Origin of the sequence: Bariatricus sp. HCP28S3_D3, assembly GCF_052065755.1 — a bacterium.
In the GTDB taxonomy this organism is placed as follows: domain Bacteria; phylum Bacillota; class Clostridia; order Lachnospirales; family Lachnospiraceae; genus Allocoprococcus.
Genome location: NZ_JBQHTK010000009.1, coordinates 1 through 57,671, shown reverse-complemented (window position 1 = coordinate 57,671; position 57,671 = coordinate 1). Strand labels below are relative to the sequence as shown.

Genomic DNA, 57,671 nt, shown 5'->3' with positions numbered 1-57,671 from the left:
TAAAAAAGAAAACTCGTAAAGAACATATACTACAAGATATTTTGGAATGTAACGAACCTACCGGTGCTTTAAATAAAAAACGAGAAGACATTAAACGAATATTAAAAGGCTATACAAAAGTTGGAGAAAGTTTAAAACGGGATTTAAAAGAGTTTGGTTTTGTCATTACTAAAGAGGGTGGTCATTATAAACTTACATATAATGGAGATCCCAGATATCTATTTACAATGGCAGCATCTGGTAGTGACAGTAAACATGGCGGAGGAAATCTTGCTTCAGAAATAAAGACTGATATGCTTTAATATATTTGTGAAGAGTGTTATTATCAAAGAATTTTATATAAACTTATTTGTAAGAACACTAAAAATACCGTTTGCAAGAAATGGGAGAGAAAAATTATTTTGCTTAATGTTCTTATTTGTGATAAAAAAACTTGTATCTTTGACCGTTAGTAAAATAAAATCGCTGTATCCCTTATATTTAATGGGATGCAGCGATTTTGAGTATTGTAACGAAACGGCAAAATTTCTTTCTTTTCTTTGGGGGTTGAGAGTTTTTATTGTGCTTTTAGCTATGGATTGATAATCCGGTTGGAAGCTATAAACACTATAAAGAGAATCTGTAATCGATTTTGGTTGTGTGTTGAGATAAAGCCTTGCTTTTGAACAACAATAAAATTCATTGTAAGCGTTTAGTTACTGTCGGAATCTACACCTCTTACAGTTTTACTTTCATGTAGATAATGGTGGATATCAGTAGCTTTCATTTTGTTTGTAGTGTTTGTAGCATGTGTGGCTTCAATAAAATGGAGTTGATTGTTCGGGAGTGCTCTTTTGCGTTTCTGAAATCTGGCATTTATTATGTGTGTTCTACCTGTTTATCAAGAATAGATTTTTGATAAAGTGTATATTTAGGAAAGTAGATTTCCTCATATGTAAATGCTTTTACTTTGAACTATAACTTTTATCAGGTTTTATGAATAACAGGAAATGGGATTCCTACATTTCTGTAAGTTGCCTTTCAATAATTGAGAAGTATAATAGAAGTGGGTATATACGCTTAACATTCATTTTTTATTACTGGGAGATGAGAAGAACGATGAATAGAATATTACTTCTTGAAGACGACTTAAGTCTCATAACCGGGCTTACATATGCTTTGAAAAAGCAGGATTTTTCTGTAGATGTCGCAAGGACTTTGAAAGAGGCGGATGTGATCTGGGATGATGGTAAATATGATTTGCTAATCTTAGACGTTTCACTTCCGGATGGTTCTGGTTTCGATTTCTGTAGGAAAGTTCGGCAGTGTTCCAAAGTGCCGATTATATTTCTGACTGCTTCTGATGAGGAAACCAATATTATGATGGGGCTTGATATAGGCGGTGACGATTATATTACAAAACCATTTAAATTGGGTGTCTTAATTTCCAGAGTAAATGCTCTGCTCAGGCGGACAAAAAATTTTGGACAGGCAGATACAGAACTTCAGTCAAATGGGATAAAAGTGCTTTTATTGAAGGGTCTGGCTTATAAAAATGGAGAATTATTAGAACTGACTGCGGTTGAATATAAGATGCTCTGCTATTTTATGAAGAATGCGAATATAGTGCTTTCTAAAGATCAGATCCTTGATCAGTTGTGGGATTGCGATGGTAACTATGTCGATAATAATACTCTGACTGTATATATTCGTAGGCTTCGTATGAAAGTGGAAAATGATCCTGGAAAACCGGAAATGATTGTGACGGTTCGCGGGATGGGATATAAATGGAATGTGAATTCCTGAGGATTATGATGAAAATAATAGCAAATCGAGAAATTAAGTATTTGTTTTATGCGATAGTAGGCGTTGTGGGAAGCTTTTGCCTGTTAACGGAGATAGGAGTCTGGTTTCTTTCTAGAAATCTTCGTGCTTTAATATTGATTTTTATCCTTTTTCTTTTGTTGCTTTTGATGGTATTGGGTTTATGTTACCGGTACTTTAGCAGACAAAACCGGATGTTGGAAAATGCAGTGGATCAGATTAATGCATTTCTGGATGGAGATATAGATGCTAGAATTGCCTGTGACGAGGAAGGGGAAATATACAGACTTTTTCATTCTGTAAATACTCTGGCAGCCGTGTTAAGTGCCCAGGCGTCAAACGAAAACAGAGAAAAAGAATTTTTGAAAAATACCATATCGAATATTTCTCACCAGTTGAAAACACCGTTGGCAGCATTGAATATTTATAATGGGTTAATGCAAGAGGAAGTAAAATGTATATCTGACATTCAGGAGTTTGCTTCATTGTCAGAGAAAGAGCTTGACCGGATGGAGACTCTGGTGCAGAACCTTTTGAAAATAACAAAGCTGGATGCCGGTTCCATTGTCTTTGAAAAACGTATGGAAAATGTGGAGGATCTAATGAAAGATGTAGAACTTCATTTTGCATATAGAGCCAAACAGGATCGAAAAACACTTACTTTTACTGGTGATGATTCTCTTATGCTTTATTGTGATCGGGACTGGATGATGGAAGCAATTGATAATATTGTAAAAAATGCACTGGATCATATAAAAGAGGGTGATTTTGTTCATATAGAATGGAGACAGTTTTCGTCTTTGATTCAGATTCAGATAAAAGATAACGGGTGCGGGATTCATCCGGAAGATCTGCATCATATTTTTAAACGGTTTTATCGTAGTCGTTTTTCAAAAGATATTCAGGGACTGGGACTTGGATTGCCACTGGCAAAGGCGATTATTGAAGAACATAATGGCACGATTGAGGTGGATAGTGCATTGGGGGAAGGAACAATATTTATCATAAATTTTTTGATTCCTACAAAATTGTAGTTTTACAGTAATGCTACAGTAAGGTGGCAATGATATTCTTCCAATAAATCAAAAAAAGAAAGAGGTGTTGATCTAATGGATTTATTAGAAGTAAAATCTGTTTGTAAAACGTATGGCAGTGGAGAGACTGCTGTACAGGCTTTGAAAAATGTGAGTTTTTCTGTTCCTAAGGGTGAATTTGTGGCGGTCGTTGGTGAATCTGGTTCTGGAAAGAGTACGCTGCTCAACACCTTGGGGGCATTAGATACACCTACTTCCGGGAAAGTGTATATTGATGGAAAGGATATCTTTTCCATGAGAGAAAGGAAACTGACAGTTTTTCGCCGCCGGAATATTGGTTTCATTTTTCAGGCATTTAATCTGATTCCAGAATTAACTGTAGAACAGAATATGATATTCCCTGTGCTTCTGGATTATCAGAAACCAAATAAAAAGTATCTGGAAGAATTACTTACTGTATTGAATTTAAAAGAACGACGGAATCATCTGCCAAATCAGTTGTCTGGTGGACAGCAGCAAAGAGTAGCAATCGGGAGGGCTCTTTTAACGAGACCGTCTCTGATTCTTGCGGATGAGCCGACCGGAAATCTGGATTCACAAAACAGCAGTGAAGTGATTGCTCTATTGAAAGAAGCATCCAAAAAATATGCACAGACAATTATTATGATTACGCATAATCGGAGTATTGCACAGATTGCAGACCGGGTACTTCAGGTGTCAGATGGCGTTTTGACGGATCTGGGGAGGTGCTAATCATGAAAAGCTATTTAAGTCTGATTTCTATTTCTGCAAAAGTGCGGAGAAAACAAAATCGTATGACTTTGCTTTGTATTATTATTTCTGTATTTCTGGTAACAGTAGTTTTCAGTATGGCAGACATGATGGTGCGGACAGAAACATCACGTATGTTGAATAAACATGGAAACTGGCATATACAGCTGGAAAATATATCGGATGAGATTGCTTCAGAGATAGGACAAAGATCGGATGTTACAGCAACAGGATGGTCGTCTGTATTTAATATAAATGCAGAGCAACCTTATTTTATCGGGGAAAAAAGGGCTGTCCTGTGTGGCACGGATGATTCTTACATCGAACAGATTTCGAATGGATTAAAAGAGGGGAAATTTCCTGAAAATGAGTATGAAGTCATGCTTGGGACAAATGCGAGAGATTATTTGAATCTGAAAATTGGTGATTCTGTTATGCTTCGTACTCCTGCCGGAGATTCAGAGTATACAATCTCTGGTTTTGGTGAGGATGATCCAGAATATTATCAGGGTCAGTCGTATCTGGTCGGTGTGTATATGACGAGAGAGGCATTTCATCATATTGTGGAGCAAAACGGAATAGACAGTATTCCATCAAATTTTTATGTACAGTTTCAAAGTGCGAAGGAAGCAGCGAAAGCAAGAACGGAAATAGAGCAACAGTATCATCTGTCGGATGATACGATTTCTGAAAATACTGGTTTGATGGGAATGTCAGGTGCCAGCAGAAATGAATCTATGAAAAATATGTATAGTATAGCGGCTGTTTTGTTTGTTCTTGTACTTTTGGCTGGTGTACTGATGATTTCGGGAAGCATGAATAGCAATATCAGCCAGAGAATAAAGTTTTTTGGAATGATGCGCTGTATTGGTGCTAGTCGTCAGCAAATCATGCGGTTTGTTCGTCTGGAGGCATTGAATTGGTGTAAACTTGGAATTCCGGCAGGAGTGCTTCTTGGAATTGTCACCAGCAGTGGTTTGTGCGCAATTTTGCGATATGGGATTGGTGGTGAGTTTTCCACTATGCCGGTATTTGCAGTAAGCATAGCCGGAATTACAAGCGGGATACTTGTAGGACTGGTGACAGTTCTTCTGGCTGCCCAGTCTCCTGCAAGGGGAGCCGCCAAAGTACCACCGGCAGCGGCAGTCTTGGGTGGAACACAAAAACAGATAAGCGTGCATCATGCGGCAAAAAAATCACTTTTGAAAATAGAATCATCATTGGGAGTTCATCATGCAATGTCGTCCAGAAAAAACTGGTTACTTATGACAGGTTCTTTTGCACTCAGTATTATTATGTTTTTGTGTTTTTCAGTGGGAATGGACTTTGCCCGTGCGCTTCTTCCATCGCTGCGATCCTGGCAGCCAGATTGTACCATCAACGGATATGCAAATGCCTGTACGATCGAAAAATCACTGGTGAACGAGATTGGAAAAATACCGGGAGTCTCTAAAGTTTATGGAAATACATATTTGGGTGATATCCCAGCATCCTCTTCACAAGTACCTCTGGATCGTGTGAATATGGTATCTTATGATAGCTATATGCTTGATTGTGCTGCCGAGGATGTGGTACAAGGAAATATCTCTGAAATTTATGGTGATAATGGAAAGGTTATGACGATTTGCAATAAAAATAATCCATTACATGTTGGAGATACAATTCAAATTGCTGGAACAGAAGTTGAAGTTGCATGCGAAATCTCTGATGGATTGTTTTCAGATGATATGATACTGATATGTTCTGAGGAAACATTTGAACATTTACTGGGGGAACAGAAGTATACTATGCTCAATGTGAAGTTGACAAGTGGCGCAACAGAAGAAACCATTAAGCAGATCAGTACTTTTGCAGACAACGAAGAGATATTTACAGATAATCGAAAGTCCAATCAGGAAACCACCGCCACTTATTGGGCAACGAGGATTATTGGATATGGTTTCATGACAATTATTGCAATGATTACGGTGTTTTATATTATCAACAGTATTTCTATGAGCGTATCTGCACGAATCCGGCAATATGGGGTCATGCGGGCTGTCGGAATGGATGATCATCAGCTTACGAAAATGATCTCTGCAGAAGCATTTACTTATGCAATTTCAGGTCTTATTGTTGGATGTGCTGCAGGGCTTCCGTTAAGCAGACTTATGTATGATGTCTTGATTACCCGACATTTTGGAATTGCATGGCATATTCCGGGGACACTTATTGTTGTTATTATATTGTTTGTTATTGCTTCAGCTTTTATTGCCGTTTATGCTCCTACAAAAAATATACGGAATATGGCAATTACAGAGACAATTAATGAATTATGATAGATTATGTATTACCGGATGGAACTTGCTCTTGCCGGATAAGAAAAATTTAATATCGATGAATCTCGAAACCTTTGTGTCTGTTAGAAATTAATGGATACAGAGGTTTTTATTTTGCGCATTTTAAGAGCAAGATCCACCCGCGTATTACAATATCATCATTTTATGATTTTAGTAATATTTGCGAGTAGCAATCTTGATGGGGATTCCGCTTCCCCATACCCTCGGTTTCCTGCCATTTTTTCAAAAAATAGAAATGGTATTTTAGCTTCGCAGGGAAATTTCAAAATTGTATATATTTCATGTGGTGATGAAGCTAGAGATTATGTTTTTGAAAAAATTTTGAAAAAATGTTGTATAAGACCTTCTCAAAATTTGGATATATAGAGGGATCTTTTTTATCCTTCTTCAGCAATTCGATTTATTCATTTTTGAAAAAAAGTCAGAATGCAATATTTCAGCAGATGGGAAGGAGCTAAGATGGGATTATTTGAAGAAGTAAAGAAGAATGTCACAGTTAGACAGGCGGCGGAATTGTATGGGCTTAAACCTAATCGGAGTGGGTTGGTCAGATGTATTTTTCATAAGGACAACGCTCCCAGTATGAAGGTTGATCGCAGATATTATTGCTTCGGTTGTGGATGTACCGGAGATGCAGTTGATTTTACCGCACAGCTATTTGGACTCGGTGCCAGAGAAGCGGCTGTAAAACTGGCAGAGGATTTTGGAATTAGTTACATCAGCAAGTCAAGGGACTCTCCTGTAGGGAAGAAGGATTCGATTAAAACGGCAGAAATAATACGGACAAAGAAACGGGATGATGATTGGATTAGATGTGTAAGGGCATATTTGGATTATCGATTAATGCTTTTAGACTGGAAGAAACAATATGCACCCAGGAATCCGAAGGAAGAATGGAATGAACGTTTCGTGGAAGCATTACGGGAACTAAGCTATGTTGAGTACGTTCTGGATATTCTTTTGTTCGGTGAAAAGTGGGATAGAGATCATTTGGTGCAGGAAAAGAGAAAGAAGGTGGAAGAAATTGAGCGAAAGTGTGATGACTATGTCAGAAGAAAATCGAGAGAATGCAGTGTGTCGGATGGAATCAATGGTAGATCTGGAAGCGGTGAGGAATATCAAAGATCAGCTTGCGGTAACAATGAATGGAACGGTTAAAGGAACGATGCAGAATTATATGACCGTCCTCAGAGAAGATCCGATTCTTTCCGGGAGTCTGCGTTTTAATTTATTGAATCAGCGAGTAGATGTGGTAAAAATCCTCTGGTGGAATGACCGGGTTACTTCGCTGACAGACGAAGGGGAGGAATTTCTGTTTTATTACTTTGAACGATACTATGATTTGGGAAATGAGAAAAATATGAAAAAAGCATTGAGAGCAGAGGCGAATAGCAACAAGTATCATCCAATCTGTGACTATCTGAATGAACTTCAATGGGATGGAACGGAGCGTATCCGTCATGTATTGAAGCGGTATATGGGAGCGGATGAATCGGAATTGGTATATGAATGCCTGAAGCATTTTATGATAGGTGCGATACTACGAGTTTTTCATCCGGGGTATAAGATGGATGAAATGCTCTGCCTGGTTGGCACACAAGGAGCTGGAAAATCAACATTTTTTCGCTTTCTTGCGATAAAGGATGACTGGTTTTCTGATGATTTGAAACATCTGAATGATGAAAAAGTATACGGAAAACTTCGTGGACATTGGATTATGGAGATGTCGGAGATGATTGCTGCAGTCAGCGCTAAGAGTAACGAAGAGATCAAATCATTTCTTGTCAGACAGAAAGATACGTTTCGTATTCCGTATCAGCAGTATGAAGAGGACCGACTGAGACAATGTGTTTTTGCGGGGACAACGAATACAAAGCAATTCTTGCCATTTGACCGGAGTGGGGCGAGAAGATTTCTGCCAATCATGATTCACGCAGAGAAAGCAGAGAAACATATTTTGGATGATGAAGCGGAGGCAAGAGCATACTTTGATCAGCTCTGGGCAGAGGCTATGTACCTATATCGTACCGCGGAGAATCCGGCGGCACTGATGAAATTTTCCAAAGAAATGGAATCGCAAATTAGCTTATATCGGGAACAGTTCATGCAGGAGGATACATTGGCAGGGACAATTCAAGGATGGCTGGATGATTATAGGGAAGATTATGTCTGTATCAAAATGATCTGGAAAGAAGCATTAGATCATCAGTATGGAGAACCAAAACGATATGAATCCAATGAAATCGCAGAGATTATGGATACAAAGATTGTTGGTTGGAAGCGAATAAGCTCTCACAGATTCCGAAATTATGGAACTCAGAAAGGTTGGACGAGATGCGTCAATGATGTAAACCAGAACGCCGAGGATGGATTTCGGGAACTGACAGAGAGTGAACAACAGATGTTACCATTCTGAATGCCCGACGAGAGAGGCTGTTCTATCATTCGGGGAGATGAACATTTCTGAAGAATAGTTTTCGATAATTGACAGATAGTTTACATTTGGTTTTCTGGGAAAATCCTTGTAATATCAGTGCTTTTAAGACTTTCATAGAAATGTAAACTACTGAATTTGAAAACTTTATTTTCATACATGAAGAGGAATGAATTATATAGACTGATTTTTAAAAGTGTTCTCAATGTAGTTGACATTCTGGTTTACATCACTTTGTCGCAGATTGAAAGCAGCATTTCCGAAGAGAAAATATCTACTCTCTCTGTCGGGCAATCGACATGGATTTTTGTGTGTTTCAGTTACATTTGCGAAGCACAATATTTTAAAGGACTATTTTCATATATTTTCTCATAGTTATGGACAAAGAGAAAACCGCAGGGAGGAGGTGGATGCTCCGCTATGCAGAAAAGAGAACTAAATTATAGAATTCATAATCCGAACTCAGCGGCAGCAACCGCCGATTACATACTAAAAATTTTAATAGATGCCAATTCAGAAAAGGTAGAAAAAGCGATTCAGGCTGCGGCGGATCAGGTTGACCGGGAAATGGAATGTGAGGAAAAACACTCGACGTAGTAGATATGTTGGGTGTTTTTATATGACGGTTGATGAATTTAAAGTGAAAAAATCACTTAAATGTGGAATATAATAAGGTGAAAAAGAGTATAATATATTGACTAAAGTGAAAAAATCACTTAAAATAGAACGAAAGAACGGAGGTGCTGAGATGTTAATCAGATTTAATGTAAAAAATTTTCTATCATTTTCTGAAAGGGAAGATGGTAAATCGGAAGAGTTTTCTATGATTGCAGGAAAAGTTAGAAATAAGAAAGCACATGTGTATGATAATGAAAAGATAAAATTGTTAAAATTTGCAGCAGTTTATGGTGCGAATGCAGCTGGAAAATCAAATTTGGTAAAAGCACTGGATTATATGCGACGTATCGTTTTATATGGGTTGCCTAAAGGACATACAGATATGTATTGCAAAATAGATGATGCTAACAAAGAAAAAGAGAGTTATTTTGAATTGGAAATCATGTTGGGTGATAAATATTACGCATATGGGTTTGAGGTGATTTTAAATCAAAGCAAGTTTGTTTCAGAATGGTTAATAGAACTTACCAGTGATAATAAGGAAAAGTTGATTTTTAGTAGGGATATCGATAGAGGAATTTTCAAATTCGGTGATACATTACAGGAAAAAGGTCTAATTGATAAATTAGAAGTATACGCAGAAGATATTCAAGAAGATGATAGTATATTATTACTTTCAACAATGAACAAAAATAAAAGAACTTTATATCAACAATACAGTAACGCTGCCATATTTCAAGAGATATATTTGTGGATAAACAAAAATTTAGATATTAATTATCCAAATCGACCTATTTCGGATTATTCATATATGGCTAAAACTGAAAATGTGGAAGAAGTTTGTAGAATTATTTCTGCGTTTGGGACAGGTATTACAGGATTTAAGATGGTGGATGTTTCGCCGGAAAAAGTATTGGGAAATATTCCGAAACGAATACGTGAGGATCTGCTTTCTGATATTGAAACAAAAACTGCAGAGATGAAAAACAATGAAAAATTAGAAGGATTTGGAATCGTAATGCGATCTGCACGAGATTTCTTTATTTTGAATGTTGATAAAGATGAAAATGTTGAGTGTAAAACGATTAAATTTTCACATGGAAAAGAAAACGTTTTATTTAATATATCCGAAGAGTCAGACGGAACAATAAGAATATTGGATTTATTAGAAGTCTTACTTTCTGGTGAAGGGAAAACTTATGTAATAGATGAATTGGACAGATGTCTGCATCCAAGTTTGACTTATAAATTTGTTGATACATTTTTACAGTTAGCAGCAAGGAGAAATCTTCAATTAATTGTAACTACTCATGAATCACGATTGTTGGATTTTGATTTGTTACGTCGTGATGAGATTTGGTTTGTAAATAAAAGAAAATCGGGAGAAAGTGATATTTACTCTTTAGAAGAGTACAATGCACGTTTTGATCAAAAAATAGACAAGGCATATTTGGAGGGAAGATACGGAGGTGTTCCAGTGTTCAGCACGGTATTTCCTATTGAGGAAGAGGTGTAATGAATGAGAGAAAGTAGAACATTTGCTGAACGTACCAAAGTGTTAAAATCTGATGAGGCAACGAAAAAATATTTTCTTGTATATGAAGGTTCAGATACCGAAGTTATCTATTTTGATGCAATTTACGCTTTGCGTGAAGATATCGGAATAAATCCTTTGATTGAATTAATTCCTATCATCCGAAGCTTTAGTGAAGAAGGTTGGAGCAACCCGAAGAAAATATTGGATAGGGTAATTGAAAATTTGCGAGAAAGTAGAGAACAAGCAATATCTTATGAATCTTTATTGAATCGGATTATGGATTACCTTTATGAAACAAAAGTCATTACAACTAGCAAGGTTTTGGCACGTAATATATGGAAAACAATGAAACAGACTTGTGATGAACAATTGAAGAAATCGTTGGATGATGTGGTTGAAGATATTGAAAGTACCTGTAATACACTCATTGGAGTATTGAAGGAAGAATACGAAGTAGTGAATATAGTTGAAGACATCTCTGAAATCATTAAAGATGGTGGTTTAACGTATGAGGAAGGGTTCGACCAAATATGTTTAATTGTGGATAGAGATAAAGATAGCTTTGTATCAACACCTGAAAATGACCAATATAAATATGTATTGGATAAATGTAGGGAAATGGGATTTCAATTTTGTGTTACAAATCCATGCTTTGAGTTTTGGTTGTTACTGCATTTTGATGAAGTGTTCACTTTAGATAAAGAAAAATTGTTGGACAATCCTAAGGTTACTGTAAAAAGACGATATGCCGAGGATGAATTGCGTAAAATTTTTCCGGGATACAATAAAAGTTCTTATCATGCGGAAATACTTGTCAAGGAAATTGATAAAGCTATTGAGAATGAGAAAAAATTTTGTGAAGATATTGAAGATTTAGAATGTTCCGTCGGAAGTAACATAGGCAGGTTGATTACTCGCATGAGAAACTAAGAGAAGAAAAAAAGAAGGGAATGACAATATGATAAATAGGGGATCACAATGGAGAAAGTGGGATTTACATTTGCATTCAAAATATTCTAAAGAATCCCGGACAAAAATGGAAATTAAAGATATTTTTGAAAATGCAATAAAGAATGAAATTTGCATGATTTCGATTACTGATCATAGCAATTTTGATGCCTTAGATGAGATTTGGGATATATATGAAAATGGAGTTGTAGATGCAGGAAAAGTAAAGGATTTGGTGGATTTTCTGCCTGGTATAGAGTTAAAAACTGATAAAGGAAAAAGTGGTGTCCATCTTATTGCAATTTTTCCTAAATGGATTAATATAAGAGGAACACTAAAAAAAGCAGATAAAAAAACTTTATATGATAATTTTTGTTCTCAATTAAATTTAACTGAAAGTGTAATCGAAAGTAATGGAGAAAATGATTATTCAAAAGGACTGTTGGCTTCACCGGTGGAATTTGATAAAGCAATAAAGTTAACACATGAACTAGGTGGTATAATTATCGTGCATGGTGGAGATAAGCATGGAAGTATTGAAAAAGAAATGAAACATTCTAAAGCAAGTAACCCTACACCTGAAGAATTATATAATCATTTAGATATTACGAAGACAGAAATTATTTCAAATAAAATTGATGTAATTGAATTGCCTAATTTTAATCGGGGTGAAGCTAAAAATGCTAATTTTTATAAGAAATGTTTTGGAAAACCGTGTATGTTAGCATCTGATTCACATGAAAAAGCAGATTATGATTTAATCACTAAATATACATGGGTGAAAGCAGATTGTACATTTGAAGGATTAAAACAGGCGCTGATTGATTATGATAATCGAATTTGCTTGAAAGAGTTACCAGAGGAATTGGATCGTGTAAAAAAGAATCCAACAAAGTATATTGACGAAATCACCATTGATTGGGAAGATGGATATAAAGGTGAGAAGGGGATCTGGTTTAAGGAAATCAAGATTCCTTTGAATGCTGGGTTGGTTAGTATTATTGGAAATAAAGGAAATGGTAAATCAGCATTGGCTGAAGCGGTAGCATGGATTGCTGATAGTAAAAATTATACAAAATTTGCTTTCCTGAATAGTAAAAAATTTCAAAAAAACAAATTGGCTAATAATTTTGTTTGTAGCTTGAAATGGAAAAATTCAGAGGAAAGAATGAGTAGAAATTTAGCAGTATTACCTGAAATGACAAATGTGGAAAGAGTTCAATGTATTCCACAGCAATATTTTGAAGAAATTTGTACAGATACCGAATTGCAAAAATTTACAGAAGAAATTAATAGTGTTATTTTTTCGAGGTTAAGTGAAGAGGAAAGAGAAGGAGAAAAATCATTAGAAGCACTGATTGATAAATATTCGAAGGCTTCTGAAAATGCAATTCACTATTTGAATGCGGATTTGAATGATGTAAACAAAGAAATAATTGAATTGGAGAAAAAATTACAGCCATCATATAGTGATTTTCAAAAATCTTTATTAAAGCAAGCTAAGGATCAATTAGAGGCACATAATAAAATTTGTCCAGATAAAATTGAAAAACCGGTATTATCTGAAGAAATTCAAGAGAAGTATGAAACATTAGAAAAGGAAATTTTAGAGTTAGAAAAACAGATTAAGAATGCAGAGGAAGAAGTAATTATAAAAAATAAAGCAACCAATAAACTTATGCGATGTCTTGAATCACTGGTTGAATTTGAAAATCGAATTGAAATTGAGAAAAGCAAGTTAAATATTCAATTAGAAGAATTTGATATAAATGCTGATGATATAGTTAACTTAATAGTAAACAAAAGGCCTATCGAAGAAAAGAAAAAGGAAATTGATGACGATTTATCTGCAACGAAGGAAATGTTAAATGATGAAGAAAATGGCTTGAGGACACAATTATCTAAGAAACAAGCAGATAAAAAGGAAATAGTGGCTGAAGAGGATAAAAATATTCGTGCATATGATAAGTATATAAGCGAATACCAAGAATGGATGAAACAAAAAGGGGAAAAGGAAGAAGCAGTAAAAAAGATAGAAGAAGAGTTGATCTATGTTAAAGGGAAAATAATGGAAGATTTAAATCCGCTATATGAGAAAAGGCAGAAAATTTCCGCAGATATTTGCAATGAGAAAAAGAAAATCGTTTCTATTTATAATCGTTTTAAAAATCCAGTGGATGAATTTTTAAAGTCAAATGCAGAATTGTTAAATGAGTATAGTATTAGTATCAGAGCAGGACTTGTTATAGAAGAACGATTATCTACAGAGTTATTTGAATTTGTAAATAAGCAGAAGAGAAATGCTTTTAGAGAAGATAATTATCAATTACACAAATCTGTTGAAGAACTGAGTAGTATAGATAGCATAGATCAATACTCGCAGATTCCAGAAATGATTGTTAAGTGTTTAAAAAACTATTCAATTGATGTAGAATCTCAAATTAAGACAAATAAAATGTTGGATTTTTATAATTACTTATACGGGATGACATACATAAGTAATAAATATGAATTGATTAGTGATGAAAAAACACTTGATAATTTGTCACCAGGAGAAAGAGGTGCGTTATTGCTTATTTTTTATTTGTTACTGGATTTAAGAGATACACCTTTGATTATAGATCAGCCAGAAGATAATTTGGATAACCAAAGTGTTGCGAAGGTATTGGTACCATTTATTCAAGCCGCAAAAAAGAGGAGGCAGATTATTTTAGTTACGCATAATCCTAATTTGGCCGTTGTTGCAGACTCAGATCAGATTATTTATGTTAAAATTGATAAAGAAGATGGTCAGAGGGTAAGTGTTCTGGCTGGAGGAATCGAGAATCCTGAAATAAATGATAGTATTGTAACTATTTTAGAGGGGACAATGTATTCATTTAGAAAAAGGGACGAAAAATATTTTATAAAATAAAAGAGATGCAAGGTTATTGATAGTAACCTTGCATTTCATTTCGGAATAATGTAGAATAAAGTAGTAACAGAACGATATAAATATAACAGAAAGGTCATCCGACATGAACATAGCAGCCTATTGTCGTGTTTCCACCGATAAAACCGATCAGCTCAACAGCCTGGAAGCCCAAAAGGAGTTTTTCTCCGAATACACCAAACGTACCGGTGACACCCTAGTAAGATTATATGCAGACGAGGGTATTTCCGGAACCAAAATTAAAAATCGTAAAGAATTCCTTCGCATGATGTCTGATGCGGAGCATGGCTTGTTTGACATGGTCGTGGTGAAAGATATCTCCCGTTTCGCCAGAAATACGGTAGATCTTTTGCAGAATGTCCGAAAACTGAAAGCATTAGGTATTGAAACCCAATTTCTCACAGCCAATATGACCAGCATGGGAAACAGTGAATTTGTTCTGACTATTTTCGGTGCTCTTGCCCAGGAGGAAAGTGCCAACACTTCTAAGCGTGTAAAATTTGGTAAGAAAATGAACGCAGAAAAGGGACGGGTTCCCAATATTGTATACGGATATGATAAGACCATTGGCGATTATTTTAATCTGGCTATTAATGAAGAAGAAGCCAAGGTCATCCGCCAGATTTATCAGTGGTATACAGAAGAAGGTTACGGTGCTACGAAGATTGCCAATATGCTGAATGAAAAAGGGCTGACTACAAAGCGGAACTGCAAGTGGAGTCAAAATGCCATTTGCCGGATTTTGACCAATGAGATTTATACAGGAAAAATCATTAATGGAAAACAGGAAGTGACGGACTTCCTGACTGGCCAGAGAGCGGATAAAGATGAGACGGAATGGATGGTTGTGGAGCGCCCGGAACTTCGGATCATTGATGACCAGACATTTGAAAAGGCAGGGGAAACCCTTCATTCCCGGCATGCGTCGTTCAATATGAAGCATGAACGCCAAAGCAATAAATATCTGTTCTCTACGTTGATTAAATGCAAGGAATGTGGCTGGTCCTTCCGTCGGACTGTGCGTACTTATAAGAATACCTATGTTCGCTGGGTGTGTTCCGGACATAATGGACGTGGGGCAGACAGTTGTCCGAATGCGGTGACAGTGGATGAAGACGAGCTGATTGAAGTTCTGCAGGAATATTTTGCGGAAGTATTGAAGCAGAAGAAAAAGGTGATCAACCATGTAGTCAATGAATTCCAGCGTGTTTACAAAGCAAAGGATGAAAATCTGGAATATGAGAAAGAGGTGACTGCACAGCTCTCTAAACTTCAAAAGACCAGACAGAAATACATGGACATGTATACCGATGATCTTATTACTAGGGAGGAATTGAATGAGAAAATCGGTGGAATGAGACAGGAAATCGAGCGTCTGGAAAATGAACTGAAGATGGTGTCTTATCATCTTACCAAAGGGGAACAGCTGGAAGCGATTTTGAATAATACATTTAAAACAATTGAAGATATCACGGATGTTCGCCAGATGACAAATATACAACTCAAAAAACTGATTCAAAAGATAGAAGTGGATAAAGGTGGAAATGTTGATATTTACCTTCGTCTTCTGGGAGATTTGGGTTTGGACGAAACGATCCTGATAGAGGACGAATCCAATCGCAACAATAAAACCGTTCCTGATAATAACGACCATACATAAAGACTGTACTGAACGTCTCCTCCAGATCAACCCGGCTTTAGCAGCAGATGCACGGAAGATACTGGATCTCAACAAGTCCGAGCGCCATATCCGCGGTGGACTTGCCACCCGAGAAAAATATTTACATATGGAACATCATTGAAGAAAGTGGTTGGAAGCTTGCTGTGCTCCCAACCATTTCACATTTCATGTCCAGAACATAGTTTCCCCTCAATAAATAGTTCTCAGTACTACAATATTTATGTTTCCATCATCCCCTAGAAAGAGTATAATGAAAAATTGGAGCAATTCTATCAAACAGTAAACCGAGTTACTTACTTACACATATGGAGAAAATAATATGCAGAATAAGAAATGGAAAACATTCAATAAACTGACGGCAAAATGCTATAACAATATGATTCGTGAAGAAGCGGATGGAAATTGCTGGCAGCAGGCGTTCGAGCTTCTGAAGGAAATTGTTCGCGAAGAAAGACAGAATAATCCGAATTTTGCATCCGAAATAGAAATGATCGATGATATTACCGATTATGAATACGATATTCAGGGATGGATTGAGGATTGCTTTGATGAGATGGATATGAGAGGCGAGCATGAGATACTGCTGAAAATGTGCGATGATTTGCTCACTATGTTCAGCTGGCCGGACTATACCGGTTCTGATTTGAAATTCAGAAAATCATCTGCCCTCGAATCGCTCGGACGAACGGAGGAAGCGGTTCGATTTTGTAAAGAGTGGATACAGAAAGAACCTGAAAATATTATGGCGGCAACGGCAGGAGTTTACGCTTATATAAAAACAAAAGAATTTGATGCAGCGGAGAAGCTGGTGGATCAGTTTATTTTTGATAAAACAGATTGTTTAGATGAAAATGATATTATGTTTACGGCTGCATCTAAATTGTATGAAGCAGAAGGAAAGAAAAAAGAGAAAAAGCAGATCGACAAGGCGATTCAGAAATACGAAGAGTATCTGGAGAAATATTTTGATTTCCCGGATTTTGACGAGGAAGACGATGACTTTGATTTCTTTGATGAAGATCTGCCGTTTATGTAAAATTGCTTTATATAAAATAAGCGGTCTGGAAACAATTTGCAAACCGGGGAACAGAGGATATAGGAGATGAAACAAGTAGAAATACAGAAGCGACTGCGTTTTCGAATTACGAAAAACGGATTTTTGTTGGATGAGCAGGAAGGGGAGTTCTCGGAGAAAATTCTGCCGTGGAGGGAAAAGTTCGAAGCGGACAAATGGAAGGCGTTATATGGAATCGGAGCCAGGTTTGATGAAAATCCACTTCTTTTCTTGGAATTGCGCGGAAAGTATGCTTGAAAATGCAGATGCACCCAGTGAAAGGATCATAAATGATGACCACTGGGAGAAACTGTTTGGTGTATTGTGAGCATAATGCCATTTGCATGATTTTGCACAGTAGAAAATCCCTGTATAGATTCTGAAAACTATACAGGGATTTTTGCGTCATGCATATCACAATTTGGGAGCTTCCGGTTAATTGTGAGCCGCCTCCGCCTCTTCTTTCGTGCGGTGAACCGTTCCAGCCGGGTGGTGGGGCGGTGCATAAATCGAAGAAACTTTCAAAGGCGTTCTGCCAATATTGATCACATTATGCCATGTTCCGGCTGGAACAAAAATGGTATCATCCTTGCAGACTTCCATCTGAAACTTCAATTCATTTTTGCGCTGCCCCATTTTCACCAGCGCCATTCCCTGTTCGATCCGAATAATCTGATCCGTTTCCGGATGAATTTCCAGTCCAATATCTGAACAGACAGGAATGCTCATCAGAGTCATCTGTGCGTAACGGCCCGTCCAAATGGCAGTACGGAAATTGGTGTTGTTCATTGCTTTTTGCTCGACATTTGTTACATATGGTCTGAAATCGTGAGATATATGTGGTGTGCAATTGCGAGGTATCATAGAAATAACCTTTGACGCTTTTGATATATCATATGTATTTATTTCGATTTTGGTGACCGGGCGGGGATGGGTGAACTGGAGGGACGGGTACATATCTGCAAAAGTGGCTACCGTACCCGCCCCAGTCATTTTTTCTGCAATTGTCAGTTGTCTTAAGAAGGATAAAGAGATAAAATGATGTATATCCGATGCGCAAGACTTTGGAAGGAGCAGCGAACGAAAGAAACGGATAAGAGGTATATAAAATGGCAGGGTTAGGAACAGCTATCAATACGGCGGGCGTGATGAAGATTGAAAATGGCGCACTGGTGAGCGGGCAGGCAATGATGGTCGTCCTCTGTATCGCGCTGGGCGCTCTGGTCGGAGAAATGATCAATATCGAAGAATGGTTTGAGCGGTTTGGCGAATGGTTGAAGAGGAAAACCGGAAATGCAAAAGATAAGAATTTTGTAAATGGTTTTGACTTGTTCTCTTGGGAAAGGATGCGTGTTTTCCGCAATTCCTGTTTTCGTGTTCGAAGGTGCGATCACGTTGCTGGCAACACTACTGAAACCGATCATGACGGATCTCGCGCTGAATTATCTCTCTATGATCGGTTCTATTTTGATCTTCTGTGTGGGAATAAATTTGGTCTGGGGAAAGAAAATGAGGGTTGCAAACAGGCTTCCGTCACTTGGGTTTGCGGTCATAGCGGCTTTTTTGCCGATTTCATATTAAGTTAGAATCTGGATGAGAAAATATGCTTTACTATATAGGGAACGCAATCAATAACGGGAACAAAGAAATTAAAAGATTTCTAGATTAATGAATTAATAGAGATACGATATAATTATACTATATTGGAGGGGGGAGATAATCATGGCAAGAAAAATAGAGGTTGTGGACTATAATCCGGAATGGGATAAACAGTTCAAAGAAGAGGCGAAAAAAATAAAAGCAATCCTGGGAAAAAACTGCGTGGAAATTCATCACATCGGCAGTACTTCTGTGAAGGGATTAAAGGCAAAGCCGGTGATCGACATCATGCCTGTGGTCAAAGACATTTCCCTTGTGGACGGACAGAATGCACAGTTTGAAGCTCTTGGATACGAGTGCATGGGAGAATTCGGCATTCCGGGAAGGCGCTTCTACAGAAAAGGCGGCGATAACCGGACGCATCATATTCATATTTTTCAGAAAGATAATACTGCCCAGATCCAGCGGCATCTTGCGGTGCGGGATTATCTAAGAAGCAACAAAGAAAAAGCAGAAGAATATGCTAAATTAAAGACAAAACTTGCAGAAGAATTTACCTATGATAATGACGGATACTGTGAAGGAAAAGACGCATTTATGAAGGAACTGGAGCAGGAGGCGCTCGCATGGCAGGAGAAGCAGAACCATATCGGAACCTGCATGTCTCTTGGAATGTGTTTCGGTGTGGCAATGGGAAGTGCGTTCGGAGCTACATTTGGAAATATGTCACTCGGAATGTGCTATGGTATCGGCATAGGGATGTGCCTTGGTCTCGTAGTCGGCTATGCAAAAACGAAAAAGTAGAGGGAAAAATGGTTAGAAAAACGATAGAGAATTTCAGTATTTATCAGATCTGTGATTCGGGACAATGCTTCCGTATGACTCCGATTCATGGCGAGACGGATCCTGCTTCCGGAGAAATCCGGATGCAGGTGATTGCAGGAGACCGGTATCTCGAAATACTGCAAAATGGAAAAGAGTGCATGTTCGATTGCACCGAAGAGGAGTTTGAAGGCTTCTGGAAAGAATATTTTGATCTGGAAACGGATTATGCAAGTTATATCGCACAGATCAATCCGAATGATACTTATTTGCTAAATGCGGCTGCATTTGGTTCCGGAATGAGAATACTCAGACAGGATTTATGGGAAATGATCGTGTCCTTCTTAATTTCCCAGCAAAATAATATTCCAAGAATCCGCAAATGCATTGAAAATATTTGCCGGGAATATGGAGAAAAGAAGGAAAATGCCAAAGGGCAGACTTATTATGCATTTCCAAAACCGGAAGCACTGGCAGGACTTGACGAGGATGCGCTCAAAGCATGTAACCTGGGATATCGCAGCAAATATGTGATGAGAAGTGCCAGAAGCATCGTTTGCGGCGAAATCGATTTAGATGCGATCCTGAACATGTCCTATAAAAAAGCGAAAGAAGAACTTCTGAAGCTTTTCGGTGTAGGGGTGAAGGTGGCGGACTGTATCTGCCTTTTTGCACTGCATCATCTGCAGGCATTTCCGGTGGATACCCATATTCATCAGGCGATGGAGGCGCACTATAAGCGGGGCTTTCCAAAACGCCGATACAAAGGAGTGGAAGGTGTGCTTCAACAATACATTTTCTATTATGAACTGGCAGGGACACCATTAGAAGCAGGTAAACGATCAAAGCAATGAAATCGTTTCCTGTAGAGACAACGTAAACAGACAGCAAAAAGGAGGAGACCGAAATGATGAATGTAGTAGGAATGTTGGATGAATTACAGACAAGGGCAGCGCATAACGAAGAGTGGAAACGCCTCCTGCTGGCGACCAGGGAAGAAGCGGAGCCACTGTCAGCATTTTGCAGAGTCTGCAGAGAACTGGGATATGAACTCTATGAAATGGATGTGATCTGTGCCGGGGAAGAATTTCATGCAGCGATGAAGAGAAGTACCAATGGCGGAGGAGAGAACTCGCCGAAGCTGGAATGGGAAGATGATTTTTATGAGCTCTTTTTTGCTGGACTGGAAGGGAAAAGACATTAAACCTGCAGATGGAACGGCATTTTCAGAAGAATATCGTTCGATGCAACTGATAGGTGACAAATTATACAGCGCAATTGGTGGTTGTCAACCGGAAAATATCCTATGATACAGACATACCCGATGAGAAAAAAGCAACGGGAAAGTTTCTTATCAGAAAGGAAGGTCAGAAAATGATTTTAGCAGAAAAGATTATGGAAATGAGAAAGAAAAATGGCTGGTCGCAGGAAGAACTGGCATATCAGTTGGGCGTGTCACGGCAGTCTGTTTCAAAATGGGAGTCCGGAGCATCAATTCCGGATCTGGAGCGGATTCTGAAACTGAGTGAAATCTTCGGAGTCAGCACGGATTACTTATTAAAAGAAGAAATCGAGCTGGCACCTGACATTGTAAATGTACAGGCAGAGCTGGTAGAAGAGGGAGCAGTGCTTCGGAGAGTCAGCATGGAAGAGGCCACCGAATTTATGGAAGCACGAATCGGCTCCGCCAAACAGATGGCATTGGCAGTGATGACCTGTGTTTTGTCGCCTGTTCCGCTTCTTGCACTGGGAGTACTGGCAGAAGAGACAAAAATCAATATTTCAGAAAACCTGGCCGGAGGGGCAGGACTGATCATACTTTTACTCATGGTAGCGGCGGCCACTGCATTTTTCGTATTACACGGAATGAAGATGGAGAGATTCGAATACCTGGAAAAAGAACAGTTCTCGCTGGAATACGGTGTAGAAGGAATTGTGCGCAAACGCATGGCGGAATATGAAGGAACCTACCGAATCTGTACGATCGTCGGAATCGTTCTGTGCATTCTCAGTGCCGTCCCACTTTTTGCCGCACCGATCGTAACCGATCGGGATCTGGTATATATGTGGTGCGTGGTTGTGCTCCTTTGCATCGTATCTGTAGCAGTATTCTTATTTGTAGTCTCAGGACAGACGAGAGGTTGCTATCAGATGCTCCTTCAGGAAGGCGATTACACCTACGAAAAGAAAATGGAGCAAAAGAAAACAGCACGAATCAGCAGCATTTACTGGTGTGTTATAACAGCAATTTATCTGGGAATCAGTTTTTATACGAATGCATGGCACAGAACCTGGATCGTCTGGCCGTGTGCCGGAGTCCTGTATGCGGCTGTGATCGGAATCGCACTGATTGTGAAAGGTGATGAGAGAAAGAAATGTTGAGGTTGCGAAATTCCGCGACCTCATTTATAATAAAATCACTACAACAATAATAGGGAGGAAAACTTGTGAAGAACGAATTAGTAATTGTCCTCGATTTCGGCGGACAGTATAATCAGTTAATTGCAAGACGTGTCAGAGAGTGTAATGTATATTGTGAAGTTCATCCATATACTCTGAGCCTGGAAAAGATCAAGGAGATGAATCCGAAAGGAATCATTTTCACAGGCGGACCGAACAGCGTTTATGATGAAGCCTCACCACGTTATGAGAAAGCAATCCTGGAACTCGGCATCCCGGTGCTGGGTATCTGTTACGGCTCACAGCTTATGGCATATCTGATGGGCGGAAGCGTAGAAACTGCTCCGGTGAGCGAATATGGCAAAACAGAAGTAAAGGTAGATCCTACATCCGTTTTATTCAACGGAGTTTCTGAATCTACCATTTGTTGGATGAGTCACACCGACTACATTGCAAATGCACCGGAAGGATTCAGAATTACCGCAACAACGCCGGTATGTCCGGTAGCTGCAATGGAATGTGCAGAAAAGAAATTGTATGCAGTTCAGTTCCATCCGGAAGTTATGCATACCCAGGAAGGAACAAAGATGCTCTCCAATTTCGTTTATAAAGTGTGCGAATGCAAAGGAGACTGGCAGATGGGATCCTTCGTAGAGAAGACCATTCAGGATGTACGCGAAAAAGTCGGAGACGGAAAAGTGCTCTGCGCACTGTCCGGCGGAGTTGACTCTTCCGTGGCAGCCGTACTTCTGTCAAAAGCAGTCGGAAAGCAGCTCACCTGCGTATTCGTAGACCATGGCCTTCTGCGTAAAAATGAAGGCGACGAAGTAGAAGCCGTATTCGGGCCGGAAGGACCATACGACCTGAATTTCATCCGTGTAAACGCACAGGATCGTTTCTATGCAAAACTCGCCGGCGTAACCGAACCGGAAGCAAAGAGAAAGATTATCGGTGAAGAATTTATCCGCGTATTTGAAGAAGAAGCAAAGAAGATCGGTGCGGTAGACTTCCTCGTTCAGGGAACCATTTACCCGGATGTCATCGAATCCGGACTTGGAAAATCCGCAGTGATCAAGAGCCACCACAATGTAGGCGGACTTCCGGACTGCGTGGATTTCAAAGAGATCGTGGAACCGCTCAGACTTCTCTTCAAAGATGAAGTGCGCAAAGCCGGAAGAGAACTTGGAATTCCGGAATACCTTGTAAGCAGACAGCCATTCCCGGGACCGGGACTTGGAATCCGTATCATCGGGGAAGTAACGGCTGAGAAGGTGAAGATCGTTCAGGATGCAGATGCAATTTACCGGGAAGAGATTGCGAAAGCTGGCATCGATACCGGACTTGGACAGTATTTTGCAGCACTTACCAATATGAGATCTGTCGGAGTTATGGGAGATTTCAGAACGTATGACTATGCAGTGGCGCTTCGGGCTGTAAATACGAGTGACTTTATGACCGCTGAGGCGGCGGAAATTCCGTATGAAGTGCTGAATAAGTGCATGAACAGGATTATTAATGAGGTGAAAGGGGTTAATCGAGTCATGTACGATTTGACCTCGAAACCGCCGGGGACGATTGAGTTTGAATAGTAGGCGGTGGGCCAGAAAGCCTTATTTTACGGGGCTTCCGGGCTTCGGCCTTTGAAAATTGCATTTTTATTGCATTTTTTTAATTCACCTGCTTATGATACTCAGCTGTGAACTGATTGCTTGTGTAATCAGCCACACTTTCTGTTGCAGGTGTATAGGTAAGTTTTCCTGTCAGCTTCTTTGCTACTTCAAAGTTGCTGTTTGGATATAAATGCCCATAGGTTCCCAAAGTCGTTTGGATTTTTTCGTGTCCTAAACGGTCTTTGATGATTAATGGGTTTTCTCCCATGCTGATTAACAGGGAAGCGTGGGAATGCCGTAAGGCATGAATTTTAATACGGTGGACACCAGCAAGATTTGCCAGCTTTTCCAGGGCTCTTGGCAAAGTTGTCTTGCTGGTGGGCGTTCCGTTATAGCTTAATACGAAATTACATTTTGGTAGAACTTTCTGTTGAACTTCTTTCCATTCTTTCAGTTCTTTTATCGTATCATCATCTATAACGATATCCCGAATACCTGCTTGCGTTTTTGGCTCTACAAATTTATAGTCGGTCATGGTTTTGTAGTAAAGATTCTTGTTGATGCTGAGAACGCCTGTCTCAAAATCAATATCTGACCATTGCAGTGCTGCCGCTTCTCCGATTCGCATTCCAGTCATAAATAACAACCAGTAGGAAATGAACAGATAGTGTTCATAATAATCTCCCTTATACAGAAGAGAAATGACCTTCTGGAATTCTTCCAGTGTCCAGAAATCAATTTTCGGTTTTCTGCTTTTGACATTTCCGATCATTCTGGCCGGATTTTTCTTTGCAAGTCCCAGAACGATAGCTCTGTCAAATGCGACTGCAAGCATTCCCTGTATAATCCTCACATAATTTGGGCTGTAGTTTTTTGCCAGTTTTAATTGCCAGTTTTGCACATGAATTGGCTCAATTTTGTCAGTATTCATCTTATAGAAATAGGCAAAGTGTTTTTCAATGGTAGCATATCTGTTCTTGTATGTACTTTCTTTTACCTGGGTTTTATACCAGGGAAGATAAATCTCTTGAATAAATTTTTTGAAAGTCACTTCCTCTTTCTTTTCAGTAAGCTCATCTGGTGTAGACAGAATAAGCTTTGAATATTCTGCCCGAGCCTCTTTCTTTGTTGCAAATCCACTGCGATATTTTTGTATTTGTTTCCCAGTTACAGGGTGTTTTCCTAAGTTCGCCCTGAAATAATAGGTTCCGTTAGTTGCTTTCTTGATTGGATCTTTTGCCATGGTTACACTCCTTCTCTAATGCAAGAAGTACACTTAGTTTTCAGTATCTGGCAAAGTGATTCCCAATAATTCCTCAACCGCTTCCTTTGGCACCCTGTCCAGTTTCTTTGATTGATAATAAGTATGGCCCTTGGCAATCATCAGCTTTTTCGCTTCCCGGATAATATCTGCTGAAAAAGAAGGACCATAACCTAACTTTATCAAATCACTTTTTGTTACTGTAATCATTCTGCTCCTTTCTACGGACAGGATAAAACTTCAATACCTGTCCATTATTATATCAAGTTTAGAGTAATTTTACTATTGTAAAATAGCCTGACGAAAAATGGTGTAAATCTCACAGAATCCAGTTCCTATGCCCTTCCAGGCCACGTAGAAGGCGTTACTATGTAATCTTAAAGCTGCAGGCACGCAATAAACGCAGGCACTATCTGCAGCACCTATATCAATCTTCTGAGAGGTGTATGCAATTATCAAGGTACAACTTGGGTCTTGCCCATTTACTTAGAAATAGTCATGAAATTTTGGAGATTGGAAGAATTTTGGAAAAAAATTAAGCTGCCATAAAAGGCAGCCTGTAAGAAACATTAGGGATGTTTGGCGGTTAATCTTTTGAGAATGGATATAACCGCCATCATATCATCCTCATCCAACTGTTTTAAAAGATCGTTTGCTTTTTGATAAAGAGGTAAGTTATGAATCCTTTCATCAAAGAACTCCTGTGGTGTAATATCAAAATAACGGCATATTTCATAAAACTGGCTCATGGAAGGCAGGGAACGTCCGGAGCTGATATTCTGGATGTAACTTTTATTTTTACCAAGATCAAGACTCATTTGATATTCGGATACATTTTTTCTAAGGCGCAGCTCTGTGATTCGGTCTGCAATATATTTTTCATCCATTTTTTCTCACCTCGTTTTCTTTATTTTAATCTATTTACGAAAGTGAAATTACGGATTAAAATAGGTGTATTAAAAGTAAAGAGAATAATATTATTGATTATATCCGTAATTTGCGGATATAATACAACATACATGATCATATACACAGAATCTGGCGGATTGCAGACGTTTATTTAAAAAGTTATCAGTAAAAAGATGTGTTATGTGTATGATTTCGGGGTATGATGTAATAGAGGTGAGTCAGATGAAAGTAATCGGAACAGAACAGGAAATCGAATGGATTAAGGAAGCCTTGCAGAACAACTGTGAGGGATGTCCCCTTTCTGCATTGTGTGCAGGAGCTGCTAAGAAAGACAGTGAGCAGTACGGAAAGGTAAAACAGACATGTAAAGAATTCCTGGGTGAGCATATTGTTTTTATTACAGAAAACAATATATAGTATATACAGAATTGACACAAACAATATATTGTGCTACTATACTGATATAGTTTGTTTTTTATGCATTCCCTTGTAGGGAAGTTCTGGGATTGTGTGAATCCCGGAATCAACAGGCAGAGAAAAACTTCCTGTCTGGCATAAGCTGTTTATGTTTGTATAAAGTGTCACTATGCGGTGTGTATCGCGGTAGTGATGCTTTTTGTTTTATTAGGTAAAATACCAGAGATTTAGGAATGAATGGAGAAATACTCTTTTCATTCCTTTTTTAATTTGTTTAATGGCAAATGATGCAGCCAGAACCAGCTTTGAGCTGTTTATGGATAAAATTTTATTTTAAGAAAGGTGGAAAGACACATGAATGAAACAAAAATTTTTGCAGATGCGTATCAGACGACATTTGCAGACCCAAAGGAGATGCTGGAATTTCTAGCACAGAGAGCAAAAGAATCTTCCTGGATCCGTAAGCCTACAAGAACACTGCGGCTGGTTCCTGCTATTCAGGAAGCAGGTAAAATGAAGGACACAGTAGGAAAGAATTGGGAAGAGATTCTGGAAGATACTGAGAATAACACCCAATTGGCATTAAAAATTAAGGGCGAGACCTATCCGGTGCGTACCTGTGCAATCCGGACAATTCTGGATCGGGCAGGAATTTCTGGTTCCGGGCTTAGAAAACTGGAAACAGCAAATTATGCGAAGGTAGTGAATTACTGCCTGAAGGTAGCGAAAGGGGATGCTCTGATTAAGATTGCAGATGGAAAAGTATCTGCAGTTCACGGTGGAGATCATCATGATTACAGCATATTGGATATGCGGGCAGTATTTGAAATGACCATGCAGTTTCTGAATACCAATTTTCCGGGAAACAGTTACGTGGAAGGTTCCGGAATGTTCGATCATTCCATTGTTTCCGCAATGTGGGAACTTGGGGGAAATCAGGAACTTCTGGATACTTACAGGGATGCTTTAAGTGATCATGGTATTAGCGATAATATCATTGCACCTGCTGTAAGGCTTACTACATCAGATGTGGCGGTAAGCGGTGCAAATCTGTATCCGATGCTGACTTGTTCCAGCAGTGGCAGGACGATCAGTCTTGGCAGTCCAATTAAACTGGCGCATACCGGCGGTGCTGATATGACACAGTTTCTGGCAAATTTAAGAATGCTCTGTTCCAGATATCAGGATGCAATTTCAGATATAACAAAATTAATGGATATTGAAATCCGTCATCCGCTGAATTGTATTCGTTTATCGATGAAACGCCTGGGAATCCGAAAAAAGTTGATCAATGATGTGGCGGAAATGTTCGAGTTCCAGAAAGGAAACGGACCCTGCACTGCACATGACATTTATTTTGCTATGAACGAAGCATCGTTCTTTGCAGCCTGTGAAGGAATGCAGGGGGCAGCAATCATTAATCTGGAAGAACAGATTACCCGTGCATTGGCTTTAGACTGGAAAGAGTTTGATGTAGGTGGAGCAATCAAATGGTAAGGCGAAAAGAAAAATAAGAAGGAGGCAATAAAGAATGACAGGGTTGAATTTGAATTATGAACCGGAGATTGTAGTGGATATCAGTGGACTTACGAGAGAGGAATGGCTTGATTATCGTAAAAAGGGAATTGGTGGCAGCGATGTAGCCGCCATCATGGGAATCTCCCCGTTTGCGACAATCCGGGATCTATATAACAACAAGGTGGGAATCCTGCCTGCTATTCCGGAGGAAGAAGAAAGTAACTGGGTTGCAAAGGAAGTCGGGCATCGGCTGGAAGATCTTGTCGCAGAAATTTTTGTCAGAAAGACAGGACTGAAGGTATTTCCGGTAAGAAAAATGTTCCGGCATCCTCTGTATCCGTTCATGCTTGCAGATGTGGATTTTTTTATTTTATTTCCCGATGGTACATATGGAATTCTTGAATGTAAGACCTGTAATTACAATGCAAGTAAGAAATGGGATGATGATGCAATTCCGGATAATTATGTGCTCCAGGTCAAACATTATCTGTCGGTCATGAACATGCAGAAAGCTTATATTGCATGTCTGTATGGGAATAATGAAGACGAATTTGTATTCCGTTATCTGGAGCGTGACCTGATGGATGAAGAAGACATCATAGAACAGGAAGCATTCTTCTGGGAGGAATATGTTGAAAAACATGTGGAACCACCGTATAACGGAAAGACAGACCTCATTTTAGATAGTATTCGGAGATCTGTGGGATATGCGGACATTAGTCTCCCGGAAATCGAATTATCATGTCTGGAATCTAAAAATCTTGAAAGATATCTTGCTTTAGCAGAAGAAAAATCCCAAATTGAAAAAAGAAAAAAAGAGATCGAATCGGAGCAGCGTGCGATCAGCGTCCCTTTTGTGGAGCAGTTAGGAGCCAGATGCAAAGCTATTTTAAAGGATGGTACGAATTGTTACCGGATTACGTATAATCCTACAAAACGTACACAGATCGGAAAAGCGCAGATGGAGAAGCTGAAGATTCAGCATCCTGATATTTATGAAGAATATGCGAAGACAACTGAGAGCAGGACATTTCGTATAAAGAAGGAGGCTGCATAATGTTTGGCAGATTCAAACTGGAGGGATGTGGAAGATGCGATGCAGATATGTGAATAAGATCTATATGAATGAAGGAAATGGCTTTACTGTAGCACTCTATTGTACCCAGGATACGTCCGTGCCATTGTCAGCAAGGGATAAGTATCTGGCATCCCGAAAGATGATTGGGTTTACTGCCGTAGGATATAATTTGCCCCTTACAGACCAGATTGAACTGGAAATGGAGGGAATCTGGGAAAACGGAAGTCATGGCCTGCAGTATAAGGTGGAATCCTTTATGGAAATTGTTCCAAGGACGAAAGAAGGAATCATAGGATATTTAGCATCTGGTGCAATAAAAGGCGTCAGACAGAGGACAGCGGAAGCCATCTATCGTCAATTTGGTCTGGATACGCTGGAAGTCATTGAGAAAACACCGGAGAAACTGCTTTCGATTCCAGGAATTTCAGAAAAGAAACTCCGTGGGATTATGGATTCCTTTGGGAAGAACCAGGTGTTTCGGGAGCTGATGACCTTTCTGGCTCCTTACAAAGTGACACCAAAGAAAGTGAATCTGATCCTACAGACATTTAAAGATGAATCCGTGGATATCATCCGGAAACGCCCATATATGTTATGTGCAGTCAAGGGATTTGGATTCCTGACAGTGGATAACATTGGCAGGGCACTCGGAAAGACTCTGAATGATCCCATGCGTATTTCAGGGTGCATCAGTTACGTGCTAAGTGAGGCTATGAAGGAAGGGCATCTTTATCTGGAACAGGAGATTCTAACAGAACAGGTACTGGAAGTGTTGAATAAAGATCTGACTTTTCAGGCAGTGACCGTTCAGGATGTGAGCAATGTACTCTACCGTCTGGTTATGCAGAACAGCATTGTGTTGGATGATGAAAAGGTTTATACCTTCCGCCAGTTTGAAGCAGAGGAGCAGACCGCAGCCATGATAGCAAGGCGGATTCTTTATCCTATGGAATCGCTTGATGTGGAGACTGAACTTGTACAGGCGCAGAAAGTTCTGAGAATTACACTGTCAGAAAAGCAGAAACAGGCGGTCCGGATGGTGTTTGCGAATCCCATCAGCATCATTACAGGAGGTCCGGGTACCGGAAAGACAACTGTTTTAAAGGTGATCCTCTATATCCATGGCATGAAATGTAAGTCTGAAGTGCAGTTAATGGCACCGACCGGCAGAGCTGCAAGACGGATGGCAGAAAGTACGGGTAACCAGAACGCCTCGACCATGCATATGGCAATGGGGCTTCTGGGAGAAGATTATACGGCTGAGTTTGCCTATCTGGAGGCAGGGTTTGTCAATGTGGATGAAACATCCATGGTGGATATGCGGCTGGCTTATGAATTCTTCCAGAGAGTCAAAGGAAATACAAGAATCCTTCTCGTGGGGGATGTGGACCAGCTTCCTTCGGTGGGAGCCGGTGATGTATTTTGTCAGCTTATCCAATGTGGGCTGATACCGGTCACAATGCTTGACCTTGTGTATCGTCAGGGTGCCACAAGCAACATACCAGTGAATGCAAAGCTGATGCAGGAGGGAAAAACCAACCTGATTCTGGGTGATGATTTTGTGTTTGTGCCCTGCAAAGGGACAGAAGAAACTGCAGATACCGTAAAGAGACTCTATCAGGAGGAAGTCATCCGAAATGGTCACGACAAGGTGCAGATCCTGACACCTTTCCGGGTAAGAACTGCAGCTGGTGTGGTGGAACTGAACCGCACACTGGAGGATATCATCAATCCACCAGTCAGTGGAAAGAAGGAACTTGTGATTGGAAAAGACGTATTTCGGGTTGGGGATAAGATCATACAGAATAAAAATACTGCTCTTATCAGCAACGGAGATATGGGAACCATTCTGGATTTTTATGAAGACGAGGAAGGCAACCCCAAGATCAGTATCCAATTTACGGAGAACCGGATGATAGAGTATGAGCTGGAGCAGATGGAAATGATTGAACATGCAAATGCGATTACGGTTCACAAATCACAGGGATCAGAGTGCCCGGTGGTAATAATTCCATGGGTGAAGGCATTCTATGTTATGCTGAAACGCAATATTCTCTATACTGCAGTTACCAGGGCAAAGTCCAAAGTGTATCTGGTCGGGGATTGGAACGCAGTATGTCAGGCGATTCATACTGATGACAGTGGAAAGAGAAATACAGTGCTTGCAGAGAGAATCTGTAGCTATTATGACCAGTATCAAAGCCGGAATAAGCCTGCGCAGGAAATAGAACAGTTAAAACTTGCAGTATGAAAATTTGAAGAAATATTACAATCTCAGAGAAATGCAGACTATTACTCTATGTAGGGTTTTCGTCTGCTTTTATTTTGAACAGAAATCGAAAGGAGCAGAACGAATGAAATCAATCTTATATGACAAATCAGAAGCTGTTGCAGCACTCAACCGGGTGGAAGGATTTAATCCTGTGGAACTTGCAAGAAGACTGGAAAAGGAAGGACAGGAAGACCAGCTGTATCTGGATGTGAAATACCGGAAACTCTGGTTCCGTCTGGTATATCCCATGGGAAAGATTATTAGTATTGTCCGCAGTTTTTCAGAAAATGCAGCTTTGGTGGAAGCGAGAATTTATCTGGATAAGTGTGACGCAGAGGATAACTTTATTGCTAATGCGTTTTCACAGAAATTCCGGTCAGAGGATCCGAATTTTGGAGCGAAATTTCTGGAACTTGCGGAAACGGCTGCTGTCGGACGGGCACTGTCAGATGCCGGGTTTGGACTTCAGTTTGCGGATGTAGGTGAAGAAAATGATCCGGAACAGGTGGATGCCGGGATTCAGATTCCGCAGTCATCTCAAAATTCAGGAACTGTGCAGAGTCCTTATAGCGGGAATCGGGCTGATTATCAATCGACTGAAAATACGTATCAACAGCCTGAAAGGCAGATGACGGGTGGTTCCATTCCGCCGATGCAGCTACAGTCTGGCATGATGGGACAGTTCTTCCAACAGGCACAGGCAAATGGCTCCATCATCGGTCAGCCATCCATGCAAAATACCTATGGCCAGCAGCCGGGAATGAATTCCATGGCGACAGGTACAGTGGGAATTGCGCTAGACGGTTCCCTACCGGTAGAAGAACTTCTGCAGCATATGACTTATGAGCAGGCGGTGCAGGTTGAGATTCCGGGCAAAGGGAAATATGGCGGCAAGACTATGGGCCAGGTGGCAAAAGAAAGTCCGCAAAGTCTGGACTGGTTTGCCAGAAGTTATTCCGGAAATAACAATGCGGTTCCGGCTGCAGCTAAATTTTTGTTAAATAAAGCATTACCAATGGCAGGATAGTGGATTCTGCCTGTTAAGACCCACAGTCAGCTATCTGGCTGCAGGGGAAAGGAGGCTTGAATATGGATGTATGACATGTCAGGGTTTGATTACGATATCCGCGATGTGGTGCGTGTACTGAATCTGCAGGTGCGTCGGAAAAATCCCAGTTCCTATGATGTGGACTGTCCTTTCTGCAACCATAAAACGGGAAAGATGAATGTCAATATCAGGAAAAACGTCTTCCGTTGTAATTATTGCAATGAGCAGGGGGGAATGTTGGATTTATACGCCAAATTATATGGACTCTCCAAGGCAGAAGCAAATCGGCAGATCCGGGAGGCATTAAACCTGGGACAATACCGGGATGATTATAAGATTCCGGAGAAAAAGCCGGAGCCTGAGATTCCCGAAAATAGTGACCGTGCATCGGATGCGGAAATCAACCATACCTATTCCATGCTGCTTTCCTATCTTACGTTATCAGAAAAGCACAGGGAAGACTTGCTGGCGAGAGGGCTTACGGACGAGCAGATCGAGATGCAAAGATATCGGAGCGTTCCTCTCTTTGGATTAAAAAGTCTGACCAGGAAACTACAGGAAAAAGGATGTATGGTAGAGGGAGTGCCGGGATTTTATCAGGATCAGGATGGAAAATGGACGATTCATTTTTCAGCAAAGAATTCCGGATTCCTGATCCCGATTCTTTCCATGGAAGGTCTGATCCAGGGATTTCAGATCCGGCTGGATCATGTGACAGATTCCAGAAAGTATATCTGGTTTTCTAGTGTAAATTACCAATATGGAGTCTCATCTGGCAGCCCGGTTCATGTAATCGGGAATTTGGATGCGAAAGAAGTGTATGTGACAGAAGGCGCTTTAAAAGGAACCATTGCTCATTATCTATCCGGAGCTACGTTCTTATGTATGCCCGGAGTGAACCAACAGCGGAATCTTCGCCCAATTTTGGAGAGCCTTTCCAAAAGAAATCTTCAGCTTGTGTATGAGACTTATGACATGGACAAGAAGATGCCGGTTGTCTGTGATAGACAGTATAGTAAATGCAGCGAATGCACGCAGAGTAACAGGATTGGAGAGTGTCCTTATAAGGTAAAAAAAAGGGAAATCATTCAAAGTGGGTGCAGGAAACTGTACGAACTTTGCAGGGAATGCTCATTACCGGTGAAGCGCATGCTTTGGAATACGGATGAAAACAAAGAATGGCGTGGACAAATCAAAGGAATTGATGATCTATATTATGATTTGTACATAAATCAGACAGATAAAATGTCTCAAAGATTATAGAAACTGGAGGACCGGAGTATTCTGCTCTGGTCTTTCTTGAAAGGAGAAGATTTATGAAAGGCAAAAGAAATGTACCACTACTGTTTATGATGATTGCATCGTTCATTATATTTATATTTGCCGTAGGCAAATTAATAGGAATTTTTCTGGAGTATCAGAAAGGCGATCGTACGTATGAAGAAATTATGGAGTACGTACAGGATCCAGAAACAGATGAGCAGGGTAAAAATGATCCGGATCCAGAAGATGATTCAGGATTTACGTTCCTTCAGGTAGATTTTGAAGGATTAAAGGCTCAGAATCCGGATGTGGTAGCATGGATCCAGATACCGGCACTGGACATTAGTTATCCGGTTGTGCAGGGAAAGGACAATTCTTACTATCTGCATCATATGTTTGATGGGAAGGAAAACAAGAATGGCAGTATCTTTATCGACTATCATAACCAGCCGGAGTTTACGGACAGTAATACGATTGTGTATGGGCATAATATGAAGAATGGAAGTATGTTCGGAACGTTGGACAGATATCAGGAAAAATCGTTATTTGAGAAGTATCCTTGCTTTTATATCTATCTTCCGGACGGCATCTTAGAGTACCGGATCGTATCCAGCTATGCGGGAATGACAGGAAGTGTGGGTTTCACTTACCGATTTCCAGAACTGGAAGATTATCAAGACTTTTTGGAAAAGATTATATCCTACGCTGCCTATGATACAGGAACGGAAGTTACGGATACGGATCATATCGTTACGCTTTCTACCTGTGTCAACTCGGATCGAAATTATCGATACCTGGTGCATGGAAAACTGGAGAGGAACATAAAGATGTATAATGAATGAAGGCATCGGCAGCTATTGCTGGTGCCTTTTCACATTTTTTGAGGGTGTGGTTGCGTTTTACGTAGGTAGTACGTACAGAGTAAGTAGAAAGAAAAAAAGGAGTGATCATTTATGATTAAGAAATTAAGAGTAGCCGTAGATCAGGGCAACCGTAATATGAAGACCTGTAATCATGTATTCACGACAGGACTGACAGAAATGGATAAGAAGCCTGCTAGGGGCGAGGTATATCTGCGGTATCAGGACAAGTATTATACGCTCAGCGAACGCCGTATCCCATATCAAAGGGATAAGACTTCAGACTCCCGATTTTTTGTGCTTACATTATTTGCAATTGCTATGGAATTGGAAGACAAGACACAAATTCAGCCAGATGATGTGATTCAGATTGAACTTCCAATCGGACTTCCGCCAAAGCATTACAAGGAGCTGTATGACAGGTATGAAAAATATTTTAAGGGTGATGGAAAAGTGTTTCAGGTGGAATACTGTGGAAAGGAATATCATCTGTGTATGAAAGATGTGAGGGCTTTTGTGCAGGATTTAGCTGCCATGATGACAAAAATGGATAAGATTGGGGAAGCCCCGAAAGCAGTAGGAATTGATATTGGGGGATTTACAACAGATTATCTGCTATTAAGAAGAGGAAAGCCAGATATGGATTACTGTGATTCATTGGAAAAGGGCATCATTACTATGTGTAATGAGATCATTTCCAAAGTCAACAGTGAATATGACATGCTGCTGGAAGAAATAGATGTGGAAAGTATCATTCGTGGGAAAACAGAGTTTTATGATGAGTATGTAGTCCGGGCGGTTGAGAATATGGTACAGGACTATGTCACAGATCTTCTGAATAGTATTCGTGAACGAGGTGTGGATACGAAATCTGCTTATACCGTTTTCATTGGCGGCGGCTCTATTCTGCTCAGGCGATTTTTAGAGAAATCAGACCGTTTGGGACGTTATCTGTTCATTGATGACCTACGTGCCAATGCAAAAGGGTATGATCTTCTGTATCGTATGTATGAAAGCAGCAAATAGAATGGGAAGTGATTGTTGTGACAAAAAAGAACCCCAATAAATTCACGATTGGATTTAAGAAGAATAATGCTTCCCATCAAAAAGTCGTTGAGATTTTAAATAATACGGAAGATAAGGCGGATTTCATTGCCAGCGCAGTACTTCATTATCTTGGCGAGGGAAAAGAAACTGATTCTTTGAATCCGGACAAGTCTTTCCTACTGCCATTGATTAAAACAATTGTAAAGAAAGAGATTCAAGAAGCAATCTCGGAAAAGAAATATGTCACTGAAGAAAGGGCAGCTCCGGATGAGAAAGTCATGGATCTGTCTGGTTCAGAAGAGGAACCGATTGTTCTTGATGATCATATTATAAGAAATATTTCAAATGCATTGGATGCATTCCGAGGTATATAGAAAAGAAGCAGCCCTTGATTGGGCTGCTTCGAATTTTGTCGAAAAGTTTTTCAATTCATAAGTCATTCATAACTGGCTCATAAGTCGCTCATAAATGGCCATTCTATAATCAAACAATGGTGAAGTGGAGAATGAAAAGAATTACTTTTGTTTTCGGAGACCTTCAAGGAGTCCACGGAGCGTATGTAAAGCCAGTTGTTTTTCTTCATCTGTACAATCATTTAATTCATAAATGATCTGTTCGATATAAGGATCTGCAGGTGGATTGTCGTGGAAGATGACGGAATCAAGCGAAATATTCAAGTATTTGGCTAATAGACTCAGAGTTTCAAGTCTGGGGTTAGCATTATAGTTTTCAATATCGGATATTGTGCGTAGCGAAACGTGCACATTCTCAGCTAGAGTATTCTGTGAAAGATTTCTGCGAAGGCGCTCTTCTTTGACCAGATCTCCGAGCAATTTCTTAACCATCATTTTCATCACCTCACTTAATGCATATATTTTACTCTAGTTCGGCAGTATATGAAATGTGTTATGCTGCGTGAACTAGAGCGATATAATGCGTGAAGTGAATAGAGAATAAGAATGTTATTTGGGAGAAGAGTCTGATTGAGTTACACAGATCGGTATAGACATAGCAAGAATTTATTAAAAAAATCTTATACCAATATGTGGAACACCCTTCTGGTGAGTATGCGGAATATGCGTTAATAACATGTGGTTTAGCACATAAAATAGTATGGATAATATGGAAAGTCGAATTAGGTAATAGCCAATTCGACTTTCTTTTTGTTTGTCGAATATTATCGAACAATGGAATTCGGTGTCGGTCCCCGCCTTCTGGGATTTCAAAAGAAAAATGAAATCAGAATACAGGAGGATAAATAAATGGATGAACATACTTATACTGGTTCGAAAATAAAAAACCAATTTACTGCATACATACTGGCACAGATCCGGGGAACCAGACAAAATTATTTGAGAAAAATGCTGAGGATTAACAGTAATGAAATGCCGGCAGAGAATCTGATAATGGAAGAAAATAGCATTTTGGTAGAAGAGAGTCTGGAGATGGAATATCGTGAAGAACTGTTAATGAGAGAGGTAGATGGGTGCTATCCTGAATGGGACGAGATGAGGGATCAAAAACTTGTCGAGGCATTACTCTTATTGCGCGAGGATGAGAGAAAACTGATCTATCAGCATGTGTTTGAAGAACGGACGTTTGATGATATAAGCCAGATTAATGGTTTGCCACCTTACAAGGTGAAAGGAATTTATTATTATGCAATCCGTAAGATTAGAAAATGGATGGGAGGTGAAAAATCATGAATTTTGAGGAGGTGCTATTTCGAGCACAGATGGGAGATCAGGAGGCAATATTGCAGATACTGGAAATGTTTCGGCCTCTATTAATAAAAAACTCTTTGATTAATGGAAGATTTGATGAGGATTTGTATCAGGAGTTGAGAATTGAAGTACTGAAGTGTATTAGGACATATCACGAATTGGTGTAAAGAGATATTCGTTGAAATGTGCCACATTAACATGATAAACCTATTGACTTGATAGGGATTAGATGGTAATATGCGTGCCATAAAAATGCAAAGGAAAAAGGTCACGATAAAAGCTGTTGTAAGAACTAATACATTCTCTCAGATATGAGTTCAAGCAGACCCAAAAGAAAAATGTTCCGGTAATCAGCTGGATGCAAGTGTATTCTGCATTGCTAATATCTGTCAGACTAGGATGTGTCCTCTGGCAAAGGTCATGAGGCGGGAACTGAAGAAACATGGCATAAGAAAACTGAAAGTCGTGTGTTCTGAGGAAAATCCGAGACGACTGCTGGAGGATATGTCCATTAGCTGCAGAACTCATTTCAACTGTTCATCGGAAGAACAGCATAAATATATCGAGAGAAGAGACCTTTCAGGCAGTGTGGCAGTTGTCCCGATAGTCGTCGGACTGATCCTAGTGGAGAAGTGATAAAAAACCTTGCTAGAAATTATGAGGATTAGAATTATGTGGGAAATTACAGTAGAAGAACTAGAGAAGATAGAATCTAATCAAAGGATTGTTGTAGATATTCGTCCAAATGAGCAGTTTCAAAGGGGAACGTTCCCGGGAGCAGTGAATATCCCGATGGATGAATGGGAAGCACATAAAAAGGAACTGGACGTGACCAAAACCATCTATCTGATCTGTCATACTGGGGACAGAAGTCAGGAATATGTACAAGAACTGGTGAATGAGGGCTATCGTGCAGTTAATGTGGAGGGTGGCTATCGTGCTTACTTGCGTTTGTCTCTATCCAGATTCATGCAGGAGGATTCTCAGAAAGAAAAAGAGAAGAAGAAAGAAGAGATCGAACGCAGCATTATCAAAAAATATCGGCGAACAATCTGGCGGGCTTTTACCAAGGCTTTGAATGAATATCAATTGATTCAGGAAGGGGATCGGGTGGCAGTCTGTATTTCTGGAGGTAAGGATTCCATGCTTCTTGCAAAATTAATACAAGAACTGAAAAAACATGGCGAGATCAATTTTGATGCAACATTCTTGATTATGAATCCTGGATATAATAAAGATAACTGGAAAATAATTCAAGATAATGCAAAACTTCTTGGTATACCGCTTACTGTATTTGAGACAAATATTTTTGATACGGTGGCAACTATTGATAGGAATCCGTGCTATCTTTGCGCAAGGATGCGAAGAGGATATTTGTATTCAAAGGCAAAGGAGCTGGGATGTAATAAGATTGCTCTGGGACACCATTTTGATGATGTAATCGAGACAATCCTGATGGGCATGCTGTACAGTGGAAAGATTGAAACTATGTTGCCAAAACTTCATAGTCAGAATTTTGAAGGAATGGAATTAATACGTCCATTGTACCTCGTGAGGGAAGACGCAATTCAATCCTGGAGGGATTCCAATGGATTATATTTTATTCAATGCGCCTGTCGTTTTACAGAAAATTGTGTAAGTTGCGGAGGCGGAAGAGGATCTAAGAGAGATGAGATGAAGAAACTGATTGCGCAGTTTCGAAAAACCAGTGATGTAATGGATGTTAATATTTTTAATAGTGTAAAGAATATTAATTTGAGGAAAGTAATCGGATACCAGATGGATGGTGCGAAATATAATTTTCTGGATGATTATACTTGTAGTAAAAGTAACGAGTGAAGTAGATAGGTGACGGGTATGGTAGTAATAGATAAATTTCTAGAACAGCACAGTCTTACAGAGGAAGAGTATATTAAGCTACTTGAATATTGGAACGATGAAGTAGTATTTGCTAGGCTTAAAGATGAAGCGGTCCAGATTAGAAAAACATATTATGGAAATAAGGTACATACCAGAGGGGTGATAGAATTTACCAATTACTGTAGGAATAACTGCTACTATTGTGGTATTCGGAGAGATAATTGTAATATCATACGGTATCGCCTTACTAAGGAAGAGATTCTTGCATGCTGTCAGAGCGGTTATGCTCTCGGGTATCGCACGTTTGTATTGCAGGGCGGAGAAGATCCGTGGTATAAAGATGCGTATATAGTAGAAATTATTCAAGATATTAAAAAACAATTTCCAGAATGTGCTGTTACTTTATCTATCGGAGAAAAATCATATGAGAGTTATCGAAAATTTCGTCATGCAGGAGCAGATCGATATCTGCTACGGCATGAGACAGCGGATAAAGAATTGTATCATTTACTGCATCCTACATCCATGAGCAATAAGAATAGAAAACAATGCCTATATAATTTGAAAGAACTTGGATATCAGGTAGGAGCTGGTTTTATGGTGGGAATTCCAGGACAGACAATGTCTCACCTTGCAAAAGATTTGGTGTTTTTGCAGGAACTTCATCCCGAAATGGTGGGGATTGGTCCATTTATTCCTCATCATGATACAATATATGATAGCGAAACAGTAGGAAGCTTCCAAATGACATTGTTTCTGTTGGCAGTTATCCGAATTATGTTTCCCAAGATTCTCCTTCCGGCAACTACCGCATTGGGGACGGTGGATCCGCTGGGAAGAGAGAAGGGACTTGCTGTCGGAGCGAATGTAGTGATGCCTAACTTGTCACCGATAGAGAAACGTAAGTTGTATGAATTGTACGATAATAAGATTTGTACTGGTGATGAAGCGGCTGAGTGTAGACAGTGTCTCCAAAAGAGAGTAGAGAGCGTCGGATACCGTTTGGTAGAAGAGCGGGGAGATGCGATTGGATAATAGGTAAAGAGCTTAATTATAGTTTTGTTGATAGAAAGAATAATCGTTGATTAAATAAATAAGATACCAGAGGAGCAATCTTCTGGTATTCTACTTTGTTCCTTTCAAAAAATGTGCAGATTCCGGGCAAGTGATTTCCATTATTTTCTCTATCGTCAGATGTAGAAGATGGCTTTGCTCTGTATCCGCAGCTTTATAATATACTTCTTTTCCATCTCGCCTGCTGACAATCAATCCTTTGTCTTTTAGCTGGCGCAGGTGATGCGATACTGCTGGACTTGTCATATCAACCAGTGCAGAGATATTGATAACACATTCTTCGCAGTGACATAACAACCAGTAAATACGAATTCTGCTGCTATCCCCAAGTAGCTTAAACATATCTGCAACAGTTTGAAAAGTATCTGTTTTATCTAATGTTGTTTTCAACTGAGTTACTTCTTGATTATTATGATGATGGTGAGGCAAAATATCTGCAGACATTACAATGACTCCTTTCGTTTCTTATCTGTGTGCAAGTAGATTCTACCATATTCAAATCAATTAAACAAGTGCTTAAATTTTGAATAGAATAGCCCAAATGGAAATTATATTCGCCCAAATGGAAGGTTTATTATGTTACACTATTGACTTGTATTTGCCAGAATTATATAGTGAAGTAACGTTAGTTAAAAGGTTGTTTAATTGTTCATGCGAACTCCAAAAAGAACTCGTTTAGAATGTCACGATGAACAAAGGATGCATTTGTCAGAAAAATACAACAAAAAAGCAATCATTGAATTAGTGTACTGGGAATATGTTACATTTTAGTTTTTGAAGAAAAGGGAGGGGAATAAGAAAATGAAGAATGGGCTAATGCCACAAGCTATGTGGCGGTGCTTTCAGGGTTCTTTTATGCGAGAAATGTATCGTATGAGCAAAGAGAATCCACGAAAAGTAATGGCAAAGGCCAGGAAATGCTATCAGAATATTTTAGTAGATATACCAGAATTTGAAAAAGGAGATCCTTTTCTTACGAATATTTTGAGTGCAGCAATGCTGGCATCGGTATATCTGGAATTGGAAGAGAAACCAAACCTTGAACAAGTTACCGACTTTTATCATCATGCCATGACCAACAATATGATTATGAAGTGTTTCCTTAAATTGGGTAGCAAGTACACGCCAAAAGCGCAGGCAAAGTTGAAACGACAAGGTGAGGAAAGTGTGAGGCGGTCAGAAAGAAATCCTTATACATGGTGTTTTCGTTACGAAACGGGGAGGAACATTAACTGTTACTCAGCTATTTTTACCCACTGTGGTATATTGTACTTGTTGAAGCTGTTGGATATACCAGAGATTTGCCCGGCAATGTGTACTTATGATTATGATATGGCAGAATTAAGTGGTAGTACATTTATTCGTAAATTCACACTAGCTGGTGGAGAACCATGCTGCGACTGCCATTGGACAAGAAAATCCTAAAAAAGTACTTATTGTAATAAAGAGTTCTCAAGGTAGATTTTCACAATATGAAATTTTGCCTTTCGGTGTGATGTTTGCTTTCTATCGCTATGTTTGCCCTTGGTATTTTGTTAACAGGCTGTTTTTTCATCGAAGTATTTGCAACCTGGGCAATTAGCTTTGGCATCATTTCCCTCGGTGCAATTGCAATCGGCGATTTTCCTGCTGTGGGTGCATTATCTGTTGGTAAATACTTCGCTCTCGGTGACAATGCATGGGCAATGATTGCCATAGGCGATACGGAGGTCGTCGGAAGTGCGTTTCAAAAAATCGGTGAAATTTCTACATAGGATATTACCTATGTAAAACAATCGCTCAATACGATTGTTCCGACTTACCTCTCGTGGGCAAAAGAAAAATGTTATGCCAGGAGCTTGGCATTACCATATCCGAGTTAATGAATGGTAAAGCGGATAGTAGTATTCGAGAGTTTAGCGAAGAACAAATATTAGACATGATTGGGTGGATACAGTAGCTAGAAAACAGGAAATGTACATATTTGGTATACTGTTGATAGTAATGGGAATCGCATTGTTCGCTTTTTCCAGGTTGTTTGGCGGAACAGATTTTCTGTCCAGATTAATGGCAGGGATATCTGTTGGAGAGATGTCTGTTGGAGTATATATCATTGGTCGTTCACTCGCAAAATAATAGATATATTGCTTGCTACGCTAAGTAGCATAATCAGAATTAAGTAAACTGGTCAAAAATTAGAGAGGTTTTTGTGCGATGAAATTACTTGTTTATGGAGCTGGCGTTATCGGGTGTTTATATGCGGCATTGTTCAGTGATGCCGGACACCATGTTTGCATATACGCAAGAGGACAGCGGCTGGAAATTCTAAAGAAAAATGGATTGCTGTACTCTAAGGATAATAGCATTCTGAAAGCGGAATTAACGATCATTGATAAATTGGAAGATGACGATTTATATGACTTTATTTTTTTGCCTGTCAGAGAAAATCAAGTCTATATTGCATTAAGGGAGCTAAAGAATAATTGTAGCCCTAATATTGTTACAATGGTCAACACACTGGAACCATATAGTAATTGGGAAGAAATTTGTGGAAAAGGCAGAATTGTTCCTGCGTTTCCGGGGGCGGGCGGAAGTTTTGATGAAAATGTGCTTCACGCAGCTCTTACTCCGAGGCTTATTCAGAAAACAACTTTTGCTGAGATTTCGGGAGAAAAAACGGAAAGATTGTTGAAATTGGCATCTCTCTTTAAGCAAGCTAATATACCGTATCAGATTGTTCAGGATATGCATGCCTGGCAATTGAGTCACTTGGCAATGGTTGTACCTATTGCGGATGCTTATTATATGGCAGACAACCCAGAAAAGGCGGGGTATGACGGAAAAGTGATGCTCTATACTGCAAAACAAATGCAGCGTAATTTTTCAGCACTTCATAAATTGGGAATAGAATTATCTCCGCCCAAAATGAATTTCTTTCGTCTTGCACCGGTTTCTATATTGAGCATGGGATTGAGTTTCGTGTTCAGAAGCAAATTTGGAAATATGTTCATGTATCAACATTCAATGAAAGCGCCAGATGAGATGAGGCAGCTACATGAACAGTTTTATAGATATATTAAAAGCAGTTTAGCATAAATTAAATATTGCGATAGAATCCATATGTTTTAGTCATGGAAATATTTCGAGGATGGAAATCCATAATAAAATCCCAGAGGATATTCTGGGATTTTATTTAGTTTGGATAGATCATTTTAAGAGTCTTTTTCGTAATTACCATATTATCCTCATAATTTCCCCATAATATTCCCACATTCATTATTTATACTATTTTTACACTTCACGAATGCTTACAGGAGGGATTGAAATGGAGGATAAGGAGAGAAATCCAGACATTCAGGAGAACAGCAATAATCAAGAGATAAAAAAAAGTAATTTGGATGAAAATAATGAGGAATCGGTAGTTTCTGATTTATTACATGTTCTTGGAATCAAGAAAAAATCTAAAGAACAAGGGAAAGAACAGGCAGAGAAAATATATGACGATATTACAAATAGAAATGAAGAAAAAAACTTTCAGAGAAATCAGGAGGATACGCCGCTTCAGATAGAAAATATTAATCTTGAAGAGATAGAGCAGGTACTATCTGATTCATTAGATGATTTTGAATTAAATAAAACGCCAACCAAACGCAATACAAGGTGGAAGATTATAGGAATAGCAGTGACTATATTTTGGGTCGTTGGTGGACTTGTGTGGAAGTTCCTTCCGGATTTAGTTGAGTCTCGACCTCCAAAACCTGACGTGGTGGGTTCATATAACGGTAACAATATAACTATTGATCAGTTGAATCAATTTATTGAAGTTGAATCAGCAAAAGAACAGGAACATATTTTTTGCCCAACTCATGGATATGATCATTCAAAATGCGATTCCACAGAGGAATGCGAAGTTCATCCTATTGATTCACTTAACGGTTATCAGCAAATGGTTACCAAGCTGGCAGTAGAGAAGATTGTCAATGACTGGGCGGAGAAAAAAGGAATTACAAACCGTGAAGAAGTGCAGCATGGGATGGAGGATTTGCTGAATGACGCTACGGTAGAGCAATATATGGCAGATTTGCATGAAGATAATATTGTTCCGGAATCTATTCCAAAGCTAGAAGTGCAAGAATATTACAATAAAAACCAGAAGGATTTTGATGGCAAGACATTTGAAGAGGTGGAGGATGAAATTCGCCAGACATTGTCGAATCAAAAAGATGAGAGTTTTATAAGTGATTATATTGAAGAGTTGAAAAAAACAGCAGGTCTGCAAGTCAACTTTGAAGTGCTACAAATAGACTCTCCGACGGATGAAGAGATAAAAAACTATTATAATGTTAACCTGGAACAATATCGGACGGAAGAAAAGGCTGAATACAGTGAGTTTAAAATAGCTAAGGAAAAAGCTGACATAGCGAATAAAGCGATACGTAGGATTAAAGGAGGTGAAAGTTTTCAAGATGTGGCGACAGCTTTTTCACAATCAGGGAAAGTGACAAAGGGAACTCTGACAAAAGGGACAGATGACGGTAGTACAAAAGCTGTTATCTGGGAAATGAAGGAAGGGGAAGTCAGCGATCCTATTGTGAATACAGATGGAACGGTAAGTATTCTGAAGCTGGATAAAAAGCAGGCAACCGGGACCAAACCTATTTCAGAGGTTTCGGATAAAATCAAAGGAACCCTTATGCTGGAAAAAATGGATAAAGAATATACAGAAAGAAAAAATGATATGCTCTTTTCTGTTCATAGCAGACGATACACTTTAGGTGAATTCTATACGGAATTCAAAGAACTCTCGGAAGTTTATAGACAGAAACTTTTGACTTATGAATCAAGAAAAAAACTTGTAGAGCAAATCATTGCAAAAGAACTCTTACTTGAAAAAAGTGAGGACGGTGCTTCTTCGGACGGCAGTAAAACACATGATTTTGAAGAACTGAAAATACAGTATCTTTACCAAGTCATGCATCAGGAGGAAGTGGATGCAAACTTGAAAGAGCCTACGGAAGAAGAAATTGCAAAATATTATGAGGAAAATAAAGAACTCTTAACAACGCCTGCTACTGTGGAATTGAGCATGATCTGGATTGATCAGGGAACAAATGGGGAGAAAAAAGAGCAGGCTTTGACAAAGGCAAATGAAGCGCTTGCTTCCGTACGTGATGGAGAGGATTTTGCGGAGGTGGCAAAAAAGTATTCGGAGGATTCTTCTGCATCTTCCGGTGGGGAGCTTTCTGGTACCTTCGATAAAGGTCATATGGTGCAGGAAATATCAGATGTTGTTTTTTCTCTGAAAAAGGGGGAATTTAGCGAAGTGCTGGATTACAATAAAGGATATTACATTTTTTATGTAAGAAATCGCATGGAGGAGAACCTTGCATCTTTGGAGGAATTGTCGGAAGGAATAAAGAGTCATTTACAAGAGCAGGAACATGATCGGCAGATACAGGACATGGAAGAGAAAATGCTGGAAGAGGCGGAGTTTAAAATATATAACAGAACATTAAAGAAACTTCTAAAAGAAGAAAAAAATAACACATAGACACATTTGAAAGGAGAGAAAAATGGGCAGAAAGGAAAAAACGATATTCATAACGCTTATTGCAAATATCATTTTGATTGTACTGCGGTTTTTCCTAGCAAAAATATCGGGGAGCATAGGACTGGAGGCAAACGCATGGCATTCATTTACGGATGTTTTCGTGACAAGTGTAGTATTTGCCGGACTGATGGCAGCGAGACATGGCACAGAAAAACTACGGTTGGCATCTAAAAAGTTGGAACATTTACTCGCAATTTTTGTATCAGTATTTATATTTATTATGGGAATAGAAATCTTGTCTGATGCATTAAGCGGGGAACAGACAGAGCTTAAATATGTGCCATTTGTAGCGGCTGCAGCTTTTGTCGGAGTAGCAATTAATTATTTCATGGCAAGGTACAAAATTTATGTAGGAGAGCAAACAGGGTCGTCAAGCCTTATAGCGGATGGTTACCATTCAAAAATGGATATGTACTGCTCTATAGCTGTGTTAGTGGGAATCGTAGGTTCCTTGTTTGGAATGCCGGATCTGGATAAGATCTCTGCGGTTGTTGCAATGGTATTACTGATGATATCAGGCTATGAAATATTTACATCTAATTTGTCTATGCTGCTACATCCAGAAATGGAACAGAGGACGGATGTACATATGGGACATGTGCATGGTTTTCATGGAAATAAGAAGATGATTGCCGGTATAGCTGGTGTGCTGACCGCTGCCTATCTTTTGTCCGGAATCTATTTTGTGGGTTTAGATGAAACCGGAGTTGTTCGCAGGTTTGGAGCTGTTGTGAACGAAAAAGTAACGCCTGGGATTCATTATCGACTGCCAGCTCCGTTTGAAGAGGTTAGTATTATAAAGTCAGATAATGTTCAGAAGATTGAGGTAGGGGTACAGGAACTTCTGACTGGAGATACAAACTTGGTTAATGTCAACCTAGTGGTAAATTATCGGATTAATGACACATCGGATTATGTGTTGAATGTATCTGATGCCGAGTTGCTGATTCAGTCAGGAGCAACCACAAGCATACGTAAAATAGTAGGAAAGAGTACAATTGATTATATTCTTACAGAAGGAAAAACAGATATTGAAAAAAGTGCAAAAGGGCTTTTGGAAGCTGTGATGGAAAAGAATGGTACAGGTATAGAAATTGTCAATGTACAGCTTGTACAGGCAGATCCGCCGGAAAGTGTAATGGCAAGTTTTCAGGATTTAGCAACAGCACGGCAAGATAAGAGTATATACATCAATGATGCATTGGCTTATAAAAACACGATTATTCCACAGGCCAATGCAGACGCTTATAAACTGGTAGCTGATGCAGAGAGTTATAAACAGAATAAAATCAGTACAGCGGAAGGAGATGCGTCCCTGTTCACTGCAAGACAGCAGGAATATGCGAAGTCAAAGGGGGTTACTGAGTTCCGGATGTATATGGAAGCGATGGATAAGGTCTTGCCAAATGTACAAAAGGTGCTATTAGGAGTAGGTGTTAATGTTGATAACGCAGAACTATGGATTGCAAACCAGAAGAATGCATCAACACAATCGGAGGAATAGATGTGAAAAAACGGTGGAGGTAATCGAGATGATAAAAATAAAGAAAAGAATATCTAAACATATGATAGTTGGAGGTCTGTTGACAATAGTAATTTTTGTAGCGGCTCTTGTAGTTTACAAGGTGGATGTTACTCAATATGCGGTAGTGACACAGTTTGGAAATCCGGTAAGAGTGGATGAAAATCCAGGCTTGAAAGTGAAACTTCCGGATCCTATCCAGTCAGTTCAGTATCTTGATAAGAGGGTACAGGTATATCAGACTTCTTCTATAGAACTACTAACACTGGATAAGAAAAGTGTGGCATTGGATTATTATGGAACATGGAAGATAGTAGACCCGATAGCATTCTTGAAAACGGTGAAAAATCAAGTGGGTGCAGAATCACGGCTTATGGATGTATTTTCTTCAAGTCTAGGAGTGCAAATGGGAAAATATAATCTGGAACAGCTTGTTAATACAGATGAACAGAAATTGGAACTAGATAAAATGACAGAAGAAGTAGTGGTATATGCGAAAGATCAGGCGGCAGATTATGGAATAGAAGTTGTGGACGCACAGATTCGTGTATTGAATTTTCCAGAAGCAAATAAGCAAAGTGTCTACGACAGAATGAGTGCAGAGCGGGAACAGATGGCACAAAAATATCGTGCAGAAGGAAGTGAACAAGCGTCAAATATACGTTCTGATGCAGAAAAAGAGCAACAGCTTATTTTAGCTGAAGCTTATAAAAAAGAGCAACAAATCAAGGGAGAGGGTGATGCGGAAGCTATTAGAATTTATGGAGAGGCATTCCAGAAAGATCCTGATTTTTATGAATTTATCCGTACCTTGGAGACTTACGAAAAAACGATAGATGGAAATACTACTTTGATATTACCGTCCACGGCGGAAATCTTGAAGTATCTAGGTGGTAGTTCAAAATAAGGCGAGGAGGACAGGCTATGTGGAAACGAAAAAAAAGAGTTTCCCCAGATAAAAAAGGCGAAAGCTTCTTAGAAAAAGGGAAGAAACTAGCTGGAAAAATAAATGGAAAAGAAGGCCGAACTGTGAGAAAAATTACAGTTATAATAAAGAAGATATTCCGAGGAACCGGTGGGAATACTATAAATGATTTGAAAAATGCATTTGGTCATATTAATCCTAGAAAAGCGATTCTGGCTGTTGGAGGTGCGGTAGTTGTTATATATTTGCTAACAGGAATATATATTGTTAGTCCTGGAGAACAAGCTGTCATTCGACGATTTGGAGTGGTGCAGGTACAGCCGGTGGAGGAAGGATTACACTATAGATTACCATTCCCGATTGACCAGGTGCAAAAGGTAAATGTATCAGAAGTAAGACGAGCTGATGTAGGGATGTCGCTACCGGAACATGTACATCAGCCAGAGGAAGAACCGCAGGCGATTCAGTTGTTAACAGGTGATGAGAATATCATTACGACACAGGCAGTTGTTCATTATAAAGTAGTGGATGCAGCCAAATTTTTGTATAACATCAATGGGAGCAGTGAGCAATTGGTACGTTACAGTGTTGAATCTGCTCTTGTACGAATGATGGCAAACACTGCCGTGGATGATGTACTAAGTTCGGAAAAGGTTGTAGCACAGAACAATATTTTGCAAATTGCACAGAATATTTTAGATAAATATGATTCAGGTATGCAAATTACGGCTTTTAATATTAAGTCAATTGTTCCACCGGGTGAAGTATCAGATGCCTTCTTGGATGTTACAACTGCAAAAGAGGAGAAAGAAACAGCTATTAACGAAGCAAATGGTTATTCTAACAGCTTGATTCCACAAGCGCGTGCTGATGCAGAGAAAAAAATTTCTGCGGCGGAGGCTTATAAGGAAGAACAGATTTCGCGCGCAACAGGTGATACTGAAAAATTCCTGAGTATGCTAAAAGAATACCAGAATAATTCTGCAATTTATACGGAGGATACGACAAAATACAGATTGCTTCTGGAGACATTGGATAAGATTCTTCCAACAGTAAAGATGTATATTGTTGATTCATCAGGTGGTAATGTGGATGTGAAACTGTTTGACCCGAGTCTTCAAAGTGGTATGAATATTACAGATAGCTCTGGGGTGCAAGCACAGGATTCGGGAAATTAACATATAAGCAATTCCATCGGCATGCATAAAATAATATGTCTGATGTTTATATAAAGGGGCAATAGATGGGAAAGAAGGGGTTTGAGTAGATAGAGATTATGCAACCACATGTTTTCAATCCCATCTGCCCTATGAGATTTCATTATTGTGAAATAGTTTTAAACTAATACATACAGAATAACCTTGGGTAAATTATCAAATTGATAGAGAGGAGGATAGTAAGGAAGATCTAGTACTGCCATTGGGAATTATTCCATGACAGTACAGACCATCATTATGCTGTTATATAAAGAGATTGTAATTTTGGTGATAATAGTGTTTGCTATAGTCATGATTCTTATTGGGTTTGCTGTTATCATGACGAGGTATCACATACTTAAAGGGAGTTTGGAAACAGACGATAAAGAATACATGATGAAGATTACAGTTCCAGAAGAACGGATGGATAAAATAAATTTTGATGTAGTTATAAAACAATTTACCATATCGAAGGAATTGATCATGATAAGGACATCTGAAAAAAATAAAAGCTGTGAATATTATTATCATGTATTGATTAAGTCAAAAGCTGAAAAACAGGCTTTACTGACAAATATATATAAAATGAGTGGAGTATTGGAAGTAAGATATAATAGAGACCATAAAGATAATTAGCTACTGTCTGATTATCCTTATGGTCTGCTTTTTATTAAGAAATATATATTTTAGTGAATGTTGGAATGAATTCTTCGATATTCCAACGGAAGCATTTGGTATACTTCATGAAAAGCTGTAGAAAAGCGGCTCTGGCTTGTATAACCGACTGCTTTAGCAATCTGTGAGATGCTGTTATTGGTTTCGGTAAGCAGTATAGCAGCTTTTTCTAGTCGGTGCTCTCTCATGTGTGCAGCAAGAGAATCTCCATATACTGCTTTAAATACAGATTTCAAAGTTGTAGGGTTCATTAGATACTGTTTTGATAACTCTTCAATTGTTATCCGGTGGTTTATGTTCTGTAAAAGGTAATCATGGATTTGGCGGATAATTTCCACCTGTTCCGACTGGTATTTCCCTGGTTCTTTTCCGGAAGTGATTTTAAATTCACTAAGATAGAGAAGTAGCTCGAGGGATTTCAATATGAAATATTGTTTCCTGAGATTTTCGGATAAATTATAAAATCCAGAAAAGATTGCTTCTGTTTTTTCATTGCCTGTAAGTAAGGAGAAATTTCCACGAGAGCAAAATTTTTCCGAAAGCATCTGCCCTGTTATTTTTGTCCCTCTTAAGAGTTCTGGGGGTGCCTGATCAAATTGTGAAAGATCAATGCAGACAGTAAGTCCTTCATAATGACCGCTGGGCAGAGTCATGACGGAACCGGCGCATAGTTGCCTTGTGTGAAGTGAGAAATCACCAGGACCAAGGTAGATGGAACGACCGTTTTTCATATTCCAGCCGATTCGTCCATAGCGACAATAGTTAATTTCCAAAAGTTCCTTTTCTGGTTTGTGGTTACAGGAAATCTGTTCTGCTAAATAATCTTGAAAAATAATAGTAATTCCAGTCAATAATTTCCATGAAATTTTTTTGCCCTTACCATTTGGAAGCGTATCAAGGTGTTCAGAACAGACAGGAGTATCTATGCAGGGATATGTCTGTTCAAAAAGGATTCCGTCCGGGATATTTATGAGTTCATTCTTGATTTGTGTAATATATTCGTTATACAAAAGGCACCTCGTCTTTCTGATAATTAATAGTCAGATTATCAATATCTACTGTTTAAAAATATCCTTTTTAGAAATGTTTTTATCCATTTTGGAAGGGACTGTCTGCAACCTGTTGACTTCCATTTGTGCAGTAATTATACTACAAACATAACAATTAAACAAGTGCTTAATGGTTAAATCTAAAAAGTGAAAAGGAGAATTTGTAATGAAGAAAACCTATAAGATTGAAGTTGATTGTGCCAACTGTGCTAATTTAATGGAAGATGCAGCAAGAAAAACAGCTGGTGTTGCTTCTGCTACAGTTAATTTTATGACTCAGAAGATGATTGTAGAGTTTGAAGAAGGCAAGGATGCAAAGCAGGTAATGAAAGAAGTTTTAAAAGCCTGTAGGAAAGTAGAACCTGACTGTGAAATTGAGATTTAGTTAGAAGCAGTATTTTATGGCGCTCCGGATGCAGAAAGCGGAAGGGGCGCTGATTTGAAGTATATAATTCAACAAATAAGCAAATATTAAATTGAAAGGAGGCTTCGTTATGACAAAGAAGCAGAAAAAAATGCTGGTTCGGATTCTTATTTCGGCGGTCATGGTGGTAGGTTTAAAACTCCTGCCGTTTAATGGATTTATAAATATAGTACTTTATATGGCGACATATTTGGTGATTGGCTATGATATATTACGGAAGGCCGGAAAGGGAATTGTGAACGGTCAGGTGTTTGATGAAAATTTTTTGATGGCTGTGGCGACAGTCGGTGCTATTGCACTTGCTACTTATGAAAAGAGTGGTGATTATAGTGAAGCAATTGCTGTTATGCTGTTCTATCAAGTAGGAGAATTGTTCCAAAGTTACGCTGTGGGTAAAAGCCGCAGAAACATTACTGCCCTCATGGACATCAGACCAGATTATGCAAATATTGAACGTGATGGGAAGTTGAAAAAGGTTGATCCAGATGAGGTTGGTATTGGAAACGTGATCGTGGTACAGCCGGGTGAAAAAGTTCCTATTGATGGAGTTATCATAGAAGGAACTTCAGCTTTGAACACCAGCGCACTTACCGGAGAAAGCATGCCAAGAGAGGCCGGTGAGGGAGACGAGGTAATCAGTGGATGTATCAATATGACAGGGGTACTGAAAATCCAGACTACAAAAGAATTTGGAGAATCAACAGTTTCTAAAATCTTGCAGCTAGTGGAGGATTCTAGCTCTCGTAAGTCACATTCGGAGAATTTTATTTCTAAATTTGCAAAAATTTATACACCAGCAGTATGTATTGCTGCACTGTTGCTGGCAGTTTTACCACCTGTTTTTAATTTAATTACAGGAAATGCGGCAAACTGGGCAAACTGGATTTATAGTGCGCTTACATTTCTTGTAATTAGCTGTCCGTGTGCATTAGTAGTTAGTGTGCCACTCAGTTTTTTCGCTGGAATAGGTGGAGCCAGCAAAGAAGGTGTTCTGATTAAAGGCTCAAATTATATGGAAACATTATCCCAGACGAAAGTTGTAGTTTTTGACAAGACAGGGACACTGACTCAAGGAGTATTTGAGGTGAGCGGTATTCATCACAATGAGATGGAGCAGGAGAAACTTTTAGAATACGCAGCTTTGACAGAATGTTCTTCCTCCCATCCGATTAGCAAGAGCCTTCAGCGGGCCTATGGAAAAGAAATTAACCGTAGTCGTGTGACAGATATTGAAGAAATCAGCGGACATGGATTGATCGCAAAAGTAGACGGCATTGAAGTGGCGGTCGGTAATCCTAAGTTGATGAAAAGGCTGAATATTCCGTATGTGGACTGCCATTCAGTTGGAACTATCATTCATGTAGCAATTGATGGGGCATATGCTGGTCATATTGTAATCTCTGATATTGAAAAGCCAAATTCTAAAAAGGCAATTGCGGAATTGAAAAAAGCTGGAGTTGAAAAGACTGTTATGCTTACAGGAGACGCAAAGAGGGTTGCTGAAAAAGTTGCTTCTGACCTTGGCATAGATGAAGTCCACAGTGAATTACTGCCTAGCGATAAGGTTACTCAAGTGGAACGATTGTTAGAACAGAAAGGGAAAAAAGCGAAGCTAGCTTTTGTAGGCGATGGCATCAATGACGCTCCGGTGCTTGGACGTGCCGACATAGGAATTGCTATGGGAGCAATGGGATCCGATGCGGCTATAGAAGCAGCAGATGTGGTATTAATGGATGATGATCCAATGAAGATTGCTAAAGGGATTAAAATTTCTAGAAAGTGCATCTCTATAGTTTATCAGAATATTGTATTTGCTTTAGTTGTAAAATTTGTTTGCCTTGGTTTGGGTGTGGTTGGTATTGCAAATATGTGGATGGCAATTTTTGCTGATGTAGGGGTGACAGTAATCGCAGTATTGAATGCAATACGTGCTTTGAGAGTACACAATCTATGATAATTAACGATTAATGTTTGACTTGTAATAAACTTAAATATATAGGCGCAGACACCAAAAGACTGCGCCTTTTTTAGGAGAATAAATATACAAATGAAAAATGTATACGATACGGTTCAGGTTGATTATAGTCAATTGGCTGAATTTTTTAAGGTGTTGGGTGAACCTACAAGGCTTCAGTTACTTTTTTTGCTGTCTGACAGAGAAATTTGTGTCAGTGAGTTGACAGGTTATCTCAATGCATCACAGTCTACGGTATCCCATCAGTTAAATATATTAAAAGCTCATAAACTCATAAGAAGACGCAGAGAGGGCAAGCAGATATATTATTCTGTATCTGATTGCCATGTGAGTTTGGTTACCAAGTTAGGAATAGAAATTGTTACAGCCCGGAAATAGTGAAAGTTTATTAGCTTAATCTCCACATAATCCCCACATCATTCTGATATAGTAAAACGAACAAGATTAATTAGGTTACATGTGAAAATATTCCTATATGAGAGGTGAGATTATTTTATGGAAAGGCGAATATTTATGATTCAGGGACTGAACAATAAAGATTCTGCAGATAGGATATGTGAGGAACTAAAGAAGATTGTAGGAATAAATAAAATAGAAATTTATTTTGAGACGGGGCAAATGATTCTTGAAGCAGATTACGTATCTATGCCGAGGATTATAAATGCGATTATTACCATCACATCTATATTGGACTATAGAGTTACGATTATAGAGGTAGATTGAAGCGAGGACAGGATATGGAACTAATGGAAAGTACAAAAAAAAGGACGGTATTGATTGTAGATGATGAGATCAAGATTACGGAAGTGTTGGAAGCATATTTAAAAAATGCAGGATATCAAACAAAGTCAGTACATAGTGGACAGAAAGCAATAGAGGCGGCAGAGGAACTGAAGCCGGATTTGATTATTTTGGATTTGATGCTACCGGATATTATGGGAGAAGATGTCTGCCAGATGATTCATCAGAAGCAGGATATACCTATCATTATGTTGACTGCAAAAATAGAAGAAAATAATATGGTCAGGGGTCTGCAGATTGGTGCGGATGATTATATTGTTAAGCCTTTTAGTCCAAGGAATGTATTGGCCAGAGTAGAGACGGTGTTAAGGCGCACTCAGAAAAGGATGGAGGAAAATAAGCAGGATGTTGTAATCATAGGAAATCATTATATTACAGTGGATTTTACATATCGGAAGGTAGAAAAGCAGGGGGAGGAAATCCATCTTACACCGACAGAATATAAAATTTTTGAACTATTGGTTAGGTCACCAAACCGTGTATTTAGCAGGGAACAGATTATATCTTATGCATTGGAGGATGAATTTGCGGGATATGATCGGAGTATTGATACTTACATAAAAAGTATACGACAGAAAGTGGAACCAGATGGAAAGATGCCTAGATATTTTGTGACAGTGTACGGTGTTGGATATAAATTTGTGTTATAAGAGGTGAATATGAAAACCATTAAGAGTAAATTGATTTTGACATATTCTTTGATTTCTATTGCCGTCATCTGTTCCATTGCTGTTGCGTTTATATTTAATATGGAGAGAGAATTTGAAAATTATGCTAAACGACAGCAGGAACAGAGAATATCCAATATCGTGAATGAATTACAGGACTTATATGATGCGGAAACTGGAAGTTTTAGTCAGGAACAGGTAGAAGTTATAGGAAATGCTGCAATGCAAAATGGGGTTTTTATCCATTTGGAAACAAAAGGTGGAGAAATGGATTGGGATATTCAAACACACAAGAGTGAAGAATGTCAACTTGTTTTAGAACATGCTGAGAGTAATATGCGTAGCAGATATTTTAATTTTCAGGGTAAATATCAGGAAGAAATATATACTCTGTCTTATGAAAATAAAAGCGTTGGAAAACTTACGGTTGGCTATTATGGACCGTATTCTTTTTCTGATGAGGAACTGCGTTTGATGAATAATCTCAACATCTGTTTTGTAGTTATTGGTGGGGTGTTTGTTGTAATAGCTATTATAATGGGAGGAATCATGGCACGAAAAATAGCGGAACCAATTTCAGATGCTGTCCGGGTGGCGGAAAAAATAGCGAATGGTGAATATGGAGTAAAGTCTTTGGTAACAAGCCGTACTGCAGAGACTCAACAGCTGATTACTGCAATTAATGAAATGTCGCAAACATTGAAAAAAGAGGAAGAACAAAAGCAGCAGATTACTGCGGATGTAGCTCATGAGCTTAGGACACCCTTAACCAACATACAGAGTCATTTGGAAGCGATGATTGATGGTATATGGGAGCCAACAGGAGAACGTTTGGAAAGCTGTAGAGAAGAGATTCTCAGACTGTCAGGGATTGTGAAGCAACTCCAGGAACTGTATTTGTTGGAGAATCGGAAGGGAATACTTAGATACGAGGATTTTGATTTTTATGATATGTGTAAGCAGTTATACTACAATTTTGATGTTCAATTGGATAAGAAAAATCTGACATTTAACTTGTGTATAAAGCATGGCGATATAATTTGGGGAGACAGGGCGCGTATTATGCAATGTATGGTTAATCTAATTGGTAACGCAATAAGGTATGCCGAACCCCAAACAGCCATTTGGATAAGGTATTTAGAAATGGATTATATGATTGAAATCCAAGTAGAAAATATAGGAAATCCAATTCCCAAAGAATGTCTGCCACATCTGTTTGAGCGCTTTTATAGAGTAGATAAATCGAGAAATTCAAAAACTGGAGGAATGGGGATTGGATTGTCAATAACAAAAGCAATTGTTGAACGACACGGTGGGAAAATTTGGGCAGAAAACAGAGACATAAGAACCTTATTTTTTATTACTTTGCCCAAAAGAATAGAAAAAGAGGCGAAGTTATGAAATGAAATGTAGAAAATTAAAGTTAATATATTTTTTACTGAGTAGTATTTTATGTATGATGCTTCTTGGAATTGTACTGGCTATTTATGAAAAAAAGGTGGATGAAGAAACAATGGGATGCGGAATATCCATATATGGAATGGATATTTCGAAATGTACCCTGGAACAGGCAGTAAAAGAGATTGAAGAGACATTTCGAAATAAAGAAGTTGTTTTCCAGGAAAATGGGAAAAACATATTTGAGACGACAGTGGGAAATATGGGATATGCACTGGAGCCGTCTTTATTGAAGAAAGAACTTTTGAAAATAAAAAAACAAAGAGACCAAAAGCGTGGCCTGATTGAAAAAAGAAAGAATTATTCGATAGAGTATGAAATTAAAATGGAAAATAAGTTGGAAGATGTTTTGAATATCGAGGATTTCAATTTAGGAGAACGAATAGAATCATCAGATGCTTATATCGTTTACGACAAACAGAAAGAAGCATTTATTTTAGTGGATGAAATACAAGGTAATCAGATTGACAAAAAGAAGTTGGTTGAACAAGTGTATAATGCTTTAGCAGAAGACTTTGAAGAACAGCTGATCTCTAGTCGTTTAGAAATAAAAATAAATCGTCAGGTATATCAGACAGCTGTATCATCAGAAGAAAGTGATCTAAATAGAAAATTAGAAGAATTAAACAGACAGCTTTTGCAATACCGGACAACAACGGTTTCTTATATATTTGGCGATACTGTCGAAGTTTTGGACAATGAAAAAATATGTTCATGGTTAATTGTCAGTGGGGACAGTATAAGTGTTAAGGAAGAAGACGTAGTAGCTTTTGTTAAAGAATTGTCTTCAAAATATAACACAATGTACGTGCCTCGTTCTTTTAAGACTTCTTTTGGAGAAAAAGTAATTATCAGTGGAAATGAATATGGTTACTGGATTGACAAAGATGCGGAATTGCAGAAGTTGTTAGAAGATATAAAGAGTGGTAGTGATGTAAAACGAGAACCGGTTTACAGTAAACAGGGGTTGAGGAGGAACGGAAGTGATGATCTTCAGGGAAGTTACATAGAAGTAAGTTTAGATAAACAATATTTATGGCTTTATAAAAATGGAAAGCTTGTTACAGAAACAGATATTATCAGCGGACTTCCTAGTGAGGGATTACAGACGTATCGTGGGTCATGGCCAATTGCATATAAAGCAAGGCCATTTACACTGAGCAGTGATATTTATGGATATGAGGTAGAAGTGGAATATTGGATGCCGTTTGTGTATGGACAGGGACTCCATGATGCGGACTGGCAGGATGCATTTGGTGGCGAGTTATATAAGACAAAGGGAAGTCATGGTTGCATCAATCTTCCTAAAGAACAGGCAAAAATTATTTATGATACGATTGAAGCAGGTTATCCGATTATTATTTACTCAAACTTCCCACACCGATAAGGTGTTCTGTACCTTGAAAATTCAATATTTCAGCCAATAAAAAGGGCATAAATAACGCTCTTTTGATATAATGGAATTGTCCAGAAAC

55 protein-coding genes and 2 pseudogenes (1 of these 57 running past the window's edge) are annotated in these 57,671 nt (G+C 39.0%); 50 read left to right on the top strand and 7 right to left on the bottom strand.

All coding sequences use genetic code 11. The annotated features are described in order from the left end of the window. The 15 genes and pseudogenes from ACTNB3_RS08265 to ACTNB3_RS08195 form a co-directional block, all read left to right on the top strand. A protein-coding gene (locus ACTNB3_RS08265) for a hypothetical protein (protein ID WP_441025041.1) crosses the window boundary here: on the top strand, positions 1 to 302 show its end. Its footprint begins 1,105 nt before the window's first position; only the last 302 of its 1,407 coding nucleotides appear in the window; the start codon falls outside the window, past its left edge; it ends in the stop codon at positions 300 to 302. Between the two features lie 796 nt (positions 303 to 1,098). After that, positions 1,099 to 1,785 carry a response regulator transcription factor gene (locus ACTNB3_RS08260; protein ID WP_427820707.1) on the top strand — a complete coding sequence of 229 codons (687 nt, stop codon included), beginning with the start codon at positions 1,099 to 1,101 and terminating at the stop codon, positions 1,783 to 1,785. 8 nt (positions 1,786 to 1,793) lie between these two features. Next, a complete protein-coding gene (locus tag ACTNB3_RS08255) occupies positions 1,794 to 2,837 on the top strand; it encodes a sensor histidine kinase (protein WP_441025069.1) in 1,044 nt (347 codons plus the stop codon). A gap of 75 nt (positions 2,838 to 2,912) precedes the next feature. After that, complete coding sequence (locus tag ACTNB3_RS08250) at positions 2,913 to 3,590, top strand: ABC transporter ATP-binding protein (RefSeq protein WP_427820706.1); 678 nt, start codon at positions 2,913 to 2,915, stop codon at positions 3,588 to 3,590. Between the two features lie 2 nt (positions 3,591 to 3,592). Then, on the top strand, positions 3,593 to 5,926 hold the full coding sequence (locus ACTNB3_RS08245; RefSeq protein WP_441025039.1) for an ABC transporter permease: 2,334 nt from the start codon (positions 3,593 to 3,595) through the stop codon (positions 5,924 to 5,926). Positions 5,927 to 6,406: 480 nt separating this feature from the next. Next, positions 6,407 to 7,105, top strand: a complete 699-nt coding sequence (locus ACTNB3_RS08240; protein WP_441025037.1) for a CHC2 zinc finger domain-containing protein — start codon at positions 6,407 to 6,409, stop codon at positions 7,103 to 7,105. After that, positions 7,029 to 8,363 carry a VapE domain-containing protein gene (locus ACTNB3_RS08235; RefSeq protein ID WP_427820703.1) on the top strand — a complete coding sequence of 445 codons (1,335 nt, stop codon included), beginning with the start codon at positions 7,029 to 7,031 and terminating at the stop codon, positions 8,361 to 8,363. The genes ACTNB3_RS08240 and ACTNB3_RS08235 overlap by 77 nt, the downstream gene beginning before the upstream one ends. Before the next feature lie 438 nt (positions 8,364 to 8,801). Then, on the top strand, positions 8,802 to 8,978 hold the full coding sequence (locus tag ACTNB3_RS08230; protein WP_441025035.1) for a hypothetical protein: 177 nt from the start codon (positions 8,802 to 8,804) through the stop codon (positions 8,976 to 8,978). Between the two features lie 151 nt (positions 8,979 to 9,129). Then, entirely contained in the window at positions 9,130 to 10,515 is a 1,386-nt protein-coding gene (locus tag ACTNB3_RS08225) for an AAA family ATPase (protein WP_441025034.1), read from the top strand. 3 nt (positions 10,516 to 10,518) lie between these two features. Beyond that, complete coding sequence (locus ACTNB3_RS08220; protein ID WP_441025032.1) at positions 10,519 to 11,466, top strand: RloB family protein; 948 nt, start codon at positions 10,519 to 10,521, stop codon at positions 11,464 to 11,466. Positions 11,467 to 11,494: 28 nt separating this feature from the next. Beyond that, positions 11,495 to 14,398, top strand: a complete 2,904-nt coding sequence (locus ACTNB3_RS08215; RefSeq protein WP_441025031.1) for a TrlF family AAA-like ATPase — start codon at positions 11,495 to 11,497, stop codon at positions 14,396 to 14,398. A 103-nt stretch (positions 14,399 to 14,501) separates the two neighbouring features. After that, a complete protein-coding gene (locus ACTNB3_RS08210; RefSeq protein WP_441025029.1) occupies positions 14,502 to 16,076 on the top strand; it encodes a recombinase family protein in 1,575 nt (524 codons plus the stop codon). Beyond that, a pseudogene (locus ACTNB3_RS08205) lies at positions 16,063 to 16,218 on the top strand (sporulation transcriptional regulator SpoIIID); the annotation flags it as partial. The gene ACTNB3_RS08210 and the pseudogene ACTNB3_RS08205, both read left to right, overlap by 14 nt. 198 nt (positions 16,219 to 16,416) lie before the next feature. Next, positions 16,417 to 17,133, top strand: coding sequence for a tetratricopeptide repeat protein (locus ACTNB3_RS08200; protein WP_441025027.1), 717 nt, complete (start codon positions 16,417 to 16,419; stop codon positions 17,131 to 17,133). A gap of 66 nt (positions 17,134 to 17,199) precedes the next feature. Beyond that, positions 17,200 to 17,409, top strand: coding sequence for a hypothetical protein (locus ACTNB3_RS08195; RefSeq protein ID WP_441025026.1), 210 nt, complete (start codon positions 17,200 to 17,202; stop codon positions 17,407 to 17,409). Between the two features lie 177 nt (positions 17,410 to 17,586). Here the strand turns inward: ACTNB3_RS08195 and ACTNB3_RS08190 are convergent, their stop codons facing one another. Next, the gene (locus tag ACTNB3_RS08190) at positions 17,587 to 17,940 is read right to left on the bottom strand and encodes a cupin domain-containing protein (protein WP_427808835.1); all 354 of its coding nucleotides are present in this window, start codon (positions 17,938 to 17,940) and stop codon (positions 17,587 to 17,589) included. 320 nt (positions 17,941 to 18,260) lie between these two features. Between ACTNB3_RS08190 and ACTNB3_RS08185 the strand changes: the two genes are divergently transcribed. The 6 genes from ACTNB3_RS08185 (at position 18,261) to guaA (ending at position 23,561) form a co-directional block, all read left to right on the top strand. Beyond that, positions 18,261 to 18,737, top strand: coding sequence for a DUF554 family protein (locus ACTNB3_RS08185; RefSeq protein ID WP_441025024.1), 477 nt, complete (start codon positions 18,261 to 18,263; stop codon positions 18,735 to 18,737). A gap of 136 nt (positions 18,738 to 18,873) precedes the next feature. Then, positions 18,874 to 19,554 carry a GrpB family protein gene (locus ACTNB3_RS08180; protein WP_441025023.1) on the top strand — a complete coding sequence of 227 codons (681 nt, stop codon included), beginning with the start codon at positions 18,874 to 18,876 and terminating at the stop codon, positions 19,552 to 19,554. Positions 19,555 to 19,562: 8 nt separating this feature from the next. Further along, complete coding sequence (locus ACTNB3_RS08175) at positions 19,563 to 20,426, top strand: DNA glycosylase (protein ID WP_441025022.1); 864 nt, start codon at positions 19,563 to 19,565, stop codon at positions 20,424 to 20,426. A gap of 53 nt (positions 20,427 to 20,479) precedes the next feature. Beyond that, positions 20,480 to 20,776 (top strand): hypothetical protein, encoded by a 297-nt coding sequence (locus ACTNB3_RS08170; RefSeq protein WP_441025020.1) that lies wholly within the window; start codon positions 20,480 to 20,482, stop codon positions 20,774 to 20,776. 170 nt (positions 20,777 to 20,946) lie between these two features. Continuing rightward, positions 20,947 to 21,954: a helix-turn-helix domain-containing protein gene (locus ACTNB3_RS08165; protein ID WP_441025019.1), complete on the top strand. Its 1,008-nt coding sequence runs from the start codon at positions 20,947 to 20,949 to the stop codon at positions 21,952 to 21,954. A gap of 65 nt (positions 21,955 to 22,019) precedes the next feature. Further along, positions 22,020 to 23,561 carry a glutamine-hydrolyzing GMP synthase gene (gene guaA, locus ACTNB3_RS08160; protein ID WP_441025017.1) on the top strand — a complete coding sequence of 514 codons (1,542 nt, stop codon included), beginning with the start codon at positions 22,020 to 22,022 and terminating at the stop codon, positions 23,559 to 23,561. A 79-nt stretch (positions 23,562 to 23,640) separates the two neighbouring features. On the opposite strand, the gene ACTNB3_RS08155 is transcribed toward guaA, so the two are convergent. The 3 genes from ACTNB3_RS08155 to ACTNB3_RS08145 all read right to left on the bottom strand — a co-directional run bounded on the left by ACTNB3_RS08155 (position 23,641) and on the right by ACTNB3_RS08145 (position 25,730). Then, the gene (locus tag ACTNB3_RS08155) at positions 23,641 to 24,825 is read right to left on the bottom strand and encodes a tyrosine-type recombinase/integrase (RefSeq protein ID WP_441025015.1); all 1,185 of its coding nucleotides are present in this window, start codon (positions 24,823 to 24,825) and stop codon (positions 23,641 to 23,643) included. Positions 24,826 to 24,858: 33 nt separating this feature from the next. Further along, positions 24,859 to 25,053: a DUF3173 domain-containing protein gene (locus ACTNB3_RS08150; RefSeq protein ID WP_154322052.1), complete on the bottom strand. Its 195-nt coding sequence runs from the start codon at positions 25,051 to 25,053 to the stop codon at positions 24,859 to 24,861. Positions 25,054 to 25,412: 359 nt separating this feature from the next. Then, a complete protein-coding gene (locus ACTNB3_RS08145) occupies positions 25,413 to 25,730 on the bottom strand; it encodes a helix-turn-helix domain-containing protein (protein WP_235251190.1) in 318 nt (105 codons plus the stop codon). A gap of 244 nt (positions 25,731 to 25,974) precedes the next feature. Between ACTNB3_RS08145 and ACTNB3_RS08140 the strand changes: the two genes are divergently transcribed. The 9 genes from ACTNB3_RS08140 (at position 25,975) to ACTNB3_RS08100 (ending at position 35,629) form a co-directional block, all read left to right on the top strand. Beyond that, positions 25,975 to 26,169, top strand: coding sequence for a 2-ketoisovalerate ferredoxin oxidoreductase (locus ACTNB3_RS08140; RefSeq protein WP_154322054.1), 195 nt, complete (start codon positions 25,975 to 25,977; stop codon positions 26,167 to 26,169). 354 nt (positions 26,170 to 26,523) lie between these two features. Continuing rightward, positions 26,524 to 27,666 (top strand): transposase, encoded by a 1,143-nt coding sequence (locus tag ACTNB3_RS08135; RefSeq protein WP_441025014.1) that lies wholly within the window; start codon positions 26,524 to 26,526, stop codon positions 27,664 to 27,666. A gap of 34 nt (positions 27,667 to 27,700) precedes the next feature. Continuing rightward, entirely contained in the window at positions 27,701 to 28,744 is a 1,044-nt protein-coding gene (locus ACTNB3_RS08130) for a YqaJ viral recombinase family protein (protein ID WP_441025013.1), read from the top strand. 34 nt (positions 28,745 to 28,778) lie between these two features. Next, on the top strand, positions 28,779 to 31,016 hold the full coding sequence (recD2, locus tag ACTNB3_RS08125) for an SF1B family DNA helicase RecD2 (protein WP_441025012.1): 2,238 nt from the start codon (positions 28,779 to 28,781) through the stop codon (positions 31,014 to 31,016). Positions 31,017 to 31,119: 103 nt separating this feature from the next. Further along, positions 31,120 to 32,064 (top strand): hypothetical protein, encoded by a 945-nt coding sequence (locus ACTNB3_RS08120; protein ID WP_235250686.1) that lies wholly within the window; start codon positions 31,120 to 31,122, stop codon positions 32,062 to 32,064. Positions 32,065 to 32,130: 66 nt separating this feature from the next. Then, entirely contained in the window at positions 32,131 to 33,348 is a 1,218-nt protein-coding gene (locus tag ACTNB3_RS08115) for a CHC2 zinc finger domain-containing protein (protein ID WP_235250685.1), read from the top strand. A 53-nt stretch (positions 33,349 to 33,401) separates the two neighbouring features. Next, on the top strand, positions 33,402 to 34,190 hold the full coding sequence (srtB, locus tag ACTNB3_RS08110) for a class B sortase (protein WP_235250684.1): 789 nt from the start codon (positions 33,402 to 33,404) through the stop codon (positions 34,188 to 34,190). A 111-nt stretch (positions 34,191 to 34,301) separates the two neighbouring features. Further along, positions 34,302 to 35,234 (top strand): ParM/StbA family protein, encoded by a 933-nt coding sequence (locus tag ACTNB3_RS08105; protein ID WP_235250682.1) that lies wholly within the window; start codon positions 34,302 to 34,304, stop codon positions 35,232 to 35,234. 17 nt (positions 35,235 to 35,251) lie between these two features. After that, positions 35,252 to 35,629 carry a hypothetical protein gene (locus ACTNB3_RS08100; RefSeq protein ID WP_235250680.1) on the top strand — a complete coding sequence of 126 codons (378 nt, stop codon included), beginning with the start codon at positions 35,252 to 35,254 and terminating at the stop codon, positions 35,627 to 35,629. A gap of 141 nt (positions 35,630 to 35,770) precedes the next feature. Here ACTNB3_RS08100 and ACTNB3_RS08095 read toward each other — a convergent pair whose 3' ends face one another. Then, the gene (locus tag ACTNB3_RS08095) at positions 35,771 to 36,103 is read right to left on the bottom strand and encodes a helix-turn-helix transcriptional regulator (protein WP_328284220.1); all 333 of its coding nucleotides are present in this window, start codon (positions 36,101 to 36,103) and stop codon (positions 35,771 to 35,773) included. Positions 36,104 to 36,517: 414 nt separating this feature from the next. On the opposite strand from ACTNB3_RS08095, the gene ACTNB3_RS08090 reads away from it, so the two are divergent. The 5 genes and pseudogenes from ACTNB3_RS08090 (at position 36,518) to hydE (ending at position 39,874) form a co-directional block, all read left to right on the top strand. Further along, the gene (locus ACTNB3_RS08090) at positions 36,518 to 36,961 is read left to right on the top strand and encodes a sigma-70 family RNA polymerase sigma factor (protein ID WP_235250679.1); all 444 of its coding nucleotides are present in this window, start codon (positions 36,518 to 36,520) and stop codon (positions 36,959 to 36,961) included. After that, positions 36,958 to 37,146 (top strand): helix-turn-helix domain-containing protein, encoded by a 189-nt coding sequence (locus ACTNB3_RS08085; protein ID WP_235250678.1) that lies wholly within the window; start codon positions 36,958 to 36,960, stop codon positions 37,144 to 37,146. The genes ACTNB3_RS08090 and ACTNB3_RS08085 overlap by 4 nt, the downstream gene beginning before the upstream one ends. A gap of 175 nt (positions 37,147 to 37,321) precedes the next feature. Then, positions 37,322 to 37,647 (top strand): annotated as a pseudogene (locus ACTNB3_RS08080) (tRNA threonylcarbamoyladenosine dehydratase); the annotation flags it as partial. A 4-nt stretch (positions 37,648 to 37,651) separates the two neighbouring features. Next, positions 37,652 to 38,818 carry an ATP-binding protein gene (locus ACTNB3_RS08075; RefSeq protein ID WP_347375388.1) on the top strand — a complete coding sequence of 389 codons (1,167 nt, stop codon included), beginning with the start codon at positions 37,652 to 37,654 and terminating at the stop codon, positions 38,816 to 38,818. A gap of 18 nt (positions 38,819 to 38,836) precedes the next feature. Continuing rightward, the gene (hydE, locus tag ACTNB3_RS08070; RefSeq protein ID WP_347375389.1) at positions 38,837 to 39,874 is read left to right on the top strand and encodes a [FeFe] hydrogenase H-cluster radical SAM maturase HydE; all 1,038 of its coding nucleotides are present in this window, start codon (positions 38,837 to 38,839) and stop codon (positions 39,872 to 39,874) included. 90 nt (positions 39,875 to 39,964) lie between these two features. Here hydE and ACTNB3_RS08065 read toward each other — a convergent pair whose 3' ends face one another. Then, entirely contained in the window at positions 39,965 to 40,357 is a 393-nt protein-coding gene (locus ACTNB3_RS08065; RefSeq protein ID WP_235251057.1) for an ArsR/SmtB family transcription factor, read from the bottom strand. A 357-nt stretch (positions 40,358 to 40,714) separates the two neighbouring features. On the opposite strand from ACTNB3_RS08065, the gene ACTNB3_RS08060 reads away from it, so the two are divergent. The 8 genes from ACTNB3_RS08060 to ACTNB3_RS08025 all read left to right on the top strand — a co-directional run bounded on the left by ACTNB3_RS08060 (position 40,715) and on the right by ACTNB3_RS08025 (position 49,782). After that, on the top strand, positions 40,715 to 41,338 hold the full coding sequence (locus tag ACTNB3_RS08060) for an L-2-amino-thiazoline-4-carboxylic acid hydrolase (protein WP_235251222.1): 624 nt from the start codon (positions 40,715 to 40,717) through the stop codon (positions 41,336 to 41,338). A 74-nt stretch (positions 41,339 to 41,412) separates the two neighbouring features. Then, positions 41,413 to 41,667, top strand: a complete 255-nt coding sequence (locus tag ACTNB3_RS08055) for a hypothetical protein (protein ID WP_235251223.1) — start codon at positions 41,413 to 41,415, stop codon at positions 41,665 to 41,667. A gap of 439 nt (positions 41,668 to 42,106) precedes the next feature. Then, positions 42,107 to 42,988 carry a ketopantoate reductase family protein gene (locus ACTNB3_RS08050; RefSeq protein WP_235251227.1) on the top strand — a complete coding sequence of 294 codons (882 nt, stop codon included), beginning with the start codon at positions 42,107 to 42,109 and terminating at the stop codon, positions 42,986 to 42,988. A 229-nt stretch (positions 42,989 to 43,217) separates the two neighbouring features. Further along, on the top strand, positions 43,218 to 45,443 hold the full coding sequence (locus ACTNB3_RS08045; RefSeq protein WP_347375390.1) for a peptidyl-prolyl cis-trans isomerase: 2,226 nt from the start codon (positions 43,218 to 43,220) through the stop codon (positions 45,441 to 45,443). Between the two features lie 22 nt (positions 45,444 to 45,465). Then, positions 45,466 to 47,007: an FtsH protease activity modulator HflK gene (gene hflK, locus ACTNB3_RS08040; protein ID WP_235250995.1), complete on the top strand. Its 1,542-nt coding sequence runs from the start codon at positions 45,466 to 45,468 to the stop codon at positions 47,005 to 47,007. A gap of 28 nt (positions 47,008 to 47,035) precedes the next feature. Next, positions 47,036 to 47,932 (top strand): protease modulator HflC, encoded by an 897-nt coding sequence (hflC, locus tag ACTNB3_RS08035; RefSeq protein ID WP_235250994.1) that lies wholly within the window; start codon positions 47,036 to 47,038, stop codon positions 47,930 to 47,932. A 17-nt stretch (positions 47,933 to 47,949) separates the two neighbouring features. Beyond that, positions 47,950 to 49,128 (top strand): FtsH protease activity modulator HflK, encoded by a 1,179-nt coding sequence (hflK, locus tag ACTNB3_RS08030; protein WP_235250993.1) that lies wholly within the window; start codon positions 47,950 to 47,952, stop codon positions 49,126 to 49,128. Between the two features lie 255 nt (positions 49,129 to 49,383). Beyond that, positions 49,384 to 49,782, top strand: a complete 399-nt coding sequence (locus ACTNB3_RS08025) for a hypothetical protein (RefSeq protein ID WP_427738640.1) — start codon at positions 49,384 to 49,386, stop codon at positions 49,780 to 49,782. 50 nt (positions 49,783 to 49,832) lie between these two features. Here ACTNB3_RS08025 and ACTNB3_RS08020 read toward each other — a convergent pair whose 3' ends face one another. Continuing rightward, positions 49,833 to 50,831, bottom strand: coding sequence for a helix-turn-helix transcriptional regulator (locus ACTNB3_RS08020; RefSeq protein WP_427738641.1), 999 nt, complete (start codon positions 50,829 to 50,831; stop codon positions 49,833 to 49,835). Positions 50,832 to 51,036: 205 nt separating this feature from the next. Here ACTNB3_RS08020 and ACTNB3_RS08015 point away from each other — a divergent pair, with 205 nt between their 5' ends. From ACTNB3_RS08015 to ACTNB3_RS07985, 7 genes are all read left to right on the top strand, one after another. Further along, positions 51,037 to 51,255: a cation transporter gene (locus tag ACTNB3_RS08015; RefSeq protein ID WP_235250825.1), complete on the top strand. Its 219-nt coding sequence runs from the start codon at positions 51,037 to 51,039 to the stop codon at positions 51,253 to 51,255. Positions 51,256 to 51,364: 109 nt separating this feature from the next. Beyond that, positions 51,365 to 53,248, top strand: coding sequence for a heavy metal translocating P-type ATPase (locus ACTNB3_RS08010; protein WP_235250827.1), 1,884 nt, complete (start codon positions 51,365 to 51,367; stop codon positions 53,246 to 53,248). 93 nt (positions 53,249 to 53,341) lie between these two features. After that, positions 53,342 to 53,647, top strand: coding sequence for an ArsR/SmtB family transcription factor (locus ACTNB3_RS08005; RefSeq protein WP_235250829.1), 306 nt, complete (start codon positions 53,342 to 53,344; stop codon positions 53,645 to 53,647). A 117-nt stretch (positions 53,648 to 53,764) separates the two neighbouring features. Continuing rightward, a complete protein-coding gene (locus ACTNB3_RS08000; RefSeq protein WP_347375393.1) occupies positions 53,765 to 53,992 on the top strand; it encodes a hypothetical protein in 228 nt (75 codons plus the stop codon). A gap of 23 nt (positions 53,993 to 54,015) precedes the next feature. Then, positions 54,016 to 54,720: a response regulator transcription factor gene (locus ACTNB3_RS07995; RefSeq protein WP_235250833.1), complete on the top strand. Its 705-nt coding sequence runs from the start codon at positions 54,016 to 54,018 to the stop codon at positions 54,718 to 54,720. Positions 54,721 to 54,729: 9 nt separating this feature from the next. Continuing rightward, positions 54,730 to 56,139, top strand: coding sequence for a sensor histidine kinase (locus ACTNB3_RS07990; RefSeq protein ID WP_235250835.1), 1,410 nt, complete (start codon positions 54,730 to 54,732; stop codon positions 56,137 to 56,139). Position 56,140: 1 nt separating this feature from the next. Beyond that, positions 56,141 to 57,583 carry a L,D-transpeptidase family protein gene (locus tag ACTNB3_RS07985; RefSeq protein WP_441025011.1) on the top strand — a complete coding sequence of 481 codons (1,443 nt, stop codon included), beginning with the start codon at positions 56,141 to 56,143 and terminating at the stop codon, positions 57,581 to 57,583. Positions 57,584 to 57,671 lie beyond the last annotated feature (88 nt).

Excerpts from the sequence above, each read along its gene's own strand:
- ACTNB3_RS08260 (WP_427820707.1), top strand. The coding sequence starts at position 1,099 with ATGAATAGAATATTACTTCTTGAAGACGACTTAAGTCTCATAACCGGG.
- ACTNB3_RS08255 (WP_441025069.1), top strand. The coding sequence starts at position 1,794 with ATGAAAATAATAGCAAATCGAGAAATTAAGTATTTGTTTTATGCGATA.
- ACTNB3_RS08250 (WP_427820706.1), top strand. The coding sequence starts at position 2,913 with ATGGATTTATTAGAAGTAAAATCTGTTTGTAAAACGTATGGCAGTGGA.
- ACTNB3_RS08245 (WP_441025039.1), top strand. The coding sequence starts at position 3,593 with ATGAAAAGCTATTTAAGTCTGATTTCTATTTCTGCAAAAGTGCGGAGA.
- ACTNB3_RS08240 (WP_441025037.1), top strand. The coding sequence starts at position 6,407 with ATGGGATTATTTGAAGAAGTAAAGAAGAATGTCACAGTTAGACAGGCG.
- ACTNB3_RS08235 (WP_427820703.1), top strand. The coding sequence starts at position 7,029 with ATGGAATCAATGGTAGATCTGGAAGCGGTGAGGAATATCAAAGATCAG.
- ACTNB3_RS08230 (WP_441025035.1), top strand. The coding sequence starts at position 8,802 with ATGCAGAAAAGAGAACTAAATTATAGAATTCATAATCCGAACTCAGCG.
- ACTNB3_RS08225 (WP_441025034.1), top strand. The coding sequence starts at position 9,130 with ATGTTAATCAGATTTAATGTAAAAAATTTTCTATCATTTTCTGAAAGG.
- ACTNB3_RS08220 (WP_441025032.1), top strand. The coding sequence starts at position 10,519 with ATGAGAGAAAGTAGAACATTTGCTGAACGTACCAAAGTGTTAAAATCT.
- ACTNB3_RS08215 (WP_441025031.1), top strand. The coding sequence starts at position 11,495 with ATGATAAATAGGGGATCACAATGGAGAAAGTGGGATTTACATTTGCAT.
- ACTNB3_RS08210 (WP_441025029.1), top strand. The coding sequence starts at position 14,502 with ATGAACATAGCAGCCTATTGTCGTGTTTCCACCGATAAAACCGATCAG.
- ACTNB3_RS08200 (WP_441025027.1), top strand. The coding sequence starts at position 16,417 with ATGCAGAATAAGAAATGGAAAACATTCAATAAACTGACGGCAAAATGC.
- ACTNB3_RS08195 (WP_441025026.1), top strand. The coding sequence starts at position 17,200 with ATGAAACAAGTAGAAATACAGAAGCGACTGCGTTTTCGAATTACGAAA.
- ACTNB3_RS08190 (WP_427808835.1), bottom strand. The coding sequence starts at position 17,940 with ATGAACAACACCAATTTCCGTACTGCCATTTGGACGGGCCGTTACGCA.
- ACTNB3_RS08185 (WP_441025024.1), top strand. The coding sequence starts at position 18,261 with ATGGCAGGGTTAGGAACAGCTATCAATACGGCGGGCGTGATGAAGATT.
- ACTNB3_RS08180 (WP_441025023.1), top strand. The coding sequence starts at position 18,874 with ATGGCAAGAAAAATAGAGGTTGTGGACTATAATCCGGAATGGGATAAA.
- ACTNB3_RS08175 (WP_441025022.1), top strand. The coding sequence starts at position 19,563 with ATGGTTAGAAAAACGATAGAGAATTTCAGTATTTATCAGATCTGTGAT.
- ACTNB3_RS08170 (WP_441025020.1), top strand. The coding sequence starts at position 20,480 with ATGATGAATGTAGTAGGAATGTTGGATGAATTACAGACAAGGGCAGCG.
- ACTNB3_RS08165 (WP_441025019.1), top strand. The coding sequence starts at position 20,947 with ATGATTTTAGCAGAAAAGATTATGGAAATGAGAAAGAAAAATGGCTGG.
- ACTNB3_RS08155 (WP_441025015.1), bottom strand. The coding sequence starts at position 24,825 with ATGGCAAAAGATCCAATCAAGAAAGCAACTAACGGAACCTATTATTTC.
- ACTNB3_RS08150 (WP_154322052.1), bottom strand. The coding sequence starts at position 25,053 with ATGATTACAGTAACAAAAAGTGATTTGATAAAGTTAGGTTATGGTCCT.
- ACTNB3_RS08145 (WP_235251190.1), bottom strand. The coding sequence starts at position 25,730 with ATGGATGAAAAATATATTGCAGACCGAATCACAGAGCTGCGCCTTAGA.
- ACTNB3_RS08140 (WP_154322054.1), top strand. The coding sequence starts at position 25,975 with ATGAAAGTAATCGGAACAGAACAGGAAATCGAATGGATTAAGGAAGCC.
- ACTNB3_RS08135 (WP_441025014.1), top strand. The coding sequence starts at position 26,524 with ATGAATGAAACAAAAATTTTTGCAGATGCGTATCAGACGACATTTGCA.
- ACTNB3_RS08130 (WP_441025013.1), top strand. The coding sequence starts at position 27,701 with ATGACAGGGTTGAATTTGAATTATGAACCGGAGATTGTAGTGGATATC.
- recD2 (WP_441025012.1), top strand. The coding sequence starts at position 28,779 with ATGCGATGCAGATATGTGAATAAGATCTATATGAATGAAGGAAATGGC.
- ACTNB3_RS08120 (WP_235250686.1), top strand. The coding sequence starts at position 31,120 with ATGAAATCAATCTTATATGACAAATCAGAAGCTGTTGCAGCACTCAAC.
- ACTNB3_RS08115 (WP_235250685.1), top strand. The coding sequence starts at position 32,131 with ATGTATGACATGTCAGGGTTTGATTACGATATCCGCGATGTGGTGCGT.
- srtB (WP_235250684.1), top strand. The coding sequence starts at position 33,402 with ATGAAAGGCAAAAGAAATGTACCACTACTGTTTATGATGATTGCATCG.
- ACTNB3_RS08105 (WP_235250682.1), top strand. The coding sequence starts at position 34,302 with ATGATTAAGAAATTAAGAGTAGCCGTAGATCAGGGCAACCGTAATATG.
- ACTNB3_RS08095 (WP_328284220.1), bottom strand. The coding sequence starts at position 36,103 with ATGATGGTTAAGAAATTGCTCGGAGATCTGGTCAAAGAAGAGCGCCTT.
- ACTNB3_RS08090 (WP_235250679.1), top strand. The coding sequence starts at position 36,518 with ATGGATGAACATACTTATACTGGTTCGAAAATAAAAAACCAATTTACT.
- ACTNB3_RS08085 (WP_235250678.1), top strand. The coding sequence starts at position 36,958 with ATGAATTTTGAGGAGGTGCTATTTCGAGCACAGATGGGAGATCAGGAG.
- ACTNB3_RS08075 (WP_347375388.1), top strand. The coding sequence starts at position 37,652 with ATGTGGGAAATTACAGTAGAAGAACTAGAGAAGATAGAATCTAATCAA.
- hydE (WP_347375389.1), top strand. The coding sequence starts at position 38,837 with ATGGTAGTAATAGATAAATTTCTAGAACAGCACAGTCTTACAGAGGAA.
- ACTNB3_RS08065 (WP_235251057.1), bottom strand. The coding sequence starts at position 40,357 with ATGTCTGCAGATATTTTGCCTCACCATCATCATAATAATCAAGAAGTA.
- ACTNB3_RS08060 (WP_235251222.1), top strand. The coding sequence starts at position 40,715 with ATGAAGAATGGGCTAATGCCACAAGCTATGTGGCGGTGCTTTCAGGGT.
- ACTNB3_RS08050 (WP_235251227.1), top strand. The coding sequence starts at position 42,107 with ATGAAATTACTTGTTTATGGAGCTGGCGTTATCGGGTGTTTATATGCG.
- ACTNB3_RS08045 (WP_347375390.1), top strand. The coding sequence starts at position 43,218 with ATGGAGGATAAGGAGAGAAATCCAGACATTCAGGAGAACAGCAATAAT.
- hflK (WP_235250995.1), top strand. The coding sequence starts at position 45,466 with ATGGGCAGAAAGGAAAAAACGATATTCATAACGCTTATTGCAAATATC.
- hflC (WP_235250994.1), top strand. The coding sequence starts at position 47,036 with ATGATAAAAATAAAGAAAAGAATATCTAAACATATGATAGTTGGAGGT.
- hflK (WP_235250993.1), top strand. The coding sequence starts at position 47,950 with ATGTGGAAACGAAAAAAAAGAGTTTCCCCAGATAAAAAAGGCGAAAGC.
- ACTNB3_RS08025 (WP_427738640.1), top strand. The coding sequence starts at position 49,384 with ATGACAGTACAGACCATCATTATGCTGTTATATAAAGAGATTGTAATT.
- ACTNB3_RS08015 (WP_235250825.1), top strand. The coding sequence starts at position 51,037 with ATGAAGAAAACCTATAAGATTGAAGTTGATTGTGCCAACTGTGCTAAT.
- ACTNB3_RS08010 (WP_235250827.1), top strand. The coding sequence starts at position 51,365 with ATGACAAAGAAGCAGAAAAAAATGCTGGTTCGGATTCTTATTTCGGCG.
- ACTNB3_RS08005 (WP_235250829.1), top strand. The coding sequence starts at position 53,342 with ATGAAAAATGTATACGATACGGTTCAGGTTGATTATAGTCAATTGGCT.
- ACTNB3_RS08000 (WP_347375393.1), top strand. The coding sequence starts at position 53,765 with ATGGAAAGGCGAATATTTATGATTCAGGGACTGAACAATAAAGATTCT.
- ACTNB3_RS07995 (WP_235250833.1), top strand. The coding sequence starts at position 54,016 with ATGGAAAGTACAAAAAAAAGGACGGTATTGATTGTAGATGATGAGATC.
- ACTNB3_RS07990 (WP_235250835.1), top strand. The coding sequence starts at position 54,730 with ATGAAAACCATTAAGAGTAAATTGATTTTGACATATTCTTTGATTTCT.
- ACTNB3_RS07985 (WP_441025011.1), top strand. The coding sequence starts at position 56,141 with ATGAAATGTAGAAAATTAAAGTTAATATATTTTTTACTGAGTAGTATT.